At 52.7% G+C, this 56,636-nt stretch carries 57 protein-coding genes and 1 tRNA gene (1 of these 58 running past the window's edge); 28 read left to right on the forward strand and 30 right to left on the reverse strand.

What is annotated here, in order from left to right; all coding sequences use genetic code 11:
• The 3 genes from DF283_RS11335 to DF283_RS11345 form a co-directional block, all read left to right on the forward strand.
• Window positions 1–199 (forward strand): hypothetical protein (locus tag DF283_RS11335; RefSeq protein ID WP_303674987.1); only part of this gene is annotated, 199 nt, incomplete at its 5' end.
• Window positions 196–948 carry a DUF1828 domain-containing protein gene (locus DF283_RS11340; protein ID WP_303674988.1) on the forward strand — a complete coding sequence of 251 codons (753 nt, stop codon included), beginning with the start codon at window positions 196–198 and terminating at the stop codon, window positions 946–948. The genes DF283_RS11335 and DF283_RS11340, both read left to right, overlap by 4 nt.
• A gap of 8 nt (window positions 949–956) precedes the next feature.
• On the forward strand, window positions 957–4,133 hold the full coding sequence (locus DF283_RS11345) for a type I restriction endonuclease subunit R (protein WP_303674989.1): 3,177 nt from the start codon (window positions 957–959) through the stop codon (window positions 4,131–4,133).
• 328 nt (window positions 4,134–4,461) lie between these two features.
• On the opposite strand, the gene DF283_RS11350 is transcribed toward DF283_RS11345, so the two are convergent.
• The 3 genes from DF283_RS11350 to DF283_RS12815 form a co-directional block, all read right to left on the reverse strand.
• Window positions 4,462–4,959, reverse strand: a complete 498-nt coding sequence (locus tag DF283_RS11350; protein WP_303674990.1) for an RDD family protein — start codon at window positions 4,957–4,959, stop codon at window positions 4,462–4,464.
• Window positions 4,960–5,016: 57 nt separating this feature from the next.
• Window positions 5,017–5,802 (reverse strand): RDD family protein, encoded by a 786-nt coding sequence (locus DF283_RS11355; protein WP_303675105.1) that lies wholly within the window; start codon window positions 5,800–5,802, stop codon window positions 5,017–5,019.
• 278 nt (window positions 5,803–6,080) lie between these two features.
• Window positions 6,081–6,698, reverse strand: coding sequence for a thermonuclease family protein (locus DF283_RS12815; protein WP_443083018.1), 618 nt, complete (start codon window positions 6,696–6,698; stop codon window positions 6,081–6,083).
• A 62-nt stretch (window positions 6,699–6,760) separates the two neighbouring features.
• On the opposite strand from DF283_RS12815, the gene DF283_RS11360 reads away from it, so the two are divergent.
• Together DF283_RS11360 and DF283_RS12820 are read left to right on the forward strand one after the other, a co-directional pair.
• A complete protein-coding gene (locus DF283_RS11360; RefSeq protein WP_303674991.1) occupies window positions 6,761–7,132 on the forward strand; it encodes a helix-turn-helix domain-containing protein in 372 nt (123 codons plus the stop codon).
• Window positions 7,133–7,293: 161 nt separating this feature from the next.
• Window positions 7,294–7,686: an IS1/IS1595 family N-terminal zinc-binding domain-containing protein gene (locus tag DF283_RS12820; RefSeq protein ID WP_443083019.1), complete on the forward strand. Its 393-nt coding sequence runs from the start codon at window positions 7,294–7,296 to the stop codon at window positions 7,684–7,686.
• Here the strand turns inward: DF283_RS12820 and DF283_RS11365 are convergent.
• Window positions 7,662–8,507, reverse strand: coding sequence for a hypothetical protein (locus DF283_RS11365; RefSeq protein WP_303674992.1), 846 nt, complete (start codon window positions 8,505–8,507; stop codon window positions 7,662–7,664). The genes DF283_RS12820 and DF283_RS11365 overlap by 25 nt on opposite strands.
• Window positions 8,508–8,611: 104 nt before the next feature.
• Between DF283_RS11365 and DF283_RS11370 the strand changes: the two genes are divergently transcribed.
• The 4 genes from DF283_RS11370 (at window position 8,612) to DF283_RS11385 (ending at window position 11,154) form a co-directional block, all read left to right on the forward strand.
• Window positions 8,612–8,788, forward strand: coding sequence for a helix-turn-helix domain-containing protein (locus tag DF283_RS11370; RefSeq protein ID WP_303674993.1), 177 nt, complete (start codon window positions 8,612–8,614; stop codon window positions 8,786–8,788).
• Between the two features lie 74 nt (window positions 8,789–8,862).
• A complete protein-coding gene (locus DF283_RS11375; protein ID WP_303674994.1) occupies window positions 8,863–9,984 on the forward strand; it encodes an AAA family ATPase in 1,122 nt (373 codons plus the stop codon).
• Window positions 9,985–10,039: 55 nt separating this feature from the next.
• Window positions 10,040–10,897: a tyrosine-type recombinase/integrase gene (locus DF283_RS11380; protein ID WP_303674995.1), complete on the forward strand. Its 858-nt coding sequence runs from the start codon at window positions 10,040–10,042 to the stop codon at window positions 10,895–10,897.
• Between the two features lie 38 nt (window positions 10,898–10,935).
• On the forward strand, window positions 10,936–11,154 hold the full coding sequence (locus tag DF283_RS11385) for a hypothetical protein (protein ID WP_303674996.1): 219 nt from the start codon (window positions 10,936–10,938) through the stop codon (window positions 11,152–11,154).
• Window positions 11,155–11,247: 93 nt separating this feature from the next.
• Here DF283_RS11385 and DF283_RS11390 read toward each other — a convergent pair whose 3' ends face one another.
• Together DF283_RS11390 and DF283_RS11395 are read right to left on the reverse strand one after the other, a co-directional pair.
• On the reverse strand, window positions 11,248–12,516 hold the full coding sequence (locus DF283_RS11390) for a tyrosine-type recombinase/integrase (RefSeq protein WP_303675106.1): 1,269 nt from the start codon (window positions 12,514–12,516) through the stop codon (window positions 11,248–11,250).
• Window positions 12,477–12,553: transfer RNA gene (locus DF283_RS11395), tRNA-Pro, on the reverse strand. Before DF283_RS11395 ends, DF283_RS11390 begins: the two co-directional genes overlap by 40 nt.
• 197 nt (window positions 12,554–12,750) lie before the next feature.
• Between DF283_RS11395 and DF283_RS11400 the strand changes: the two genes are divergently transcribed.
• Both DF283_RS11400 and DF283_RS11405 read left to right on the forward strand, forming a co-directional pair.
• Window positions 12,751–13,494 (forward strand): M48 family metalloprotease, encoded by a 744-nt coding sequence (locus DF283_RS11400; protein ID WP_303674997.1) that lies wholly within the window; start codon window positions 12,751–12,753, stop codon window positions 13,492–13,494.
• A gap of 381 nt (window positions 13,495–13,875) precedes the next feature.
• Complete coding sequence (locus DF283_RS11405; protein WP_303674998.1) at window positions 13,876–14,208, forward strand: CxxC-x17-CxxC domain-containing protein; 333 nt, start codon at window positions 13,876–13,878, stop codon at window positions 14,206–14,208.
• A gap of 127 nt (window positions 14,209–14,335) precedes the next feature.
• Here the strand turns inward: DF283_RS11405 and DF283_RS11410 are convergent, their stop codons facing one another.
• The 3 genes from DF283_RS11410 to DF283_RS11420 are packed head-to-tail and all read right to left on the reverse strand — an operon-like array spanning window position 14,336 to window position 15,852.
• On the reverse strand, window positions 14,336–15,241 hold the full coding sequence (locus tag DF283_RS11410; RefSeq protein WP_303674999.1) for an acyl-CoA desaturase: 906 nt from the start codon (window positions 15,239–15,241) through the stop codon (window positions 14,336–14,338).
• A 56-nt stretch (window positions 15,242–15,297) separates the two neighbouring features.
• Complete coding sequence (locus DF283_RS11415) at window positions 15,298–15,507, reverse strand: hypothetical protein (RefSeq protein WP_303675001.1); 210 nt, start codon at window positions 15,505–15,507, stop codon at window positions 15,298–15,300.
• A 24-nt stretch (window positions 15,508–15,531) separates the two neighbouring features.
• A complete protein-coding gene (locus tag DF283_RS11420) occupies window positions 15,532–15,852 on the reverse strand; it encodes a CxxC-x17-CxxC domain-containing protein (protein WP_303675002.1) in 321 nt (106 codons plus the stop codon).
• A 383-nt stretch (window positions 15,853–16,235) separates the two neighbouring features.
• On the opposite strand from DF283_RS11420, the gene DF283_RS11425 reads away from it, so the two are divergent.
• Window positions 16,236–16,529, forward strand: a complete 294-nt coding sequence (locus DF283_RS11425) for a DUF2188 domain-containing protein (protein ID WP_303675003.1) — start codon at window positions 16,236–16,238, stop codon at window positions 16,527–16,529.
• Between the two features lie 29 nt (window positions 16,530–16,558).
• On the opposite strand, the gene DF283_RS11430 is transcribed toward DF283_RS11425, so the two are convergent.
• From DF283_RS11430 to DF283_RS11440, 3 genes are all read right to left on the reverse strand, one after another.
• Window positions 16,559–17,284: a non-canonical purine NTP pyrophosphatase gene (locus tag DF283_RS11430; protein WP_303675004.1), complete on the reverse strand. Its 726-nt coding sequence runs from the start codon at window positions 17,282–17,284 to the stop codon at window positions 16,559–16,561.
• Window positions 17,281–18,147, reverse strand: a complete 867-nt coding sequence (locus DF283_RS11435; RefSeq protein WP_303675005.1) for a hypothetical protein — start codon at window positions 18,145–18,147, stop codon at window positions 17,281–17,283. Before DF283_RS11435 ends, DF283_RS11430 begins: the two co-directional genes overlap by 4 nt.
• Before the next feature lie 111 nt (window positions 18,148–18,258).
• A complete protein-coding gene (locus DF283_RS11440) occupies window positions 18,259–18,486 on the reverse strand; it encodes a hypothetical protein (protein WP_303675006.1) in 228 nt (75 codons plus the stop codon).
• Window positions 18,487–18,861: 375 nt separating this feature from the next.
• Between DF283_RS11440 and hemB the strand changes: the two genes are divergently transcribed.
• The gene (gene hemB / locus DF283_RS11445) at window positions 18,862–19,845 is read left to right on the forward strand and encodes a porphobilinogen synthase (RefSeq protein WP_303675007.1); all 984 of its coding nucleotides are present in this window, start codon (window positions 18,862–18,864) and stop codon (window positions 19,843–19,845) included.
• A gap of 22 nt (window positions 19,846–19,867) precedes the next feature.
• On the opposite strand, the gene DF283_RS11450 is transcribed toward hemB, so the two are convergent.
• The 5 genes from DF283_RS11450 to DF283_RS11470 form a co-directional block, all read right to left on the reverse strand.
• Window positions 19,868–20,542 carry a response regulator gene (locus DF283_RS11450; protein ID WP_303675008.1) on the reverse strand — a complete coding sequence of 225 codons (675 nt, stop codon included), beginning with the start codon at window positions 20,540–20,542 and terminating at the stop codon, window positions 19,868–19,870.
• 148 nt (window positions 20,543–20,690) lie between these two features.
• Complete coding sequence (locus DF283_RS11455; protein WP_303675009.1) at window positions 20,691–21,230, reverse strand: hypothetical protein; 540 nt, start codon at window positions 21,228–21,230, stop codon at window positions 20,691–20,693.
• Between the two features lie 123 nt (window positions 21,231–21,353).
• Window positions 21,354–21,821 carry a prepilin-type N-terminal cleavage/methylation domain-containing protein gene (locus DF283_RS11460; RefSeq protein ID WP_303675010.1) on the reverse strand — a complete coding sequence of 156 codons (468 nt, stop codon included), beginning with the start codon at window positions 21,819–21,821 and terminating at the stop codon, window positions 21,354–21,356.
• A gap of 279 nt (window positions 21,822–22,100) precedes the next feature.
• On the reverse strand, window positions 22,101–22,673 hold the full coding sequence (locus DF283_RS11465; protein ID WP_303675011.1) for a hypothetical protein: 573 nt from the start codon (window positions 22,671–22,673) through the stop codon (window positions 22,101–22,103).
• Between the two features lie 216 nt (window positions 22,674–22,889).
• Window positions 22,890–23,303: a hypothetical protein gene (locus tag DF283_RS11470; protein ID WP_303675012.1), complete on the reverse strand. Its 414-nt coding sequence runs from the start codon at window positions 23,301–23,303 to the stop codon at window positions 22,890–22,892.
• Window positions 23,304–23,567: 264 nt separating this feature from the next.
• On the opposite strand from DF283_RS11470, the gene DF283_RS11475 reads away from it, so the two are divergent.
• From DF283_RS11475 to DF283_RS11490, 4 genes are all read left to right on the forward strand, one after another.
• Window positions 23,568–25,160: an aldehyde dehydrogenase family protein gene (locus DF283_RS11475; RefSeq protein ID WP_303675013.1), complete on the forward strand. Its 1,593-nt coding sequence runs from the start codon at window positions 23,568–23,570 to the stop codon at window positions 25,158–25,160.
• An 878-nt stretch (window positions 25,161–26,038) separates the two neighbouring features.
• Entirely contained in the window at window positions 26,039–26,860 is an 822-nt protein-coding gene (locus tag DF283_RS11480; RefSeq protein ID WP_303675014.1) for a Dam family site-specific DNA-(adenine-N6)-methyltransferase, read from the forward strand.
• A 418-nt stretch (window positions 26,861–27,278) separates the two neighbouring features.
• Complete coding sequence (locus tag DF283_RS11485) at window positions 27,279–29,183, forward strand: hypothetical protein (protein WP_303675015.1); 1,905 nt, start codon at window positions 27,279–27,281, stop codon at window positions 29,181–29,183.
• A gap of 138 nt (window positions 29,184–29,321) precedes the next feature.
• Complete coding sequence (locus tag DF283_RS11490; protein WP_303675016.1) at window positions 29,322–29,876, forward strand: hypothetical protein; 555 nt, start codon at window positions 29,322–29,324, stop codon at window positions 29,874–29,876.
• A gap of 4 nt (window positions 29,877–29,880) precedes the next feature.
• Here DF283_RS11490 and DF283_RS11495 read toward each other — a convergent pair whose 3' ends face one another.
• Window positions 29,881–30,555: a MarC family NAAT transporter gene (locus DF283_RS11495; RefSeq protein WP_303675017.1), complete on the reverse strand. Its 675-nt coding sequence runs from the start codon at window positions 30,553–30,555 to the stop codon at window positions 29,881–29,883.
• Window positions 30,556–30,849: 294 nt separating this feature from the next.
• Here DF283_RS11495 and DF283_RS11500 point away from each other — a divergent pair, with 294 nt between their 5' ends.
• The 5 genes from DF283_RS11500 (at window position 30,850) to DF283_RS11520 (ending at window position 34,761) form a co-directional block, all read left to right on the forward strand.
• Window positions 30,850–31,719 (forward strand): SRPBCC family protein, encoded by an 870-nt coding sequence (locus tag DF283_RS11500; RefSeq protein ID WP_303675018.1) that lies wholly within the window; start codon window positions 30,850–30,852, stop codon window positions 31,717–31,719.
• A 71-nt stretch (window positions 31,720–31,790) separates the two neighbouring features.
• Entirely contained in the window at window positions 31,791–32,207 is a 417-nt protein-coding gene (locus tag DF283_RS11505) for a CBS domain-containing protein (protein ID WP_303675019.1), read from the forward strand.
• 236 nt (window positions 32,208–32,443) lie between these two features.
• Entirely contained in the window at window positions 32,444–33,061 is a 618-nt protein-coding gene (locus DF283_RS11510; RefSeq protein WP_443083020.1) for a LemA family protein, read from the forward strand.
• A 23-nt stretch (window positions 33,062–33,084) separates the two neighbouring features.
• Complete coding sequence (locus DF283_RS11515; protein ID WP_303675021.1) at window positions 33,085–33,948, forward strand: TPM domain-containing protein; 864 nt, start codon at window positions 33,085–33,087, stop codon at window positions 33,946–33,948.
• 105 nt (window positions 33,949–34,053) lie between these two features.
• The gene (locus DF283_RS11520; RefSeq protein ID WP_303675022.1) at window positions 34,054–34,761 is read left to right on the forward strand and encodes a hypothetical protein; all 708 of its coding nucleotides are present in this window, start codon (window positions 34,054–34,056) and stop codon (window positions 34,759–34,761) included.
• A 72-nt stretch (window positions 34,762–34,833) separates the two neighbouring features.
• Here the strand turns inward: DF283_RS11520 and DF283_RS11525 are convergent, their stop codons facing one another.
• The 4 genes from DF283_RS11525 to DF283_RS11540 all read right to left on the reverse strand — a co-directional run bounded on the left by DF283_RS11525 (window position 34,834) and on the right by DF283_RS11540 (window position 39,773).
• Window positions 34,834–36,567: an electron-transfer flavoprotein:ubiquinone oxidoreductase gene (locus tag DF283_RS11525; protein ID WP_303675023.1), complete on the reverse strand. Its 1,734-nt coding sequence runs from the start codon at window positions 36,565–36,567 to the stop codon at window positions 34,834–34,836.
• A gap of 92 nt (window positions 36,568–36,659) precedes the next feature.
• Entirely contained in the window at window positions 36,660–37,847 is a 1,188-nt protein-coding gene (locus DF283_RS11530; RefSeq protein WP_303675024.1) for an electron transfer flavoprotein subunit alpha/FixB family protein, read from the reverse strand.
• Entirely contained in the window at window positions 37,844–38,683 is an 840-nt protein-coding gene (locus tag DF283_RS11535) for an electron transfer flavoprotein subunit beta/FixA family protein (RefSeq protein ID WP_303675025.1), read from the reverse strand. Before DF283_RS11535 ends, DF283_RS11530 begins: the two co-directional genes overlap by 4 nt.
• Before the next feature lie 208 nt (window positions 38,684–38,891).
• Entirely contained in the window at window positions 38,892–39,773 is an 882-nt protein-coding gene (locus DF283_RS11540; RefSeq protein WP_303675026.1) for a glycosyltransferase family A protein, read from the reverse strand.
• A gap of 164 nt (window positions 39,774–39,937) precedes the next feature.
• Here DF283_RS11540 and DF283_RS11545 point away from each other — a divergent pair, with 164 nt between their 5' ends.
• Window positions 39,938–40,726: a hypothetical protein gene (locus tag DF283_RS11545; RefSeq protein WP_303675027.1), complete on the forward strand. Its 789-nt coding sequence runs from the start codon at window positions 39,938–39,940 to the stop codon at window positions 40,724–40,726.
• A gap of 19 nt (window positions 40,727–40,745) precedes the next feature.
• Here DF283_RS11545 and carB read toward each other — a convergent pair whose 3' ends face one another.
• Window positions 40,746–44,009, reverse strand: a complete 3,264-nt coding sequence (carB, locus tag DF283_RS11550) for a carbamoyl-phosphate synthase large subunit (RefSeq protein ID WP_303675028.1) — start codon at window positions 44,007–44,009, stop codon at window positions 40,746–40,748.
• Between the two features lie 21 nt (window positions 44,010–44,030).
• On the opposite strand from carB, the gene DF283_RS11555 reads away from it, so the two are divergent.
• Window positions 44,031–44,393 (forward strand): hypothetical protein, encoded by a 363-nt coding sequence (locus tag DF283_RS11555; protein ID WP_303675029.1) that lies wholly within the window; start codon window positions 44,031–44,033, stop codon window positions 44,391–44,393.
• Window positions 44,378–45,508: a glutamine-hydrolyzing carbamoyl-phosphate synthase small subunit gene (carA, locus tag DF283_RS11560; RefSeq protein ID WP_303675030.1), complete on the forward strand. Its 1,131-nt coding sequence runs from the start codon at window positions 44,378–44,380 to the stop codon at window positions 45,506–45,508. The genes DF283_RS11555 and carA overlap by 16 nt, the downstream gene beginning before the upstream one ends.
• 3 nt (window positions 45,509–45,511) lie before the next feature.
• On the opposite strand, the gene DF283_RS11565 is transcribed toward carA, so the two are convergent.
• From DF283_RS11565 to DF283_RS11580, 4 genes are all read right to left on the reverse strand, one after another.
• Window positions 45,512–46,879 (reverse strand): phenylacetate--CoA ligase family protein, encoded by a 1,368-nt coding sequence (locus DF283_RS11565; protein WP_303675031.1) that lies wholly within the window; start codon window positions 46,877–46,879, stop codon window positions 45,512–45,514.
• 275 nt (window positions 46,880–47,154) lie between these two features.
• Entirely contained in the window at window positions 47,155–47,715 is a 561-nt protein-coding gene (gene rsmD, locus DF283_RS11570; protein WP_303675032.1) for a 16S rRNA (guanine(966)-N(2))-methyltransferase RsmD, read from the reverse strand.
• Between the two features lie 81 nt (window positions 47,716–47,796).
• Window positions 47,797–48,513, reverse strand: a complete 717-nt coding sequence (locus tag DF283_RS11575; protein ID WP_303675033.1) for a cytochrome c biogenesis CcdA family protein — start codon at window positions 48,511–48,513, stop codon at window positions 47,797–47,799.
• 78 nt (window positions 48,514–48,591) lie between these two features.
• Window positions 48,592–49,134: a TlpA family protein disulfide reductase gene (locus tag DF283_RS11580; protein WP_303675034.1), complete on the reverse strand. Its 543-nt coding sequence runs from the start codon at window positions 49,132–49,134 to the stop codon at window positions 48,592–48,594.
• A 695-nt stretch (window positions 49,135–49,829) separates the two neighbouring features.
• On the opposite strand from DF283_RS11580, the gene DF283_RS11585 reads away from it, so the two are divergent.
• The 3 genes from DF283_RS11585 (at window position 49,830) to DF283_RS11595 (ending at window position 53,068) form a co-directional block, all read left to right on the forward strand.
• Window positions 49,830–50,687 carry a HEAT repeat domain-containing protein gene (locus DF283_RS11585; RefSeq protein ID WP_303675035.1) on the forward strand — a complete coding sequence of 286 codons (858 nt, stop codon included), beginning with the start codon at window positions 49,830–49,832 and terminating at the stop codon, window positions 50,685–50,687.
• 153 nt (window positions 50,688–50,840) lie between these two features.
• A complete protein-coding gene (locus tag DF283_RS11590; protein WP_303675036.1) occupies window positions 50,841–51,644 on the forward strand; it encodes a glycosyltransferase family 2 protein in 804 nt (267 codons plus the stop codon).
• On the forward strand, window positions 51,641–53,068 hold the full coding sequence (locus DF283_RS11595; RefSeq protein WP_303675037.1) for a glycosyltransferase family 39 protein: 1,428 nt from the start codon (window positions 51,641–51,643) through the stop codon (window positions 53,066–53,068). Before DF283_RS11590 ends, DF283_RS11595 begins: the two co-directional genes overlap by 4 nt.
• A 47-nt stretch (window positions 53,069–53,115) precedes the next feature.
• Here the strand turns inward: DF283_RS11595 and DF283_RS11600 are convergent, their stop codons facing one another.
• The 3 genes from DF283_RS11600 to DF283_RS11610 form a co-directional block, all read right to left on the reverse strand.
• A complete protein-coding gene (locus DF283_RS11600) occupies window positions 53,116–54,540 on the reverse strand; it encodes a hypothetical protein (RefSeq protein ID WP_303675038.1) in 1,425 nt (474 codons plus the stop codon).
• Between the two features lie 480 nt (window positions 54,541–55,020).
• On the reverse strand, window positions 55,021–55,785 hold the full coding sequence (locus DF283_RS11605; RefSeq protein WP_303675039.1) for an SIMPL domain-containing protein: 765 nt from the start codon (window positions 55,783–55,785) through the stop codon (window positions 55,021–55,023).
• A 212-nt stretch (window positions 55,786–55,997) separates the two neighbouring features.
• Window positions 55,998–56,636, reverse strand: the 3' end of a protein-coding gene (locus tag DF283_RS11610) for a hypothetical protein (RefSeq protein WP_303675040.1). The gene runs 1,830 nt beyond the window's last position; only the last 639 of its 2,469 coding nucleotides appear in the window; its start codon lies beyond the right edge, outside the window — the gene reads right to left on this strand; its stop codon occupies window positions 55,998–56,000.

The raw sequence follows: 56,636 nt of genomic DNA on the forward strand, positions 1-56,636 counted from the left end.
TGAAGAAGCCTTGAGTCAAGGGTTTAAAGCCGAAAACTTTGCCTCCCGGACGGAAGAATACCGTACCTTTGAAGAGGCCATTGTCGCCTTTTGGCAATATGTTGGCATTCAAGATGACTATGTTGACCATTTCCCATTTCTTAACAACCTGTCACAATTAAAGTTGCAGTTCCCGCAATCGCCGGAGCAAAAGGTATGACGACACTGGATCTTCTAAAATCAGCCTTTACAGGCACCTTTCAGCTGAAAGAAAAGCGCCCCAACATTTTTCAGATCGTGGCACCCTTTTTCCATGAGGATGGGGACATGATGGAGATTTTTGTAGAGCCTACCAGCAAAGACCGTTATCGAATTTGCGATTATGGTCTAACGCTGATGCACCTCTCCTACAATGTCAATATAACGGAGAGCAAAGAGTCCCTTTATAGCCGCATCATCAAAGAGAATGGCCTCGATGAACAGGACGGAAATATATTTATTGAAAGCGATTTCGGTAATCTGCTTCCTAATTTCTTTCATTTTGCCCAAGCGCTGGCCAAGGTCTCCAGTTTGCAGTACCTAAAAAAGAAAGCGGTCCAGAATTTATTTTATGATCTGCTTATTGAGCATATCCAGCAGGAATACGCCGATATCCCGTATAAGCTCAAAGCGACACCGATTCCCTCCAATAAAGAGTCTATTGTGGATGTGATATTTGAGTTCCCTCGGCATCCTTTATTCCTATTCGGCGTTAAAGAAAACGACAACCAAAAGGCGCTGGAAATCGCCGCCAATTGTTTTGAATTTAAAACCGAAAATATTAATTTCCAGAGCGTGGTAGTCTACGAAAATTACGATACGCTTACTAATAAAAACCAAAAGCGTCTATTAAGGGCTACCGACAAGCAGTTTCTGGATTTCGAGCAATTCAAGCATGAAGGTCGCCGATTTGCTGATAACGTGGCTTAAACCGAACAATGAGCAACTGCAAGAACGTGAATGAGTACACCGAAGACTTTCTGATCGAGCAACCCGCCATTGAGCTTTTTCAATCCCTGGGCTGGTCTCACTTTAACGGCCATGGCGAGGGGGATGGGCCACGCCCTGACCTATCAGGTCGGGAAACCCTGACTGAAGCCATTCTGCGCCCTCGCCTCCTGAAAGCCCTGCAAGCTCTCAATCCCACACTACCAGACGAGGCCATTGTTGAAGCCGCTAGCATCCTCTCCCAAGACCTGAGTATCTTGATTCTGGTGCAGGCCAACCGGGAAGCCTATCAGCTACTCAAAGAGGGGGTGAAGGTTAAATTCAGAAACGAAGAGGGCATTGAAGAACAAGACACGGTTCGGGTGATTGACTGGGAAACCCCGGAGAATAACGATTTCTGTCTGGCCTCCCAACTGTGGCTTACTGGGGAAATGTACAAACGGCGCACCGACCTGGTGGGCTTTGTGAATGGCCTGCCCCTCTTGTTTGTGGAACTCAAAGCCTCCCACAAGCGACTGAAAAACGCCTTTGATGAAAATTTCCGAAGTTATCTCAGCGATATTCCCCAACTGTTTTGGCATAACGCCCTTGTCATCCTGTCCAATGGCAGCGAAAGCAAAGTGGGGAGCCTTACCTCTGGCTGGGAGCACTTTGCCGACTGGAAGCGCATTAGCGATGAAGAGGAAAAAGGCATCATCTCGCTGGAAACCATGATTCGGGGCACCTGCGAAAAGCGCCGTTTTCTGGATATTGTGGAAAACTTTATTCTTTTCCAGGAAGGCAAAGGGGGCCTGATTAAGCTGGTGGGTAAAAATCACCAAGTGTTGGGCGTTAATAACGCCGTGAAGGGGCTGGATGGCATTAAAGAGAATCAGGGTAAGCTGGGGGTGTTCTGGCACACGCAGGGTAGCGGCAAAAGTTACTCCATGGTCTTCTTCGCCCTCAAGATTTTACGCAAAGTGCCGGGCAACTGGTCCTTTGTCATCGTCACAGACCGTCAGGACCTGGATACTCAGATCTATAAAAACTTCGCCGCCGTGGGTGCTGTTACTGAAAAAGACGTCCAGGCCGGTAGTGGGGAGGATCTGAAAAAACTGCTGCGGGAAGATCATCGCTTTGTGTTCACCCTGATTCAGAAATTCCGCACTGAACAAGGAGAAGCCTACCCGGTGCTGTCTGAGCGGAGTGACATCATCGTCATTACGGATGAAGCCCACCGTAGCCAATATGACACCTTTGCCGCCAACCTACGGAAAGCACTTCCCAATGCGGCCTTTATTGGCTTTACGGGTACGCCATTGATCGCTGGTGGGGAATTGACCAAAGAAGTCTATGGGGATTACGTCAGTATCTACAACTTTCAACAGTCGGTCGATGACAACGCTACAGTGCCCCTGTTCTATGAAAACCGGAAGCCGGAACTCCAACTTAAAAATGAAGACCTTAACGAGGACATGGAGCGCCTGCTGGATGATGCACTGCTGGATGAAGAGCAAGAGGAAAAACTGGAAAAGCAGTTTGGTCGAGAATATCACCTCATCACCCGAGAGGAACGCCTGGAAGAAGTGGCCAAAGATCTTGTCACTCACTTTCTCAACCGGGGCTTTCTGGGTAAGGCCATGGCGATTTCCATCGATAAAACCACCACTGTCCGCATGTATGACAAAGTTCAGAAATATTGGCATTTAGAGCTGGAGGCCCTTAAACGCCGGTTGGCCATGGCGTCGCCCTCTGAAAAAGCCCTGCTAGAAGCCAAAATCACCTACATGGAAGAAACCGACATGGCGGTGGTGGTATCCTCTGAGCAGAATGAAATTGAAAAGTTTCAGGCCAAGGGGCTGGACATCAAGCTTCACCGGGAGCGGATGGTCAAAGAGGATTTAGAAGAATATTTCAAATCCACAGAGAAAAATGAAAAGACTGGCAAATACCTCCGTCTGGTCTTTGTTTGCTCCATGTGGCTGACGGGCTTTGACTCGCCCAGCATTTCCACCCTCTATCTGGATAAACCCATGAAAAACCATACCCTGATGCAAACCATTGCCAGGGCTAACCGGGTCTTTGCAGATAAGAACAACGGCCTGATTGTGGACTATGTGGGGGTATTCCGAAATCTACAAAAAGCCCTCGCCATATACGGCACCCCTCAAGGTGGCTCCAGCGATATGCCGGTCAAAGAGAAAAAAGAGCTTCTCATTTACCTTGAGCAGGCGATTGAAACCATGACGAGCTTCCTGACGGGCCTTCAGGTTCACCCGAAAACAATCATGGACGCCACTGGCTTTGAGCGGGTCAAGCTCCTGGATGACGCTGTAGACGCCATCCTGCAAAACGAAGAAACCAAAAAGAAGTTTCTGGGCCTGCAAGGTCAAATTCAAAAGCTCTACAAAGCGATTCTCCCGGATGCCATGGCGGAGCACTTCAATCCCATTCGCTTCTTGTTTAAGGCCATGGCTGATAAAATCCGCTCTCTGTCTCCAGAGGTAGACATTTCTCAAGTGATGAGTGAAGTGGAAAGGCTACTGGATGACTCCATCGCCCCTGAGGGCTTTGTCATTGAAGCGAGTAGCGAACAACCCTTGATTGACTTAAGCCAAGTGGACTTTGCCGCCCTCCAAGCCCACTTCAAGCAGGGACGCAAGCACACTGAATTTGAACGGCTCAAAAATGCGGTGGCCAATAAACTGACCGACATGGTGGAAGCCAACCGAACCCGCATGGACTACCTGGAAAAATTCCAAGCCCTCATTGATGAGTACAATGCGGAAACCCCCAACATTGAGTTGCTCTTTGACAAGCTGGTGGCCTTCACCCAGGAGCTGAACGAAGAGGAAAAGCGGGGCGTCGCTGAGCAACTGAGCGAAGAGGAGTTAGTGCTCTTTGACATACTCACCAAGCCGGACATGGCCTTAACCCCCAAGGAAATCAACGAAGTTAAGAAAACCGCACGGAGCCTGCTGGCTAGTCTTAAAAAAGAAAAACTGGTACTGGATTGGCGCAAGCGGCAACAAAGCCGAGCTGAAGTCCGTCTGACAGTCGAAAAAATTCTGGATACCGAATTGCCTCGCTCCTATACCCCTGAGGTGTTCAACAAAAAGTGCGATACCGTCTATCAGCACATCTACGAATCCTACTTCGGAGACGGCAGAAGCAAGTACGCCTCCTAAGCCTGTTGACTGGGGCCTTCAGCTCTACTGACTCGTTGAGCTAGCCAGGGTGGTGGGTTGGGTGGGGAGCCTATCGGCCATGGCGCTATATCTAGCTTAAGGTTATATCCTAAAGGGGGGTGGGGTTATGGATAATGGGTTCAGGACGAAAAAATATGAGCCATTTTGGGCTACGTGCGCCTTAAGCAAAATTTGTGCTTGCCAGATGTGCCTCCCGCTAAGTCCTCATCCGTCCTTTCGGCTACTCAGGACTCCTTCGGAGAAGACCGGCGGCTCACGCCGCTTCTTCTGTTTAGGGAACTAGGGGTGTTCAGCCGAATGTGTCTATCTACTTAATTTTAAAGACTACGACTGCACCGGGTAGCAAGTCGTGCATCCCCTGCTTTTTGTCGTTCAATGTCATGAACAGAATTTGAGCGCCAACAATCAGCAGCAATCCTCCAACAAAAGGGTAAGGGTTACTGCCTGAGTCAGCCATAAGCGAGGCAAATATACCTATCAGGAAAACAAGCCCCAGATTCACCACCAGATTGCACAAAAAGCGCAGTTGAACCCACTCAATGGGAAGGTATTGTCCTTGGCTTCCACAAACCCGAAGCCCTAAAATACGCTTCCCAAATGTTCCCTGCCAAGGGCCAGCCTCTAAATCAGACGTATAAAACCACTCAATGCCAACGTGAATCAAGACTGTCCACAGGCCAATCCACTGCCAAAATAAAGCATAAGCCCCGAAGACAAAGGGCAGCAAAATTAACTTATCAAGCAAAAAGGCTATCAGACGCCGTTGCGTTCCTGCGTACTCTAAATTATTGATAGTTGAGTTCATTCTTGTTCACCCTGATTTCCTTATTGAAGTCCAGGCCAGAAAACATAGACCGTGGATCTAACCGATATCGTCATTAATGACTAATGTCCCAGCCATCAGGTCGTGCAGACCTTGCTTACGAGGGGTAAAGCCAATCAGCACAAAGCCAATGCCCAGGGTCAGCAATGAAAGGCCCTTGCTCAGGTCACGCCAAAAGGCATGCCAATAAGTCAGGCGTTTCCCTGTCCGGCTAATAATCTTGATGCCCATGACTCGTTTACCCAAAGTGGCTTGTGCAGGGGAGCTTTCGCAACTCACAAAATAAATTGTACTGAGGAGGGGAGGCACAAAGCCATTAAATACCATTGCGCTAATGAAAATAACAACCAATAGAAGTAGCGCATCAATTCCAAAAGCCAACGCTCGCTTTGTAAAACCAGTGTAAGAGTATGTTCTGGCCAGGAATGGGATGTTAGGAGGTTCTCTTAAAGCATCCTCTGGTAAGTCACTCACTGCCGTCCAGTCTTTCTCCCCGTCTGCCTGAACCAAATCCGTCGGTAATAAATCCCGCCGAAGAATCATCTCCTTTAACTTCGCTCCCTCAATCGGCCCGTACTTTTTACCGCTGATGGAGTAGTGCCATTGAGAGCCAGAATAGGCCCCCAGGCTGGCCGTGGTCGGAAATATAGAGTCCAGACTCTGAATCGTCGTCCAGTCGCCCATCCCCTCTTTCCAAACCCAATCAGTGGGTTTGAGCTGATTTGTTTTCACTCGCCCTTGAAGAGCGGCTAAAGTAATGGGACCAGTGGGTCTTCCCGATTCCAGGTAATGCCACTCAGGCTTTTCCAATAAGGCGGACTCCATCACCTATCCCCCACACACCCGGCAAGGAATGCCGCCTTGGCGAATTGCCTGGGATTTTGGCATTGACACACAATTGCGGGTACACCGTTGAGCCCATTCGCAATTGGGCTTATGGTACTTAAACGAGTGCGTGTTGAAAAATACTCTTTCCTCCGCCTGATTGGCTTTCCCAGCGCTTGTCGGGACTTTCTCGTGGTTGTGGGCCATGGCGGGTGGGATAGATAGCAAACCCAAGGCTACTGTTATAGCCGTAAACCCTGCCATTACTTTTCTCAAAGTCATTGATTGGCTCCTTGGTCATTCCTATATACTGGGTGCTTCCGCTGTTGATGCCGGTAGTCCCACGGGCGAACGCCACCATCGGGAAGTGCCCAGACACCCACTTGATTCTGTTTAGCGGCTTGTTCGGCCTGCTGGTACTTACCACCAGAATATTGGGTATAGTCGTATGCGAGTCCTTGTTCTACCAGTTGCCGTTGAACGTCCTGACCATTCACGAAAACAGAGCAAACCCGCCGGTTGTAACTCCACCCCTCACAGACCAGGGTTGACTCCTGATCTACGACAAGCTGGATCATGGCATCCCTTGCGGATTCCGAAAAGGGCTGGCCTATCTCTGGGGTGTCGATGCCCGAAAAGCGTACCCGTAAACCGTCTTCTAACCTACAAGTATCCCCATCATGGCAACTTACAAACCGTTCGGCCATGGCAGGCAGTGATAAGACAAGGCTTAGACTGATTACTGGAAGCGCTTTGAGGACACGCAAAGACTTTGACCTACCAGAGATAGCGGCAGACCCATACTTGAATATTTTGGACAGCACAACGACAACCCCTTTTGGGCGTGATATTCTAAGCGGTTGCTCCGCCTGTAATTTCAGACGTGGAAAGCTCATTAAAAGCGTAACAACCACTTGTTACGCAATCAAAAGTTATCATCCATAAAATAGGCTGTCAAGTGACATACCTCGGAAATAAGCTGAAAGAGTTGCGTGGCTCCCTCTCTCTTTATGAAGTGGGAGGAGACACTGGTATACCTCGCATCGAAATCAGTCGGTATGAACGAGGCCAGCACCTCCCAACCCCAAAAAATCTTCAAAAATTGGCGGATTATTACGAAGTACCTTATGAGGATCTTCGGGTACTATACTTTTCAGATTATTTCTCAGAGGAAAATGTTGATCGGCCCGTTGTTTTGAAATGGGCACTGACCCAAGTCCTGAATTCAATGGAAATGAATATTATTAGTGCTTTCAGAGGGATTCCTGTTACCAAACAGGGAGAAGTTCAAGAGCGCCTCCTGGCAATGCTCAATGAAGAAGCCACTTAGTCTATTGGCCATGGCGACAATTCAGGCGCCTGGACTTGTTTTTGGTAGGATTTCAGGCCTGCCTCCCTGCCAAAAAAACTTATAATTTGTTTTTTCCAGCAATAATGGAAATAGTGCCCCAACCGCTTTTCTTCCAGGGCATCTCGCCCTAGAATAAAGGCATGAGACCTCATTGCCCCCGCTGTAAAAAGCACTCTCCCTATAAGTATGGCCACACCCTGGGCCGCCAGCGCTGGAAGTGCCGAGCCTGCGCTTATGCGTTTACTGTTCCGCATCTTCGGTATAAGCCCGCTGAGTGCCTCTACAAGGCCGCTGATTTATACGAGCAGGGGCTGAGTTCTAATCGAATTGCCAAACGCCTTAATCTGTCGCCGACTACTGTTCTAAAGTGGGTTCGCTTGCTGTCCCCCTCGTCAGCCAGGATTCACCAGAAGCGCCCTCGGGCCGTTTACCCTCCTGAAGTTACGGCAGCTTTGCGAGAGTGCCGGAGACACCCCAGTGTGTATAAAACCGCAAGCTCCAAAGCCACTTACTCTGGATTACCCAAAGAATGAGCGTTCACATACTCCATATATTCAGAGTGGTCAAATACATCCAGCCCATATTTGGACATCGTCACAAACCGCTCTTCCAGGAAATCCGTAAAGAGCTTGATAATTTTAGTTCTCTTCACTGTCTCATCAAAGACTCTGCTCCTTTCAATCTCTTCTAAGGCCACTCTGAAGCGGTGTTTCACGATTCCTGCCTTTCCGTAGCAGCAATTTTTGTGCTGATAAGGGCTGTACAATTTCTTTTTTTGGGCCTTGCAGTTATTGACATGACAGTATTTAAAGCGCTTGTCAGGATTTTTTATCCTCAACCCATTCACAAAACCAGGTAGCTTCTCAGTATTGCAAAAAGGCAAGCTACACCATAAACATTGGCCATATGGGGGCTTATATAATTCCCGTAATTTTTTTGTGACCGGCGTTTCAATCTCATAAAGCCTGTCTGAGGATGGGGCTGGTAAGTGAAACTCAAAATCATCAATTCCTAGGTTGGAAGCTTGGATCAACACCCAACGAATACCCCTTATCACGTTCCCCTGAGCGTCAAGAATAAAGATTAATGGAATATTTTCTTCTGGATTTTCCTGAAATAGAAGAGCTGTGTACTGGGTCTGAAAATCTAACAAGCACCTGATGTTTGCGGTTCCCATCCACTCTAAGGGTTCAATGGCGTTTTTCCATAAGCCTTCTGGATCTTGCAAATTAAAAGCATCCCAAAACCTTCTCTGAAGCTCGGCTCTCTCTAGGCAAGTTTCAGAAAAGATGATGGATTGCTTAGCCTTAACAAAATCCAGTAATTCTCTGTTTAAAAAATCATAAGTTTTCATTACGGTAGTAATACTTATCAGTTACTCAAATTAGAATACCCTTAAAACACTTCATTTATAACTGTTTATGTGCAATTCATTACTGTTCAAAAAAGGCAAATGAAATGAATACCCCCAACTTATTAAGCATCAAGCAGTTAGCAAGCGAATTGACCGTCTCAGAACAAACCATTCGGCAATGGATCAAACTGGGTTTGGTCCAAGCTATCAAACTCAGAAAAAAGTGGGTCGTCCCTCTTTCTCAACTGGAAAGCATCAAGAAAAACGGAATCCCTCACTAATCCGAACCCCAAAATTATTTCAGAAAACATCCCCTTAGGGATTTATTTAACCTGCTCAGAAAGGAGCAAATTTTATGTCGACCGAAAACCCCACAATACAAGAATCCTTCACCCTGGAACAATTGCTAGCCAAAGAATTTCCAGAGCCCCGTTGGGTTGTTGATACCCTCTTAACGGAAGGGCTCACCATCCTTTCGGGTGGTCCCAAGATGGGAAAGTCCTGGATGGCCTTGACTATTGGAATTGCAATCGCATTAGACACAAAGGTGTTTGATAAATTGAGCACCCAAACCGGCTCGGTCCTGTATTTGGCGCTTGAGGATAACTTCCGAAGGCTGCAAGTGCGATGTAAGAAATTACTCAGCCAGGAGCAAATACCCAACGACAAACTTATTTTCCGTGATACGTTCAAAAAAATGGATGCACAGGGTATTCAGGACTTGCAAGAACTGCTGGAAAAAAATCCAAGCATTCACCTCGTTATCATTGACACTTGGGGTAGAGCCAAGCCCTCAACCAATGGTAAAGCAGCAAACTACGAAACAGAAACGCTATATCTAGGAGCTCTTCAACGTCTTGCCGTCGATAAAGGCATTAGCATTTTAGTCTTTCACCATACCCGAAAAGGCACCGGGAACTCTGAAGACGCTTTTGATGATGTTCTCGGTAGCACGGCTATTACCGGTGTCGCTGATACAAACCTCATCCTGATCAAAGACCGTATGACAGGAACGGCCACTTTGAGAATGACAGGCAGGGACATTCAAGACAATGAGCTCTACCTCCAATTTGATGCTGAAACCGTAAGGTGGAAGATAGTTGAGAAACCGCAGGTTCAGCCCGGTGAGACAGAATCTAAAATTTTAGCCGCTTTTGAAGAGGAGGAAATCTTTGGTCCTAAAGAGGCGGCTGAAAAAACAGAGATGTCTGAAGACAGAGTTAAGAAAGCCCTAGGCAGAATGGTAGAAAAGGGATTTCTGCTAAAAGAAAATCGGGGCAAATATCAAAAACCATTCACCGTGTCACTTCCAACCCAAAAAGCTCATCCAGAAACGACTTCCACGGAGACAGAAGGGTTGTCACCAAATGTCACTTCAGAAGAAGACAATATCAATCCTCCTTCCGGAAGTGACAACGGTGACAGTGTAGGCCAAGTAGTTGTCACCAGCCAAAGCAACGCCATCCCTGTCTCTTAGCAAGATAGGGACAAAGTGAAACGAATTTTTATTCAATAAAAGGAGACCCTAATTAATGACTTCTCAAACTTTAACCCATTTTGAAGCTGCTCACGCTTGGGCAGAAGGCATGGAAAACGGAACTTTAACAGGTAGAGTTTTCAGCAGCAGCACGAGCCAAATCTACTGCTATTATGCCGTTGATTTTTTTACTACCTACGATGTTTTGTCAGAATCCACCCTGAAAAGCGCTCTAGCTTCCATCCCTGCAGAAAATTTTGCCAAACGAGAAAAATATCATCGTACTTTGATTTCGCTTGCAAAATATTTGGTTGCCGAAGGGATTCTAGCTGAGCCTCAGCTAGTCAAAATGCAGAAACTCAGACCCAAACGCCACCTGCCACCCAAGAAGACTGTTGTAGATGCTGAGAACCTAGCCATACTCCTGGAAGCCTGTGTATCCAAATTAGATCAGTTGATTGTAACCCTGCTTTCCTCTACAGGCATCAGAGCAACAGAAGCCTGCAATATTAAAATTAACGACATCAATTTTGCTAAACAAAGTTTAACAATCCGAGTTGGCAAATGGGGTAAGAGCCGCCGTGTTGGTCTCTCCCTCAACGCAGTTCAAGCCATCCAACTATATTTAGAAGGCAGAGCCTACCAAAGTAACGAATACCTTTTTCTAAACAGAAAGAACCAGAAAATGGATCGCCATGGGCTAAATCAAAGGCTTCAGCGTATTGGCAAACTAGCTGGTATTCCTGTTTCTCCTCATGCCTTGCGACGTGCTTTTGTGACGATTAACGCTAACAACGGGAAGCCTCTGCATATGCTTCAGATGGCTTGCGGCCATAGTGATATTGAAACAACCCGCAGTTACTGTATGACCACAGAAGAGGAGGTGATCAATGCAATGAAGACCTGGGGTTAAGCCCCGATAGTAAATTACAATAATTAAGGACTTTAAAAATGTTGAAAAAAACAAAAAAGATCCAAGTCTCTTCTGAAAGAGAGCGTGAAGGTTACTCTGGAAGGTTTGCAGAACTCTTCAGTGAAGAAGAATATCTGGAAATTATAAACGGCAGTAAGCCCACTTTCCCTAATCAGTGTGATGAAGGTGAAATAGCAGACATCCTTTCTCCTTTTTTCGCCCCGTTTCCTATGTGGCAACAGGACACGTCTGATTGAGATTAAGGAGCAGCTTAAAACAGAAAAATAAGAGTCAAGCCCCCATTGAAATACTCTCTGGGGGCTTGCAGCCTGTTTCAACCCTAATACTTTTTATTTTTCATCCCAAGTTCTCATTGCCTCAACAACTTCCTGCTCAGTAGTCATGCAGTAACTACGAGTCGTAGCAATATCTGAATGCCCACAAGCAATCTGGAGCATGACTAGAGATCTACCCTTATTTGCATTTAGCGTTACAAACGCTCTTCGCAGGGCATGTGGATAAGCTGTTACCCCAGCATCTCGGGCAATACGCTGGATGCGTTGGTGAATACCGTGGCGGTCCATTGGCTTTCCAACACGATTCAGAAATAGATACGCACTTGGTCCACAATCAATGCGAGTCTCTCGATAGGACTGAATCGCTTCAATCACGCCCACAGGAAGCCCAACCTTTCGAGTTTTCCCTCCTTTGCCACGTTGAACCGTTAAGATGGCCTTTTTCAGGTCTATATCAGAAAATCGAAGCTGGCAGGCCTCTGAGGCTCGTAAACCAGTATGCGCCAACAGAGTAACAAGCAAGGTGTCTAATGGACTTTCGCATGCCTTTAAGAGGCTTGTAAGGCTATCGGTATCCACTGTCGCCTTTTTAGGTGGAAGGTGCCGCCTAGGGGTTAATGGTTTTACTTCCTCTAGAAAAGATTCTGACAAAGCTTTTTCCTGAATCAGGTATTTACCAAGGCAAACCAATGCCTTGAATATCTTTTCCCGCTTGGCAAAATGCTCAGCAGGGATAGAGGCCAGCTTTTCCTTTAGACTGTCTGCCGATAAGGCTGAATAACTCTCAAAAAACTTCTCCACATAAAGCTGATAGATTTCCACAGTCCGAGAACTAAACACCTTTCCATTGAAAACCCCTGTCTGCATCGCTTTAATCCAGACAGGAACAAACTCGGGGTGACTTTTTAAGACTTGGGGTTTCCTATTTGTCTTTGAGGCGCTTTTGAAACTTGTCAGTTGGTCTTGCTGGGCAAGCAATAACTCGACCGCAAGGGGGCTGATTTGATAAGTGATTGAGCCGCCATAGGGCTTTGGAATGGCTGATAACTTGCCCGTTTCACACCAAGTCTTTACAGTCTGCCGAGATACACCAAGGATTTTAGCCACATCACCAACACTCAAAAAGTGGCCGGAAGAACTTGTCAGTTGTTTGTCAGTTTGCCCCTTTTTGGGTCGTTTTTGACCCGATTTCGGTTGAGAATTCTCAGAAACTAAAACAGTCCCCGGATTCGCTGAAAAAGCTGGAATCGCTGGAGACTGTTGGGGTTTAGATGGTTTATAAATGGTCGGACCGACAGGATTTGAACCTGCGACCCCTTCCACCCCAAGGAAGTGCGCTACCAAGCTGCGCTACGGCCCGATTTGATTTACAAGGGGATAGTGGTAAGTATATGTAAAGAGCATTCCCTTAACAAGACCCCATTCGCAAATGTGTAAAAAATCAACACAAAACAAAAACACCCTTAGCCTGGAACCCAAACACCCTTTGAGCGCCATTGATTAACGCCCTCTTTTTCAGGATATTGATGTACATTGAGCCATCAGGAGCCCCTCGGCATGAAACGTCCTTTCTTCTTTTTAGTCGCGCTTTGCCAGCTTATGCTTCTCTTCAACCCGGTGTGGGCCCTTAACGACAGTGCGTCTCCACGGCCCGTTCTTGCCCCGCAGCGAACACTACAGAATCAACAACACCTCCCCGATAGACAAATCGCCCAACTGCAGGGACAAATAAAAATCGCGCCCGCGGTCAACACGCCTGAAACCATTCTCAAACGCCTGCAATCGGCCAATCAGATTCCCCCGGAAGTCTGGCCCACGCTCCAGATAGAGCGCTCTGATACGCTCAACGCCTCTACCGACGGCAAGAACCTGATGATCACCGACACCCTGTTGGCCAAACTGCGCAACGATGACGAGCGCGCCTTTGTCCTCTCCCACGAGCTGGCCCATATTCTGCTGTCTCATATCAGTAAAACCCAGCTACGACGCACTGGACTGTCCTTGCTGGACTATTTCCTGGAGCGCAAGGCCGGACCAAACAGCTTGCTGGCCACAGCCAGCCGTCTCGGCATCAATCTGGTTGATCTCAAATCCTCTCGCGGATATGAGTATCAGGCGGACGACCTTGGGGTCCAGCTCATGAGCAAAGCAGGCTATAACCCACAAGCAGCCATTCAGGTCTTTGATATTCTGGAAGCCAATAACCCGACTGGTGGCACGCCGGGCTTCCTGCTCTCTCACCCCATTAGCCGAAGCCGCATTGAAGCGCTGGTCAAAAAATACAAGCTCTCGCTTCAATAAGAGCGATTCGCAACAACAATCGTTGGTCTGACCCCCCTTATCACTTAGACTAGACGAGCCAAAAAATGACTCCTGCAATCCGATTTGTCAAATCCCGTTTCTGCAGTCCTATCCACTTGGGCTATAGTCAACCAGCGGTCTTTAGTCATCAAAGTAGACAATAGACCTATTGTTTGCCGGGCAGTACTCATGCTAACTGTCTGCAGGCAATCATTTTACCCTTGTTGACCATAAAAAACAGGACTTGAAACTTACTCCAAATGATTCCATAATACATCTGAGAGTTTCTGCGGATAGGTTGTTCAGTCTCACGTAAGACAAGGCCTCGTTCAAGAAAACTCCCGGTACACTAAACTCATAAATCGAATGAGGCCATGTTAAATGGAAGACAAACAGATCGTCTGTACGACTTGCGGTACTGACTTTACCTTCACGGGGGAAGAGCAAGAATTTTACTTTACCAAAGGCTTCCAGGAGCCCAAGAAGTGCAAGCCCTGCCGGGATGCGGCCAAGCAAGCCCGTGGCGGCGGCGGTGGCGCTCGTGGCGGATTTGGTGGCGGTGGAAACCGTGGCGGTGGGTATGGTGCCCCTCGTGAAATGTTTGACGCGGTGTGTGCCGGTTGCGGCGTGCAAACCCAGGTGCCCTTCCAGCCCAAAGGCAGCAAGCCCGTTTATTGCCGGGACTGCTTCCAGGCCAGTCGGTCTTACTACTAAATTTTCAGTAGATTTGACAAAAGAGGCAAGTTTAACACTTGCCTCTTTTAATCTTTTTGGGTTTTAAGCTCAGTGGTAAGAACCATTGGTAAAAAGGTGGTTGGAAAATGGTAAGAACGGGTTGAGCCTATCGCTCTACCACTTGGGCCTGCAGACCCGGTAACGGCTTCACCACCGCGGGGCTTTGCCCGGAAACCACCGGATGGATTTTCCAGGCCAGACCGGTTACTTGCATCAGTTTGATGATGCCGTAGGTCAGGTCGAACTCCCACCAGCGGTGTCCGCTTTTGGCCGCACTGGGATTGGCGTGGTGATTGTTGTGCCAGCCTTCTCCGAAAGAAAGCAGGGCCACCCACCAGATGTTTCGGCTGTCATCCCGTGTTTCATAATTCCGGTACCCCATCACATGGGTCACCGAATTAACAAACCAGGTGATGTGCCAGACCCAGGCAATCCGGAAAAAACCGCCCCAGATGATCATTGAAGTGGCCATCTTGAAGCCGCCCATCCAGAAACCCACCCCGTACAAAAGGGCCAGGAATCCCAGGTTGATAGGCAGGAAGAACCGGGCCAGGAATTGAGCCCAGGGATCATTGACGAGATCCGGGATAAACCGGGCCTGAACGGCAGGATCCTGAGAGCGCTCATCGTCGTAAAGCAGCCAAAGCACATGGGCCCAGGCAAAACTGACGCGCGGGCTGTGCGGGTCCATCTCCTGATCCGATTCCATGTGGTGCAAGCGGTGTGTGGCCACCCACCAGGAGGGATCACCCTCCAGAGAGAGCGTTCCACAGAGCATTAAAAAATACTTCACCAGCTTGTGGGTCTTAAAACTGCGGTGACTCAGCAAGCGATGGTAGCACAGGGTAATCCCCAGGCAGCCCGTCGCGAACATCATCACCACAAAAACGCCAAAGCCTTGCCAGGTAAACGTAAAAGGAGCAGCCAAAGCCAATGTGTGAACCAAAACCAGCGCAATCAGCATGGGCATGCGAATCGGCTGATTTTCAACACGCTTGGGTAACAAGGTCATTCAAAAAAATCCTTAAGCTTGTTGTTATGCAATTTGTTTGAACTTGTCCCGACGAATTAAGCTTCAGGAGCAGCAGGTCTGGCAATGGCTTGCGGCTGGGAAGCGGGCTGCGCAAAAGACTGCGGCGCCACACCTGCGGCAGCAGCGGGAGCGGCAGGACGAGGGCCAGCGAAGCGACGGCGCTTGTCAGTGCTTTTTTTGCGGTATTTACGCGCATTTTCCAGATTGCGAAGCGCTTTTTCTTTTTTCTGATTATTTTTTGCCATTAGCGGATTACCTTATGGTTTGCATTAGTAAGCGTAGTTGTTGGTGCGGCTGGCCTGGAAGCAGTCCCGGCAATAAACGGGCTTGCTGCCATTGGGCTGGAAAGGCACCTGGGTTTGCACGCCGCAACCGGCGCACACTGCGTCAAACATTTCACGAGGGGCGCCGTATCCGCCGCCGCCGTAACCACCACGGCTACCACCACCGCCACGGGCCTGCTTGGCTGCGTCCCGGCAGGGTTTGCACTTGCCAGGCTCGGAAAAGCCCTTGGACTGGTAAAATTCTTGCTCTTCCTGAGTAAATACAAAGGAAGTGCCACAAGCTTTACAAGAAATATCTTTATCCATACGAAAATGCCTCTTCAAGGTTAGGGAAATAACAAAATGCGAGCTGACAATTCGAATTATCCGGGTTCTGAAAAAACCTTGGCGGACCTCGGATAAAGGCGAATACAGACAGCCTAAATCGTTATTTCGAACCTGAGCTCATTTTTATTATGCTCCCTACCCTTGGAATGTTCAACCCTTTTCGGATTTTAGCAAGTGCTGCCAGCGGAGTTTTCGCAGCGAATCGAGACTCCGGCGAGGAGGCTCAAGCGCTTGCCCTGAGGGCGGCTGCACCTCTGATTAGCGTCAACAACAGACCAAAATATAGCAATGTGACCAATTTTAAACGCCCTGCGCACTGGCTATCCTGTGAGCAGGCCTTCAGTAACCACAGGAGTTGAGCCGTGCGTGTAAAAGGCAAAAACCTGCATATTTTTCCCAACGACACCGGATGGTGCGTGGTCAGTGAGGCCAATCGCAACATCACCCAGCATTTTAAAACCGAGGAAGAAGCGCTGGCCTATGGGCGTCAGTGTGCCATCCGGGACGAAAGTGAAGTCCTGCGCCATACCGCCCACTGCGGCGAGCTTGATACGCTTTCCAGCGTGTGTCTGCCCCAGCGGGAATATTTTCCCGGGCAGGGTTGGAGCAACCGGGACGTCGAGCCGGAGCGGCCTAATCAGGCGACAAAGACTTGAAGCATCCTGAAAATAAGACGAAACTGCCTTCAGGGTAACCCGATACCCGTCTCACGGGCCAAGGCGGATAAAATAGCCTGAAATGCCTTTCCCCGGTGGCTGATTTGGTTCTTTTCATCGGAAGAAAGCTCGGCCACTGTGTTGGCGCTGAGTTCACCCGCTTCGTTGCGCAACAGCATAACAGGATCGTAGCCAAACCCATTAATCCCGCGCGGTTCCCCATCGATTACGCCCAGCTCAATACTTTCCAGGGCCTCTATAGTCAACTGTCTGGCGGGATTCCATAAAACCATTCCGCAGCAATACCGGGCAGAACGATTGGGATTCTGTCCCAGAAGCGCCAGAATCCCGTAGCACAGGTCGGTGTTGGAGACCCCGCTGTCCGTCATCCGATCCAGCGGCATCCTGTTGGGGTAAGCCTGCGCCAGCAAGGTGTCTCGGAGTGCAGGGGTCAGCCAGCGATTGGATTTCAAACCCGGGAACGGGCTCAGGCCATACAGCCCGTCCAGGGCATCCACCACCAGACCCGAGTCCTCGGCCAAAACCCAACCACCGGGCACTACCGGCGGGGTGGCCTGCGCTTTAATCAGGGCATTTTCCAAGAATGTGCCGCCCGTTTCCTCAATGTCCCCCACGGATTCGTTTAATACCAGTTGAATGGGGCTTTGCCGCTGCTGAAGCCAGCGCTCCAGCTCCAGACGCTTGCCCTCGTTTCGGGTGGCCAGGGTAATAATCAGGTCGTTAGCCTCTCTCATTGCTCTGGACCCTCCGCCTTTTGGCACAGCCAACCATACCGGGGGTAACGATACGCCATAAAAGAGGCAGGCAAAACACCTAGCGGGACAACGGTGATGGGCCACTCCCCACGCACTTGCTGCCACAGTCGCTCCTGAGCCTCCGCCTCCCACGTCCCCTGATTGACCACCAACAGCAGGCCGCCGGGCTGCAGGAGCCCCAGTAAGTGATTCAACAGTTCCAAGGGTTGAAAGTACTCCAGAGGCAAGCCCCAGGCCAAATGGGGATCCGGGGAAACAAAGGGCATAAACTGACTGATGATATGGGCCTTTCGACGCCAGTCCATGGCGTTTACCTCATGATACTGGGCATTGGCCAGCCCCCGGGTATAGTTTTCCGCCGCCTGCGCTCGTGTGGTCAGGTTGGCGTAACGACGGTGCGGGTCCAGCTCCAGACCGTCCAGACGGTAGGCCGTGTCGAAATGCGTTCGAATAAAAGCATCCAGGGCATCCACGTAAGCCCAGTTTTTGGCGCCCACATCCAGCCAGTTCAGGCAGGAAAAGGCACTCAGCTGCTCAAAAGCCTGTGGACGACTTTGCAGAAAGGCATCCAGCCACTCTAGATAAGTCAGATTTTCCAGTTGCCGGGATTCACTGCTTTTGGCTGGCAGGCGGGTTAAATCGTAGTGCTGGAGCAACTGATGGGCCTTCAGGGCCACAGCAGGGTCGCTTTGCAGAATCTGCGGTTGTTCGGCGATAAGGGCCTCCTGAAACACGGGGGGCTGCCAGCGCCAGAAATTTCGCAAGGCGAAGGCCAGGCCATTTAGCTTTGAGCGCAGGGCTCGCCGGTAGCCGCTACTATCCTGATTGTCTTGAATGCTCATGGAGACTCTATCGCAACGCACACAGGCGCCATCCTAACATCCCCATTATAGCGCGACACGCCACTGCTCGCCCATGTAAGGCACTGATTGGGCGAAAATGAGCCGGAGTCCCTAGTTGGGCGCCACGGTCGTTCTGAAGGCCATCAGCTCCTGATGGGCCTTCTGCCTGGCGACATCCAGCGCCTGCTGCCCCTGTAGCTCCACCCCGACGTTGCTTTCCACAATAGTGACCAGACACATGAGCATAAAAGCAACCAGAATGGCCGCTTCCATAAACGGAATTCGAAGCCCTAGTAATTCAGCCAAATAATTCGTTCCGTGGGCTCTCAAAGACTTCATGTGATGTGCCAAGCCTTTCTTTTTGTCTGGAGTTTAGTGCTTGCGGGAGACATAACCTGTGCGGAAAATCGCAGTTTGAGCAACGAATAGTACACCTTTAGAAAATCAGAAAGAATTCAGATATTTTTAGAAACCTTGATTAGAAGCAATGATGATAAAAAATGATTAAACACTCACGAGATGCCCAAAAGGGCAACTAAAATTTGGAATGGAACTTGAAAATCGGATCAGTTTGTGAAGTCTTCCATTTTCATTATAGAGCGTGTTTGAACAGAGTGATAGTGGCATTGGAAAAATCTTCTGTTAAGATTTTGGAGTCAATGCTTTACTTTTCAATTTAGTCCTTCCCGTTTAACTATGGAACCCCCCACCCGAATGAATTTTCCGATAACCCGAAAGAGAAGGCTGCGCAAAACTGAGCGTTTGCGGGAAGCCATGGCCGAAACCCACTTGCGGCCCGCGGATTTGATTTACCCACTGTTTATTAATGATGAGCAGCACAGTCGTGTTGCGGTGCTTTCCATGCCGGGCATTTACCAGAATTCTGTGAACAACGCGGTCATCGAAGCGGGAAAAGCGCTGGAAGCGGGCATTCGCGCTGTTCTGGTATTCGGAATCCCTTCTGAAAAAGATCAGGAGGGCTCCAGTGCCTGGTTTGAGCAAGGCGTGGTTCAGCGGGCTATCCGGGAGCTGAAACGCCAATTCGGCAAAGACCTGATGGTCATTGCGGACACCTGCCTGTGCGAATACACCAGCCACGGCCACTGCGGCGTGTTGCTGGAAGGCCGGGTTTTAAACGATCCCAGCCTGGAGCTGCTGGCCCGCACCGCCGTTTCTCAGGCGGAAGCCGGGGCGGACATGATTGCCCCCTCCGATATGATGGATGGCCGGGTGGCTTACATCCGGGACGCTCTGGATGATGCAGGCTACGATGATACGCCCATTATGGCCTATTCCGCCAAGTACGCCAGCGCCCTGTACGGCCCGTTCCGGGACGCCGCGGAATCCACACCCGCCTCGGGCGACCGTAAAGGCTATCAAATGGACCCCCGGAACGCCCGGGAGGCGCTGGAAGAGGTTTCTCTGGACATTCAGGAAGGCGCCGACATTGTTATGGTCAAGCCCGCCTTGCCCTATCTGGATATCATTAGCCAGGTGCGCAAAATGACCAATCTGCCGGTGGCCGCTTACAACGTCTCCGGGGAGTACAGCATGGTGAAGGCGGCTGCCGCCAATGGCTGGCTGGATGAAAAAGCCACCGTACTGGAGCTGTTAACGGGCATCAAGCGAGCCGGAGCCGATTTGATCATTTCTTATCACGCCCTGGATGCGGCAGCTTGGCTAAAGTCCGCCCCATAAGCAGATACCTGCTTGGCAGGAGCTAGACGTAGCCCTGACGCATGGCCAGAACTGCGGCCTGGGTGCGATCATCCACACATAGTTTTTGCAGAATACTGTGGACATGGGCCTTGGCTGTGGCCTTGGTGATGGTCAGCCTTTCCGCGATTTCCGGGTTCGACAGGCCGTCCACAATCAGCCGAAGCACTTCCATCTCCCGAGCGGTCAACGGGCAATCCTGCAAGGCCAGATCATCGGGTGCCTTCCCACTGGGCAAAGCCTCCTGAAGCGGTGTGGCCCCCTGAAATCGACCCAATACCATGCGGGCCACCGCCGGATCCAGCCAGGCGGTTCCTTCCTTGACGGCTTCAATGGCCGAGGTCAGGGCCTCAACAGAAATTCCCTTCATGCAATAGGCATCCGCTCCCGCGGAGAGGGCGGCGAAAACGTCCCGCTCGTTGTCCTTGGAGGTCAGCATAATGATGCGCACACCGGGATGAGCCGCCTTGATTTTCTGAGTGGCTTCCACGCCATCCATTTCCGGAAGGCCGATGTCCATCAGAATCACTTCCGGCTGGGTCTGCTCGGCCTGATGAACGGCTTCCAGTCCATTGGACGCTTCGCCCACCACCGTGATTCCCTCGTTTTTGGTCAATAGCATTTTAAGCCCCACCAGCGTCATGGGGTGATCTTCCACGATTAAAACCCGTGTTTTCATCAACACCTGTCTCTTCTATCTCTACCGATTGCTCAATTGGATGCCGTCATTCTATTCTATACCATATTTCGAGCAACCAGCGCCGCGACACGAATCTATCCAACGGTTCGGACGTTGCCCTTTGAGACCGCAGGCCGCCTTTTCAGGTTTATTGAAAGGTTCGATTGATGGAAACGTCAAACGTCAGGTCCCGAACCGTATAGTTGGGCGCTCCAAACTGTTGATCAAACACCGTGTTTCCAAACCCGGTATGTTCTATCCGCAGGCCGGACACTCCCAACATGGTCCGTCCTGCATTGACCCAGCGAAAGCAGTTGACCGAGACGTTACTCGCGTTCACACAATTGACCCTCAGGGAACGATCGGCGGCGATGTCGTTATAGATTTTGACAGTTCCGCCCACTTCGCGACTGAAACGGCCATTGGCCCACTGGTAAGTGACATTGTCTGGTAAAGCAGGATTGGTGGGGCGTGGAACTTCAAGATCCAAAGTGCTACCGTTTGTTAACGTTACTTTCTTGGCCGTTTGCAAGTCCCGGCGCAAGTCGTCCACAATGGACATGGAGATGATCTGCATTTTCTGATTCACCCGCTCAGCCAGCTGGGCCTCAATGCCCACGCGCATCAAGCTGGCCACCCCCACGGATAGAACGGCGATGATCATCATGGACATGGCCAGTTCAACCATAGTAACCCCGTATGTAACCCCATGCGTAACGCCATGGAGGCCACCGGGGGGGGGGCCATGGAACGCCGCTTGTCGAAACCTTCGGGTTACCTCAATCATACAGATTCCGCCTCGGTTACAAGGTCACTTTTTAACCAGGGATTTGGATTGGGAGTCTTTTTGATAACTGGTAAAGTTGTTGGCCGTCTCCAGTTCCACCACGCCATTGTTATTGACCGTAAACACAGCCCCTCGTCGGGAGGAGGGTATGGTCAGGCTGAAACTTCGTCCGCTGCCGGACAACCGGACCGCAGACCCGTTCGTCCCGGTTCCTATATTCCCCAGGGCGTGCTGAGTCGCTATCAGCACAGCCCTGTAATCCTGATCATTAAAATCGCTGGGCCGAATATCCATGCGGGTAGCCCCCTGGGTCACAATGGACTGCAGGGTGGCCTGAACACTCATGACCATTTCAGCATCCCGGTGTTCATCCATCCCCTGAAAAGCCGTCATGCCCATGGCGGCTAAAATGGCAATCAGGGCAATCACAACGGCCACTTCAATCAGGCTAAAGCCAGCATTTTTTTGATACCGGAACAGTCGGGCCTTCATATCAATCGGTTTGATCCTCATTCACTCAACACGTGAAAACTTGAACTGGTGGTGCATGAAACTTGTCGGCCCAAAAGCGTGGATCTTTAGGGCAGGTCGGCAATTCTGTAACAAACTGTAAAACCATTATACCGGAGATTCCGGTATAAACAGCCGACCTGTCCCTGCCGACACGGTTTTTGGACACTGTGGACAAGGCCCAGCACAAGGAGCGGAAGGAGCGGAAAAAGGAATGTCTGGGTTCCACGCCTGCCCAGGGGCGACAGGACCCCTCCTCTGCTAGGGGTTTTCTATCTCGATTTTGGCCATATTGGGCTTGAGGGCGTTCTGATAGTCCAGGGTCAGGCGATTCACCATGCGGCGGGCAAATTTTTTGCCGTCTGGCTGAAAGGTAAAGCGCATCAGGGGGCAGCGCCGATACACCTCGGAATGCTCCCACAGCACAGGGCCGTCGGTACCCTGGGAGACCTGTGCCCGAACCCGGTAACAGCCCGAATCGGCACATTCAAATTTCAAAATGGCATCGGCAGGGGACTGGTATGGGAGATTGGATTGCTCTTGTAAAGCCGCTCTGGCGTACTCCGCAATTTCGGGTGGGACGCTTTCCCGGCGGGCGGAGAAGCCCGCAGTCTCCCAGCCCAGCACATCCAGAGACTGCACCCCTCCCAGTTGCGGCCAGAAGGTTTGGGGCCTTTGCGGATTGCTCAGTTGTGTCCTGGGTTGTGTCTCAGGTTGCGGGGAGGCCTGTGGCTTGGCCCAGCCGGACAGGGGCGAGGTTACCGATAACAGCATGGCCCCCAGCACAATCAGCCCTTTGGAAGCACCAATGACGCCCAATGCGTTTGTTTTCACAGCAATCGTCCTCACAGATTTTGTACAGTTTTAATGACGTGAACGGGGAGTTGAAACGAAAAGCCTTGTCCTTTTAAGGTGGGGGGACTTCAGCCCCCCCCTGAACCGATCGGTCTGGGGATTTATACCCCGCTGCCATGGCTGGCTAAACACCGCAATGGAGGACAGTCAGTTTTTTGCATGAGCCGTTTGCAAGAGCCGGATACTACAGCCCGGCTAGCCCAAAATACCGCCCACCGAGGAGACCGTATCCGAAATGCCACTGTCGGCACCTGAGCCGGTGCTTTTGCTATTTTTCTGAATGGAGGCCATGGTTTGCTGCATGGCCTGCATCTGATTCAACAGCATCATCATCAGCCGCTGGTTATAAGCCTGAAAACTGTTGTTGTACTTCAGCAAATCCGCCTGATATTTGGTCTGGGCCGCAGTATCCGTCATATCCGTCGGGGGGGTGGGCAGCACGGGCAGGTTGAGTCCGCCCAGCACGTTGCCAAAACTACCCGTGGCGTTCCTGGCTTGCAAGTCCGCCACCGGGTCCGACTTCAACCCCAGCTGCTGAGGCGTGACCGCCATGCCGGACTGCTTGAGCAACTGCAATTGAAAAACCTTGAAAGCCGTACCAAAATTCATCGGGAACCCTCCAGTGTCATAAAGCGACCCATGGCCTCACTAACAGGCTATTCGACCCAAAGAGCAAAAACTTCAATCCAGTTTTGTTATCTGCTTTTACTGTCTCTTTTACTTTTCATTTTCACGCGCCACTTTCACGAGCTACCTGTTTTTGAGTAGTGTAAGCCATTTTTCCCCGGATTCAACCTGCGGCGGGGTCGCTTCGTTCATCCCCTCTCAAACTGGCTATAATGGAGGGGTTTGCTTCAGCATGAGAAATCGCCCATGACCGTCGATGCTCCGCACCCGTTTGTCAAACTGAACCCCGCCACGGGGGAACCGCTTCAGACGTATACTTGCCCCTCCGAGGCGGTCATTGCCCGCACCGTCCTTCAGGCCAGAGAATCGCAAGCGGGCTGGGGAGAGACGTCCCTGAAGCAACGGGCCGCGGTGCTGAAAGCCATTCGGGGAATAATTTATCAGCAGGCCCGGCATCTGGCCCAAACCATCAGCCAGGAAACCGGTAAACCCATAGCGGACGCCCTGGAGGCGGATATCGCCACCGCCTTAAACGTGCTGAGCTACTATGCCGAAATCGGCCCGCATGGGCTGAAGCAACGGCTCATCCAGCCCGATTGGATGTCTCTGGTGACCGGACGGTTGCACCGGGAAACCTGGTCCCCGCGCGGGGTCATCGCCATTATTTCGCCCTGGAATTTTCCGGTGGCCATTGCCTGTAGCGGCATGGCGGCAGCCCTTATGGCCGGTAACAGTGTTGTTTTAAAACCCAGTGAACTGACCCCCGCCTGTGGGCAGCACCTCATCGAGTTAGTGCAGGCGGGCCTGACCGCAGCCGGAGCCTCCCCCCAGACTGTCCAGGTGCTGGTGGGGGACGGGGCCACCGGAGCCTCTCTGCTGGCGCAGCCCATTGACGGGGTCATCTTCACCGGCAGTGATCGCACCGGTCAACGTATCGCGGAAACCGCCGCCCGACAGCGCTTATGGCTTAGTCTGGAACTGGGCGGCAGCGACCCCATGATTGTTCTGGACGGCTGCGACCTGGAGCAGGTGGCCAGCTACGCCCTTTGGGGCCGATTTATCAACGCCGGGCAAACCTGCGCCGCCGTCAAACGACTCTTCGTTCCAGCTCAACAAGAGGCCGCCTTGCTGGACTTGCTCAAAGCAAAAATCCGGCAACTGAAAATAGGCTCCCCGGAAGAAAAAGACTGCCATCTGGGGCCCTTGATCAGCGACGCCCAACGGCGACTGATTGCCGAGCAGGTGCAAGACGCCCTGCAACAGGGAGCGGAATTGATCATCGGTGGGCAGGCTGTGGACAGGCCGGGTTTTTTCTATGAGCCGACCTTGCTCAGCAAAGTTCCGCCGCAGGCCCGTGTGTTAACCGAGGAAACCTTTGGGCCGGTCTTGCCCGTTATCCCCTATGAAACCATTGAGCAGGCTATTGCCTTGGCCAATGACACCCCCTTTGGACTGACGGCCAGCGTGTTTGGCCCTACCCCTGAAGCGCACGAGGTTGCCCGACGCTTACACTGCGGCACCGTGGTGATTAACGAGGTGGGCCCCACCAATTTTGCCCTGGCCTGCGCCCCCTGGGGCGGATGGAAACGCAGTGGCTCCGGCTTTAGTCACGGGGCGGCCAGTTTAACGGATCTCAGTCAGCGAAAAATTATCAGCGAGAACTGGCTTTTCAAGTTTCCCTTTACCCGAAAACCCCTGTGGCACTTCAACCAGCCAGATCAGCCTTCGGGGCAACGGTCGCAAACCGTATTGGCGTTGGCCGCCCGGCACCCCGACTTGTGGTGGAACCCTCAGCGCTGGTGGCCCTTTTGGCAAAACCGGCCCAGCCAAAAACTGTAGCCCACCCTGCCGGAGCCGTTCGGCCTTACTGGCCCTATCCGCCGCAAAGCAAAATTAAAGACCGCTTTGATTAGAGAGCGCTTGGCTTTGATTAGCGGCCGCTGGGCGAAGTCAGCGCCTAAAAAGGTTACCCAACGACTTAAAAAAAAGGTTTCCTTTCGGAGCTAAAGGCTTAAAAAAAAGGTTTCCTTGCGGAAACCTATGTTCATCACCTTTTTTGTAGTTTGTTGATTGGAAATTTAAAAATGGATGCCCGAAATAGCAGGCATTAAATGCGAACTGCCTGAATCTTGTAAACGTATACCCCTTCAAGGCCACTTGTTGATATGTTGCCAACAAGCACCGAATTATCAATCAATAAACGGACTGCAAACCTGCCAGCAATCTGACTGGTTTGAATCTAACCACTTACTTCTAATAAACCCGACTTGTTGATACTTGAAAGTATAAATATTTTCCTCGCTAAGAGCGGAATGTAAAGCCCTTTTGTAAAAAAAACTGTTCCGCTTGTGGAAGGGCATCCAATCGCTGGCCGGATGCAGGGTGACGGCGGGCACTGCCCAGCGGTTCCCGCCCCTTCCCAATTTAGCATCCCCAGGCAGGAGCCACCTTTCCGATTAAATACCGCGCACCAGACCTTACCTGCCCAAGAGTGAGGAACCCCACCCCCGCATCCCCGTTTGAGCAAGAAACTCGATCTCAAGCAGGTACCTGCAAGCGTTTTCAGGGATTGCGGATCCAGAAGTCGATTAGAGTCCAGCCTTTCAGCACAGGCACCTTCAGGTAGTGGATCTTGAAAAAACTTTGTCCAAGGGGCTTCCCGAAATTGTAAAAGAATATTATGATGAGTAAAGAAACGTAAAGTCCTTGGAGAAATTATGAAGCCGTTTTTGAAGTGGGCAGGCAACAAGTATGCCATCATCGACCGTATTAAGGCTGTGCTGCCCAGTGGCAACCGGTTGATCGAGCCTTTTGCCGGTTCCGCCGCCGTTTTCCTGAACACCGACTTTGAAAACACCATCCTGAACGACATTAACGCGGACTTGATGACCTTATACCGCTACCTGCAACAAGATGGTCAACGCTTTATTGGCTATTGCCAGACTTTTTTTGTGAAAGAAATGAATGACGCGGACACTTACTATCAGTTTCGTAAAATTTTCAACCAGACCGGGGATGAGCGCCTGCGAGCCGCTCTGTTTTTGTATTTAAACCGCCACGGCTACAATGGGCTGTGCCGCTACAATAACAAGGGCGAATTCAACGTCCCCTTTGGCCGCTACAGCAAGCCTTATTTCCCCGCCGTGGAAATGACCCAGTTCCACCAGAAAATTCAGAACGCCACCCTGACCAACCGAAATTTTGTGGAGATCATGGAAATGGCCCGCCCCGGCGACGTGATTTACTGCGATCCGCCCTATGTACCCCTGACGGAAACGGCCAATTTTACCGGATACAGCAGCGGTGGTTTTGGCCTGAAAGAACAGGAAACCCTGGCCGAAGTGGCCAAGAACCTCTCCAAAAAAGGGGTTCACGTGGTTATTTCCAATCACGACACCACCTTTACCCAAACCGCTTACGAGTCGGCCAAGATCATTTCCTTTCAGGTGCGGCGCTTTATCAGCTGCAAAGGAGACGCTCGGGGACAGGCCAACGAAATGCTGGCCCTGTTCGGGGACGAAGAGTTCCTGGTCGGTTAAGGGTTTTATAAAGTCACTCCTTAGAAAAAAGCGCCTGTTTTCCACAAAAAAACGGGCGCTTGCCTCTTATTTAAGCAACGCCCGTTTCAAATATGTCAGAAATCCACACGAATTGACCAGTTTATGTTCTTGAACCACCCGCAAGTTACGAGTATGGGTTTGATTTTACGCAGGTTCAGGACTTTCGCATACATTCAAATGCCGTAAATTTGGGGCCCCTGCTCCCCTGAATAGTGGATCGGTCACTTTTCATCAACCGGGTTGCCTGCTTGATCTATACTTCTTTAGACCTGTCCATATTGAGACATTTTACCTACGCGAAGACTGGCATCAAAAAAACCTGGCCTGTTTTCATGCCAATAACGCACGGGTTGACTCCTTGTTTTGGGCACAGGCGACACATAAGGGATCATCAGTCATGGGCCAACCGTTTCCCCAGCTTCCAAACGGACAATTTTTGCAGGGCCTCCCTCAGGCAAACCACCTGAATCCAGCACAGGCCGCGGCCATGGCTCAGGCCATGCAGGGTATCGATCCGCGCATGCTGGCCATGGCTCAACAGCAAATGGCCGACCCCAACGGAGGAGACATTTTAGGGAGTATCCTGCCCGGTCCCAAGGAAGCAGCCCTGGGCGCCGCTGCGGGCGTGGCCACGGCATTGGGCTTGTCGGCCCTCATCGGGGAGAAGCTGAATGGCCCCCTTCCAGAGGCCGCCAAGTGGATTGATGAATTGGCTGGCGTTCGACAGGTCAGCCAATGGCTGGAGCGTCATCAGAACAGCCTGACCCAACGATTTCCCTTTTTAAGCGAAGGCTTTTTAAGCAATACCTTGTGTCTGGATGAACAGGGTAAACCCGTGCATGACTATGCGCATGCGGTTGCCCGAATGGAAGAAAAGCACATTGGCAAGGTGCTGGAGAAGTTTCCCAACCGTTTGAGCGAACCACAACAAAAAGCCTACGAAGCCTTATTGAGCAAACACCAGACTGCCATCGGGGCCAAGTACGCCACCCTCACCGAAGAATACTTTAAAGAGCAACTGCAAAAACTGGAATCGGAGTTCAGCGGAGACGCACTCAAAACCTACAAAGCCAAGCTCAACACGGAACGGGTGGCCGCCTTGAAGTGGGCGGATAAAACCCCCGCTTTTACCAGCAAGCAAGCGGACTGGTTGGCCGCCCATACGCAACAGGGGCGCTTTCAGAACGTCATGAACGCCACCCAGGCCAAGCTGGAGGTCTTGGAAGAACTGGGCGGCAAGGCCACCAAAGAACAAAAACAGCTTTTCCAGAGTTTACGGGGCCTGAAAGAACGTATCAGCGGACTCAATAACCTCTACAAGCCTTCTTACGAGGCGCAGGCCAAGCTGGCCGCCAATTTGGCCCGGGACGGCGTCGGGCCCATCGGTCGCACCATTGCCCTGGGGGGGCAGTATTTACAACGGATTTTCAACGGGGAAACCCTGAGCATGGGTGCCAAGAAGGGCTTCATGAACTGGAGCTTGCTCGGTCCGGTGGCCGCCGGGGCCATGATCTTCGGGATGGCTTTCAAAAAAGCCAACCACGCCAAAGAGGGCGAAAAAACCAAAACCTTTTTCCATGACTTTTTTGGTTCCGGCGTGGCCAACTTTATTGGCTGGGAACTGGGTAAAAAATGGCTGAACAGTACCGGTCTGTTCCACAAGGTACTGGGACGCTTTGCCACCAAACGCCCCTTTGACGCCACGAGCATGGGACGTTGGATACCCTTCTTCGGGGAAAACTGTGGCAAGTGGGTACAAAAAGCATGCGGCGGTCAAACTATGGCGGCCCAAGGTCTGGGCACTGTATTTGGCAAAGGACTGGGCGGATTTTTCTCTCGCCTGACCCTGGGCGGACTGGCCACGGAACTGACGGCCATGTTTGTTTTTGGTTCCGGCATGCAATGGGTGGGAGAAAAAGTGGCCCATGTCATTTTTGGTAAACCCAGCAAGGAAAGCATTGAGGGGCCTTCCGCCAGAAACACCATGCCGCAGGGACCGCAAGCCCTGATGGCCGCTAATTTAATGTCCGGCGCCATGCCTGGCACGCCAATGGCTCCCGGTAGGCCCCTGCTTGCGGGGAATCCGGCGGCGGGGGGCGCTATGCCCGGCTTGGCTCAGCCTTCGACACAACAAGCCCAACAGCGGACCTTGCCAAAATTCTCCATCAGCCCGGAGCAAATCAGCCAGAACGGGCAGGCACAGGAAGCTCAGGGTCTGCAAAGCCAGATTTTAAAATCGAGCCAGTTGCAACAAAGCAAAAATCACGGTCGGCCCAACTATTTTGATCCCAACAGTTTTTAGCCCCGGTTAACAGATTTTGAACGCGCGTCGTCTCGCACCATCAGGCCTAATTTGGATCACCTCGCCAGGCACTGTCGAAATTGAGAGCGATGGGTTAAAATAAGACCGAGTTTGTTGGATTGAGAGTATTAGACGGGCATGCTGGAACCGCTGCATCAGGCTGGTCAGTGGGCTTGGCAACAAGCGGCCTCTAGAGTCAACACAGTCGGCAGTATTCCCGGACTGGGGCAGGCTGCTGTTCCACTGAATTGGCCGCAGGAGCTTTGGCCTGAATTCCCCGGTGAGCAAACCCACAGTAAGGGCTTGAAACCCACGTCCCCACAAATGGCGTTTGGGCAACGCGTCTGGAACCGGGGCCGACAAAAACTTCAGCAGCTAGCGGAACAGGTCGCCCAAAAGATTAGAGGCCACCAGCCGCCTGTAAAACTCCACCCGTCACCTGTAAAACCCCACCCGTCACCTGTAAAATCCCACCCGCCGTCCCGGACAGCCGCCAGCGGCTTTCGACCCCGCCAGCAAATTCTGAGAGATTTTCCCTACAACGAAGTGGGCAAACTGCCTCGCTTTACCCTCACCCCCGATGATATCAGGGTGAATCCCGCCGCGGAAAGACTCCACCAACTGGAAGCCACACAGGTTTTGAACGCGCCTTGGGACAGTGAGCATTTGTTCAACCCGTTTCTGGAACATTAATCGCTTAATGGCCGTGCAGGGCCTTGGCCAGCAAGGGAGCAATCCCGTTTACCATAAACTGCACCCCCACGCACAGCAGAATAAAGCCCATAATGCGGGTAAATGCTTTCACAATGGTGGGGCCCATGCGGTTCATGATGGTCTGAGAAACCCGCATGGTCAGGTAACTGCTGAAGCAGACGGCCATAATGGCCAGCAAAATAACCAGATACTTGGCCACTGACCCCCCGGTGTTGGTGGTCATCCCGATGATGACGGCAATGGCCCCCGGCCCACTGAGAATGGGCATGGCCAAGGGGGAAAAGGCGATGTCATCGTGGGCTACCGCTTTCTTGTGGGCCTCTTGTTCGTCGATAACATCCAGGCTGTCTTTTTTGTTCAGCATCCCGTAGGCGGACGACAGAATCATCAGGCCTCCGGCGATGCGCAAGGCGTCAATGGAGATCTGGAAAAAATTGAGTATGAGACTGCCGGTGATAAAGAAAATACCCAGAATGACGAAGGAAAAAATAGAGGCCCGACGGGCCACCTGATTGCGCTGGGCGGCAGTCTGTCCATCGGTCAGGGTCACAAACAAGGGGGCCGCCATCAGGGGGTCCACAATGGAAAACAGGGAGACAAACGTCCCGATAAAAAACATCAGCAGTTCTTGCAAATGTAAGGATGACAGTATCGACATTCTCTCACGCTATAACAAACCCAAGGCAACAACAAGGCCAACGGCGTAGCCCGGCTGACTGTGGACAGGTGGGGAATTGTTCATCATTCGGCAGGCTGATAGGCTTACCAGAGAGGGATTATAAAGTTTCGCTTTAACAGTATGTTCAAACACCCCGGATGCGTTCATCCGGTAATCCGCTCATCCGGAGTCGCCCCGCTTTTTTCGCCGTGATATGCAAGATTCACTGTTACCCCCAATGCTCGCCTTTTAAAAACCCTTACCCCTTGCCAGACAATAAGGGAGAGCCGCACCATGGAACGCCTGCACGAATCGTTGACCATCAACGCACCGGCCAGCCTGTGCTACCAAAAATGGATTCACTTTGAGGAATTTCCCCATTTTATGACCCATGTGGACGCCGTATGGCCCATGGCCCCGCAGCAATGGCACTGGGTTTTTAAGGGGACACTGGGCATTGAAGTGGGCGGGGATATGGAAGTGACCCTGAACGAAGGCCGCCGATCCCTCTCATGGCGCAGTCTGCCCGGCGGAAAAACCAGGGCGGAGGGGACGGTTCGCTTTACCGAGGCAGGGCCGCAGGAAACCCAAATGGAGTGCGACTTCCACTACGAATTGCCCACAGGCCCGCTGGGCGAAGCCCTTGCCCATTTTCTACTCAATCCGCAGAAAGTCCTGCAAGAGGAACTCCAAAATTTCAGGCATTTGGTGGAAGGAACCAACGTACCCACCGCCAAGGCGCAGGTGGGCAAAACGCTTCAGCCAGATTCGTTTGTGGTGCCTGAAGCCACCAGCGCCGCAGCTGGATTTTCAGAAAGTTTCAGGGAAGAAGGGGAAGCGCCTGGCTACGCGGGCCCTTATGGGCTGGATAGTGACAGTGATGATGCCCTTTTAGTCGAGAACCGTGAGGAATACCCGGAAGTGGTGCTTGATCTTCAGAATATCCAGAACGAGGAAAATCCCTACCTGGCCGATGAAGGGGCCTTGCACAGCGAAGATCTGAGAGACACACAGGCCTTTGTGGCTGGTGAGGAGGACGTGGATGTCTTCACGGAAAGCTACGATGCCTCCTCTGAGGATCTGGAAAATTACACCGAAGATCTGGATGAAGAACTGGACCCCACCCCCAACGCCCTGCCGGACAGCCTGAGAGAAAGCCCATAGTTTTTACCATCCCTGTTTCCAATCACAACTTCACCTGTGACTGACGATTCCAGAGTAAGGAGGAACAACGCATGTGCCTGGCCAAAGACGTGATGACCGCCAACCCTTCCACCTGCCGAGCAGAACACACCATTTACGACGCCGTGAGGATCATGAACCGGGAGGACTGCGGGGTGGTGCCCATTGTGGATGAACTGGATCACTGTATCGGGATCATTACCGACCGGGATATCTGCCTGAGAACGGTGCTGGAACATCTGGACCCGGAAGATACACCCGTCAGCGAGTTGATGAGTACCGATGTGATGACCTGCATGGAAACCGACGACATTGAAACCGTGCTGGACATTATGGAACGCGAACAGATTCGTCGCATTCCCGTTCTGAACGATGAGAACGCCCTGATCGGCATCATCAGTGAGGGGGATTTGGCCAAAAGTGAAGTGAAAGCCAAGGTCAGTGAACTGGTAGAGGCCGTTGTCACCTAAGCGAGTCCCGAAATCTGTAAACCGTCTGACTGTCGGTGGAATAAGCCTCTCCAACGGGAGGAGGGGGCATTTTCCACTGGCAGTTAGCCGCTGTCCGCCTGTATCCATTCCGGGCCGAGAGCGGTACAATAGACCCTGTAAACCCTGTGAAAAGTACCTGCGTTCCGTCAGGTTTTCTATGCTTTTCCGGGCAGTTTGATTGAAAGAGGTCCCCGCCAATGATGTCTCACAAGCTGATGTCTCGTAAACAAGGCTCCCCTAAACAGGCGCTTCCTGGCGTCGGCTCCGGCACAGCCATTTTATTGGGCCTGTTGGGCGTGATCGTGGTGATCGGGCTGTGGTTTATGGGGACTTACAACGGACTGATTAACAAAGACGCCGAAGTGGAACGTCAGGCCTCCAATGTGGAATCGCAGTTAAAGCGCCGGGCGGACTTGATCCCCAATCTGGTGGCCACCGTCAAAGGCTACGCCAAACACGAAAAAGGCGTCTACGAGAACATTGCCGCAGCGCGCAGCCGCCTGTTGGCCGCGGATGTGAACAGCAACCCCAGAGAGGCCGCCGCTGCCAATAGCGCATTCAACTCGTCTTTGGGGCGCTTGCTGGCCATTGCCGAGAATTATCCGCAACTGAAAGCCGATCAAAACTTCATTCGGCTGCAAGATGAGTTAACCGGCACCGAGAACCGTATTAACGTTGCTCGCCTGTCCTTTAACGACGCGGTGAAAGACTACAACATCGCCGTGCGGGCCTTCCCCGGCAATGTGGTGGCTGGTATTTCCGGCTTTTCCAGAAAGGACTCCTTTGAAGCCACCGAGGCTGAGAAAGCCCTGCCCAAGGTTGATTTTGAGTAAAGCGGCCACAGGAAACAAAGACCTTGAAACATCGCCTGCCGCACCTATCCCGGAAACACGCGTCCCGTGCCCTGCGCTTGCTGATGCTGCTGGCCCTCGTCGGTTGTCTTCTACTCAAGGGGTTGCCGAGCGACGCACGCGCCCAGGTGCAGAATTCGCCGCAGCAGGCGCAGCCTGAGGATCAACGCCCCACTCCCATCAATCAGGTGCCGCCCAAGCCCACCGGGCTGAATATCTACATCAACGATTACGCCCATTTGCTCAAGCCCGCCGATCGCAGTACCTTGCAAGAGCAGCTGCAAACCCTGGATGAAGCCGGAATCGCCCAGATCTCGGTGGTCATTCTGCCGGATACGGATTTGGAGCTTTCCGAATTGGCCCCGCGCATTCTGAATCAATGGGATATCCAGCACTACAAGAAAAAAGACGGTCTGTTGGTGCTGGTGAATGCCTATCGGGTCACTCAAAGTTTATCAGGGAACCGGATTTTTATTGCCACCGGCTATAATCTGGAAGAGAAGCTACCGGATGCGGTCATTGGCCGCATTCTGGATGAAGTGGCCTTGCCAGCCTTCAATGAAGGCAACTTTTCCGGCGGTATCACTCAGGCCACCCTGGCCGTGGCCAAAATCCTGGCCGGAGATCAAAAACTGACTGAGCATTACAGCCAACCCGCCCCCGATGAAGACGGCTTATGGTTCGTGATCATTCTTGTCATCTTCATTTTGCTGATGTTTTTCAACCGAAAAAACAGAGGTGGCGGCGGATTTTATGGTGGTGGGTATGGGGGCGGCTTTGGCGGTGGCTGGGGAGATGGCGGCGGTGGTTTTGGGGGCGGTTTCGGCGGGGGCGGAGACGCTGGCGGCGGCGGCGGCGCTGGCCGCTAACCCGTTATTTCAAGTCAGCATTCGTGGGGGCTTTGTAAAGCAATAAAGCTCAAATATTTGTTTTTATTTTCTTAATGCCCCCTTGAGCTTTGGATGTTGCCATTTATGTCCCAACCGACGCCGCGCAAAAAGAACTTTCTGGTGCCCCGGATTGCCTCCCAAATTCTGAGTACCCTGTATGGGTCCTCCACCTACCACCGCGAAAGAGAAACAACCGCGTTCAGCCTGAGCCTGCAGCCGGACGTTGCCCTACGTGGCATTTACAGTCACGATAGCCTGAACAGCCCATTAAACCCGTCTCAGGCATCCACCGCCGGGGTGTCCGCCGGGTGTGGCTGGTTTGCGCCCACGCACACATTGGGCGCCTTCATGGACCAGATCCAGCAGGGCATTATCCCGGATTTGATTGAACTGGTGTGCAGTTTCCCGGTGGATGTGGACCCTGTGGACGCTCAGCAGCAGTTACGACAATACTGCTACGTCCTCAGTCAGGCTGGCCCGCTGGGTCGGTTGAGAGGTCAGGAGCTTCGGCTGGCTCTGGGGTTCCGCAGCCGAAAAGCCCAATACAAGTACCTTCAGGTTGTGGAGCAAACCGCGCACCCCACGCAGCAGCAGCATATCCAGTACCAGAAAAACGCGCTGCTCATCCTGATGGATGAACTGGAAAATGCCCTGATTGACCAACTCAGCGAAGACCCCTGTCTGGGCAAGGAGATATTCCTGAACAAAGAGCAGAAAGCCTACCCCTGCTGGATACAAAAGCTTCTAAGGGGATTCAGGGGCGTCCTGAAGAGGATGGTCGGGCCCACTTGAAAACATTTCAAAAAAGCCAGACCGTTTCCCGTCTGGCTTTTTGAGCTTTTTGAAATGGAGAGAAAAACAGCGCTACAGCCCCATAAAGTCCGGGCCGGAGCCTTCTTCCGTGGGGCGCACCTTCAGGTTCACCTCCGGGCAAACAATCTCACAGGTGCGGCACTGCACGCAATTCTCCAGCGACATGCCGTGGTGCCTCAGGCCACCCCGGTCATCGATCCGATGCACTTCCGCCGTACAATCGGACACGCAGGGCGTTTCCTTACCCAAAGTATCGTAGGTGGAAATACACTTCACGCACACATCGGCGTTGAACTCGTCGATGTGCCGATTCTCTTCGTGGTACTTGGTTCCGGCGTAAAAAACGGCATCCGCCCGAGAGTAGACGGTGTCCTTATCAAAACCGTTGACCTCAATTGCACGGCTGGTCTTGAAGTTGGGCACAATGTGCTTGTAATCTTCAATATAACGCACCGGCCCGATATCGGCCTTGCCGTCCATCAGCTTTTTCAGGCGCAAAGCGTCACTCACCGCAGTGACCGGGTTGTGGGTCAACCCGACCGAAATCAGCCCCCAGTGAGCGCTCCCCGCATCCACCCCTTCCATGACCTTGGGCAGATAGTTATTGAGCAAGCGGGGGTTTTCCTGCCAGGCCTGCCGGAAGTAACGACCCTCATACAGGTTTTGACCCACAAAGGAGTTCATAACCCGCTCTTTGTAGCTGGATAGTTTCTGCTCGCTGAAGTCGCTCTTCTGGATGGCCTCATGCAAGACTTCCGCGGCTTGCCAACCACATTCCATGGCCTTGTCCACCCCGGAAAGCTGGCTGATATCCAGCACGCCCAGTGCGTCGCCCAGCAGCAAGGCCCCATCCACGGAGAATTTTTTGGGGAGGCTGTAATAGCCCCCTTCCGGCAACAGGGCAGCGCCGTACTTCAGCATTTTACCGCCCTGAATCAGGGATTGCACCCAAGGGTGCTTTTTCAAATCCTGAAGGCGCTGCTGCGGGTTGATGTTGGGGTTAGGAGAATCCAGCGAAATGACCATCCCAATGGTCAACTTGCGGTCCTTCATACCGTAAATAAAGCCGCCCCCAAAGCTGCCATCTACCAGAGGGAAGCCCATGGTGTGCCAGACCTTGCCCGTATAGTCAGAGCCTTCCGGCAGTTCCCACACTTCCTTCACGCCCACGGACCAAATCTGGGGATTGTCCCGCAGTTTGAAGCGTTCAATCAGGTTGCGGGAAACAAAGCCCTTGTCGCCAAAGCAGGTGACCTTCCCGTAAATATTGTCTTCCTCGGCATTGCCGGTGGCCTTTTCCACCACCTGCACGCCCACCACTGTATCCCCGTCATACACCACCTCGTGGGCGGAAAAGCCGGGGAAAAAGTCCACCGTCACACTGGGAGCCTCGGCCAGTTTCTCTTTCAGCTTGTTGGCCATCCAGTACACCACGTGGCTGAGGGTTAAAACCAGATAGCCCTCTTTCTTCAAGCCCGCAGGCAACAGGGCCGCCGGGACATCCCACTTGCTCTTGTTGGCCAGCACCGAAAAATAACTCTGGTTGCAAACGGCCTCGTAGGGGAAACCGTTGTCCTTGTAATCGGGAAATAGCTTTTCAATCACGTGCGGCTTGGATACTGCCCCACTGAGGATGTGGGCGCCAAACTCCTTGCCCTTTTCCAGAATGGCCATGGAAAAAGACACGCCGCTTTGCTTGGCCAGATCCACCAGATGATGGGCCAAAGCCAGGTTGGAAGGACTCCCCCCAATCAGTAAAATATCGTACTCGATTCGTTCAGCCACAGAGGCCTTGCCTCCCATTACTCATTAAAACAAGTCCATTGATTCAGTTGATTCAGTTGATTCAGTGCAGCTCTGCTTCCAGGCAGCTTCAGCTACACCAGCGATTTCTCGGAACTGCTGGCGCCTGCCACGGGTTGGGCCGCTTTCAACTGCCGAATCAGCTCAGGCACCACCTGAAACACATCGCCCACAATGCCATGATGGGCCACCTGGAAAATAGGGGCATCCGGGTCCTTGTTGATGGCGATGATCAGGCCGGATTTGTTCATACCCACCCGGTGTTGAATGGCCCCGGAAATGCCGCAGGCGATGTAGATTTTCGGGCGCACGGTCTTGCCGGTTTGCCCCACCTGATTGGAGTAGGGAATCCAGCCAGCGTCCACCACCTTGCGGGAAGCGCCCACCGCCGAGTTTTCAAAACAGCTCGCCAGCTCCCGCAACACATTGAAGCCTTCAGCCCCACCCAGACCATAGCCGCCGGCAACAACCACATCGGCATCGGCAATGCTCACGCCGGACTGCACTTCTCGCACAATCTCCAGCACTTCCAGCCGGTAATCTTCCGGCAGCAGATTGACGGGAGTGTGCCGAATTTCGCCCTGACGATTGGGATCGGGCTTCAAGGGAAGCATCACCCCCGGCCGGGTAGTGGCCATTTGCGGGTTGTTCCACGGGCCCAGAATCCGGGCCTTCAGGCTCTCCCCGAAGCTGGGACGGATGGCGTACAGACAACCGGGGTACAGCCCCAGCTTGTCTGGATCGGCCTTGTTGGTATGCTCGTAAGGCCCAATATCCAGCTCGGTGCAATCGGCGGTCAAACCGGTCTTGAAGAAGGCCGCAATCCGGGGGGCCAAATCCCGACCGGTGGTGGTGGAACCCAGCAGCAAAATATGCGGCGGGGGATCAAAGGTTTTCAACAAGTCGGTAATCACCCGCTTGTACGGCAGGGTGCGATAGGCTTTCAATTCGGGGCTATCGGCCAGATACACAATCTCAGCACCGTATTGAATGAGCGTTTGCGCGGCCTGCTCCAGTTGGTGTCCCAACAAAACACAAGAGAGCTGCCCGCCCAGCTTATCGGCCAAGTCCCGGCCCGCCCCCAAGAGTTCCAGGGTGACCGGCTGAATCTGTCCCTCGACTTGCTCGGCAATCACAATCACTTCTTTGTTAGAGGGGGTGATAATCTCCCGCAAGGGCTCCGCATCGGGCTTTGGCGCAGCCTCGCCGCCTCCCCAGGCCCCGGATTCCTGTGCTTCCTGTTTCGGTTCTTCTGCACTCATAGCTTGGCAAATTCCTTGAGATTGGTAGTCTGCAACACATCACGCACCATCTGCTCAATGGGCTCTCCCTGGCGAACCTTGCAACTGCCCCCGATTTCGGCCACCTTGTCGGTTTTGGCCACAATGGTGGGCGACCCCTTCAGGCCGCACAGCACCGGATCAGCGCCTACATCATCCAGAGTGACCGTCTTGATCACTTCGTTTTTAGCCGCTTCATCCCGCAGCAATTGCTGCACCCGGCGAGCCCCACGAATGGTTTTGTACTCCAGCGGGTGGGAAGAGTTGGCGACGGTAATGAGGGCGGGCATGGCCATTTTGACCCACTGATAGCCCCCTTCAATGACCCGGCGAGCCACCACCTTGTCGTCCTCAATCCTGAAGTCCTCGCAATAGCTGACCTGCGGTAAATCCAGACGCTCAGCGATTTGTGGACCTACCTGGGCAGTATCACCATCGGTGGTTTGCAGGCCGCAAAACATCAAATCCGGCACCCCCAAATGCTGAATCACCTTGTGCAAGGCGTAGGCGGTAGCCAGCGTATCGGAAGCGGCCAATCGACGGTCGGACAATAAATAGCCCTGATCCGCCCCGTGTTCAATGGCCTCAAGCAAAATTTCAGCGGCCAGCGGCGGCCCCATGGAAATGGCCGTCACCCGGCCCCCATACAAGGCCTTGGTATGCAAGGCGGCTTGCAGGGCGTAACGATCAAACGGATTCAACATCCGCTTGGCCTTGGCCCGATCGATGGTGCCATCCGGGTTGATACCAGCCTTGGCCGACTGATCCGGGACCTGCTTAATCAGCACGTAAATATTGTTCATAGTGGATGCTTTCACCCAAACTGCGCTCTACTCGTGTTATTGACCGTCAACTTCCAGACCGGAAACTGTGGGCAGGACTTTTCCCTCTCGTAAACATAAAAACGACCAGCCTCACCAACCAGCTTCGTTTCTCTAGAAACCGAAGACCCTTATTAGCCTACCAATGAAAGGGGCGAGAGTCAATTTTATTCTTGCAACGGCCTAACACCACACTGGCAAGGGGTTATCGCAAGGCCAAAAAACGCAACCAGCGAAACAGCTTTTCAGGCATGCTGAGGGGAAGCCCCAGCTTTTGCTTCAACTGCAGTTGGGCCAATCGGGTCCGACGAATAAACGGGGTCGGGTAGTGCCGCTGCGCCAGAAAATTTTCCAGCGCCTGGTAGTGAAGCAACCGGGTTTCCCCATCAATGGCCCCGGCGGTGGGCACACCCACTTGCGACATGGGTAAGCGCTGGTACACCCTGGGGTTGGGGTCAAAATAGAGAATCCAGTCCAGGGAAACCAGTGTCCAGATGTGCCAGCAGGCCGCCCGATGCAAAGCCGGATTCAGCAAGCCGGTACGCTCCAGGCATTGCTTTCTCAGCAAGACGCCCGACTCGGGCATCAGGTTTTCTCGCAGCAGGGGGGTGAACAGACTGCCCGATGGGTACAGGGTGGGCCGATAGGGCAGCATGCTGTTTTTCTTGTGCGGTACGTATTTTTCATAAGGCACGCCATTGGCATCCACGCACTGGGCCCGGCAAAACACCAGCCCCAAACGCGGGGTCAGCAAAAATTCGGTCACATAATCCTGCAACGCCTGCGGGGAGGCCAGCGCGTCCGAGGCAGAAAAGAACCACAGCAAATCCCCCTGGGCCTGCTCAATCCCCTGATTCAGGGCCTCCCAGCGGCTCCGTGCGCTCTCCACCGGGATATGCCGCACCCGACCATCCAGCAGGGCCAAGGCCGCCGCCTCAGCGCTCAACGCCGCCGAGGTGCCATCATCCAGCAACAGAATTTCATGATCGATGAACTGCTGCTGGAGTATGGAGGTCACCGCCTGTTGCAGGTATCGCCCCTCGCCAGCGCAGTAAACCAGAAACGAGACCACCGGATGAATCACCATGGCCAATGGGTTATCCTGTCCACAAAGATGCTTGCACACACCAGTATAGAGTGAATCGGGGCGTTTTCCAATGGGCCGGGGGCAATTGATTCCCTTCACCGGCATTGTATGGGTTAACCGACTGATGACGTCTCGGCCCATTTCAAACCGTAGAGATTGCCTGAATGCTCCACCCGTTGCCGCCTGCTTTTCCATCCACACCGATGCCCCAGACCACGGTTCAACAGCGTGCGCTGCGGCCACCCCGGACCACGCCCTCCCCGTCGCTTCGATTTGGGGAGGCCAAAGCCCCCATCAGCGCCAATCCCTTCGTGTGGGTACTCAACGGCATTAAAAGCCTGTACGAACGTTTCTCCCGAACCAAAGTGGGTCAGTGGTTTAACCGAATGCTGGGCAAAATCAATCAATTTCTGAAGGCCAAGCCCAAAGCAAGCCCCAAGCCAGCCGCACCGGCCCCGTCTCCGGCGCCAGTATCAACCCCAGCCCAAACCCAAACACAAACACAGACAGATCCCGCACCAGCTTCAGAACCACAGGCAGAACCACCGACAGAACCGGTTGCAGAAACGCCCCCAGAGGCCAAAGCCAAAGCCGCCTTTGTTCCCTACAGCGAGCGGCCCCTGGAAGCCTTGCAGGAAAAGCTGACCAAACTCCAGAGATTGTGCAACCAATTCCCCCAGGAACCCGGGAAGCTGGAGAAGACGCTTGAGAAGATTCTAAAGCAAGTCGAGGCCAATTTGGCCGAGTTGCGCACACAGCTTGAAAATGACTTGCGTCAGGATGCAAGCGCATCGGAAGCCTCCAGCGACAAGTTACGCCAGCAACTCCGCATCGTGGAGGCGGAAATCAAGGTGCGGAAACAAAACCGTCAGGACCTGCCCATCCTGAGGGATATTCTTCAGCGACAAATGCTTGCTCTACAAGAATTTATTCAATTGCGGCAGGAGCCGTAGGCCTTGGAATAGCGGGCGTTTACAAAATCGCCGGGTCCGGCTGGCGCAAGTAATCCTGTAAGCTGCGCACGGAAAAAGGCCCTTTCTGCCGAGACTCAATGCCTTCCGCCAGCGCTTTGGCCCCGCCAATGGTGGTCACCAGAGGCACCTGAAATTCCAGGGCGGCCTTGCGGATGTAAGAGTCATCCAGACGGGCCTCTTCGCCTACCGGGGTGTTGATAATCAGGCTGATGGCCCCTTGCTTGATCAGCTCTTCCACGTTGGGGGAGCCCTCGTGCTTTTTGCGCAGCGTCTGTACCGGCAAACCGACCTGCTGGAAAAAGCTGGCCGTGCCTGCGGTGGCGGTCAGGGTAAAGCCCAGACGGTGCAAATGTTCCGCCACGGGCAAGGTTTTGGCTTTATCCGAATCATTCACGCTGATAAACACGCTGCCACTGAGCGGTAACTTGTTATTGGCCGCCAAATGGGCCTTGGCAAAGGCCAACGCAAAGCTGCTATCGATGCCCATGACCTCGCCGGTGCTTTTCATTTCTGGTCCCAGCTTGGGATCGCTGCCTTTGAACTTGTTGAAGGGGAACACCGGCACTTTTACCGCCACATGCTGGGGCTGACTGACTGGCATCAGTTGCTTGACTGAGGTCAAGGATTCTCCCAGCATCAGTCGGGTGGCCATTTGTACCAGCGGAATGCCGGTGGCCTTGCACACAAAGGGCACCGTCCGGCTGGCCCGGGGATTGACCTCCAGCACGTAGAGTTTGCCGTCTTTCAGGGCGAATTGAATGTTCAGTAACCCCCGAATGTTTAAAGCCACCGCCAGCCGATGGGTGGTTTGCTCAATTTCTTCCAGCATCTCGGCGGAAATGGTTTGGGCGGGCCACACGCAAGCGCTGTCGCCGCTGTGAACGCCCGCTTGCTCGATGTGCTGCAAAATGGCGGCCACCAAAGTATCCTGTCCATCGGACACGGCATCCACATCCACTTCCATGGCGTCTTCCAGAAAGCGCTCCACTAGTACCGGGTAATCCGGCTCCACGTGAACCACTTCGTTCAGGTACTGAATCAAGCGGGCTTCGCTGTAGAAAATTTGCATGGCCCGCCCGCCCAAAATGTAGCTGGGGCGAGCAATCAGCGGATACCCAATGCGTCGGCTGATGGCCAGCGCCTCATCTACTGAGCGAGCCGTCCCCGATTCCGGCGAGCGCAAGTTCAACCGGGCCAGCAAGTCCCCAAAGCGCTGGCGATCTTCGGCCAAATCGATGCTGTCCACGCTGGTGCCCAGCAGGCTGTAACCGGCGTCCTCCAGCGGTTTAGCCAGTTTGAGCGGGGTTTGTCCGCCCAATTGGGCAATAATGCCCAGGGGTTTTTCCTGATTGAGAATGTTCAGCACCGTATCGGCGGTCAAGGGTTCAAAATACAGGCGATCGCTGATGTCATAATCGGTGGAAACCGTCTCCGGGTTGGAGTTGACCATAATGGCCTCGTAGCCCAAGCCCTGCAACGCCATGGCCGAATGCACACAGCAGTAATCAAACTCAATGCCCTGCCCGATACGGTTGGGACCGCCCCCAATGATGACCACCCGCTGCTTTTGGGAATCTCCTGACTGGGCTTCGTTTTCGGCACTATGGGTAGTGGAATAGTAATACGGGGTAAAGGCTTCAAACTCTCCGGCGCAGGTATCCACGGCGTTAAACACCGCCTGGGTGCGCAAGCGGTCTAACTGCTGGGCCACGGCTTGGGAGACGGTGGGGAGTAAGCGCTCAATCTGGCTGGCGGAAAAGCCCTGGCGGGCCGCCTGCTCCAGCAACGCATCCGGCAGCGCCCCTTGGGGATTGTCCTGATGGTAAGCCAGAATAGCCCGCTCGGTATTCACAATTTCTCGCAGGTTTTCCAGAAACCAGGGATCCCAGCCCGTAATACTGGCAAGCTCGGTTACTGGCATTTGCTGATGCAAGGCGTGATAAATCCAGCGGATACGCCGTTCTTCAGGCCGCTTCAACAAGGTTTTCAGGGCCTCGGTATCGCCGACCTCAGGGTCATCCGCCTGCGGCTTGAAGGTAAACCCGTCCAGACCAATTTCCAGACTGCGCAGCGCTTTTTGCACGGACTCCTGAAAGGTGCGCCCGATGGCCATCACTTCTCCCACCGACTTCATTTGCGGGGAAAGATCCGTTAGCGAGCCGGGGAATTTCTCAAAGGAGAAGCGGGGAATTTTGGTGACCACGTAATCCAGGGCCGGTTCAAAACTGGCCGGGGTGGTCTGGGTAATATCGTTGGTGATTTCATCCAGGGTCAGGCCCACCGCCAACTTGGCCGAAATTTTGGCAATGGGAATGCCGGTTGCTTTACTGACCAAGGCGGAACTGCGGGAAACCCGGGGGTTCATTTCAATGACCACCACCCGGCCGGTTTGGGGATGCACGGCAAACTGGATGTTGCAGCCTCCGGCATCGACTCCCACCGCCCGAATAATATCAATGGAAGCATTACGCAGGGTGTGGTATTCCTTGTCAGACAGGGTTTGGGCCGGGGCCACGGTGATGCTGTCCCCGGTATGCACCCCCATGGGATCCACGTTTTCCACGCTGCACACAATGACCACGTTGTCCCGGCTGTCCCGCATCAGTTCAAATTCGTACTCTTTCCAGCCCAAAGCGCTTTCTTCCAGCAGCAATTGCTGGACGGGCGATTCCTGAATGCCCTTTTCCGCCGCCCTGCGCAAACCGGATTCATCGTAAACCACCGCCCCACCGGAACCGCCCAGGGTAAAGCCGGTGCGAATGATCAGCGGAAAGCCCAATTCCTGCCCCTTGGTCATGGCCTCTTCCACCGAATGAACGGTGTGCGAGGTCAGCACTTCCAGCCCAATGCCTTCTACCAGTTGTTTGAAGGCCTCTCGATCTTCAGCAGTGTGAATGGCCTTGAAATTGGCCCCAATCAGCGCCACGCCGTATTGTTCCAATGTGCCGTTATTGTAAAGGGCGTAGGCCGTGTTCAAAGCCGTTTGTCCGCCCATGGTGGGCAGCAGGGCGCAGGGGCGTTCTGTTTCAATAATGGCCGCTACCATCTCCGGGGTAATGGGCTCCACATAGGTCTGATCGGCCATCTCTGGATCGGTCATGATGGTGGCCGGGTTGGAGTTGACCAGCACCACTTCATAGCCTGCCTGCTTGAGGGCTCGACAGGCCTGAGAGCCGGAGTAATCAAACTCGCAGGCTTGCCCGATAATAATGGGGCCGGCCCCGATGATCAGGATTTTCTTGAGATCGGTTCTTTGAGGCATGGGGGAAGGCTCTCCACAAAAATGACAGTAAAGGAGTCTCAACCGTTTCATTCAGCTTGCAGTGCAGCCACTCCCAAGCGCTTTACCGTCATTCCCGCGCAGGTGGGAATCCAGGGCAATACTGTTGAAGGGCAACCTGTTAATGACCCTTTTTGCTCCAAAACAGGCTATTTCTGGATTCCCGCCTGCGCGGGAATGACAATGCCCTGGGAAGAATATGCAGGAACAACTGATACACCAACTGTCGGGAATAACAAAGGAGTGGTGGCTAACAGAAGCTTGTTCATGATTGTATCTTCCTGCCATAATGCCACACAAGCCAATGTAAAGATTCAATCGCCCCAAAGAACCGATGGAGATTGCCGCCCATGCCCACTGACTTGAAGATTTCCGCCCGCCTCGTTCTTGAGGACGGCAGCGTTTATCACGGGCAATCCATCGGGGTCACTGGAACGACCTTGGGCGAGCTGGTCTTCAACACCTCTTCCACTGGCTATCAGGAAATTTTGACCGATCCCAGCTACCGGGGCCAAATGGTACTGATGACCTACCCGGAAATCGGCAATTACGGCATCAGTTCCCATGATTTTGAATCCGCCCACATCAACGCGGTGGGCTTGGTTGTCAGCCGCCTCAGCCCCTTTACCAGTTCCTGGCGTTCGGAATTTTCCCTGCAAGAGTTTTTGGTCAAAAACAAGGTGGTGGGCATTGAAGGCGTAGACACCCGTGCTATCACCCGCAAAATTCGGGAGAAAGGCACCCTGAAAGCAGGCATTACTACTGAAGCCATTTCCGATGCCGAGTTTATCCAACGGGTGCAAGCCCAACCCGGTTTTGAAGAACTGGATATGATCAGCCAGGTGACCACCCTTGAGCCCTACACTATCCGCACGGAAAACCCGGTTTCCAGCATCCGGGTGCAAAAACTGGTGGTGGTGGATTACGGCATTAAGGCCAGCATTTTGCATTATTTACAGCAATACGTGGAAGAAATTGTGGTGCTGCCCGCCCACTGTGACTTTGAGCAGATCCGGGCGCTGCAACCTCAAGGGGTGCTGCTTTCCAACGGGCCGGGCGATCCGGCGGTGCTGTACGAGGCGGTGGCCATGGCCCGCCAACTGGTGGACGCCGGGATTCCCACCTTCGGGATTTGTTTGGGGCATCAGATTTTAGGGCTGGCCTGCGGGGCCAAGGTTTCCAAAATGCGTTTTGGGCATCACGGGGGCAATCACCCGGTCAAGGACATGCTGTTGGACAAAGTCTTTATCACCAGCCAGAACCACGGCTACTGCGTGGAGTTTGACGAGTTCCCCGAGGACAGGCTGATGGTCACGCATATCAACCTGAACGATCAGACTATTGAGGGCTTTCAGCATCGAAACGCCCCGGTCATGAGCGTGCAGTTTCACCCGGAAGCCAGCCCGGGCCCGCATGACGCCAACTACATTTTTGAGCGCTTTATGCGTACAGCCGTTGAAAGCGGCGTTGTCTGCGCATAACGCTCAGCCCAAGGCCAGGGCTATGCTTTCCGTGCCCACTTCGTCAGCGTTCAGGTCGGATAAGCGATTAACAATGCTTTGGAATTTTCCATTCGAGGATCGTGGAATGTGATCCACCTCCTCTACCAGGATGCGCATTTTCTCCGAGGTATTTTCCCGGGCGTTTCTGATCAGCCTGTTACGGTCTTCTTCCGTAAAACCGGAACCCGCCACAACTTTAATAATCAAGCAGGTCATATCCTCTTGATAAAGCTGGCCTTCCAAGACATGGGCCACACCGTGGAAAATATGGTTGGCCGCTGAAATGTGGTAGCCCTCCGGTGTCACGATAAAGTCACAGTCCCGTCCGTCAATGGATTCCACCGTGCGGAAATGACTCCCACAATCACAAGTTTGCTCAGGATTGACCTTGGCCACATCACCGGTTCTGTAACGAATTAACGGCATGACCGCATTAAAGAGATGGGTACCGGCAATTTCAAAGTTTGGTCCCTTGGGCATTAACTCTACCAAGGAATAATCTTCCTGAATGTGATAGGTGCCTTTTGCGCAATGGGCAATGGCTGCCACACGCTCTGCTTGCCCATACCAATCATAAACGCGTGTTTGAAAGGTTTCCTCGATAAACTGCCTGACCTGGGGAGACAAGACTTCTGATGAAGTGAATACCGCCTTAAGCTGATAGCTGATCTTGTGACGTTGAAAGTATCGGGCCAGGGCGTAGGCATTTGAGGGATAGGCCGACAGAATTTGAGGCTGAAAATCCAGTATTTGCCGCAGATAGGCTTCCGCTGTTTGATCGTTCAAGTGAAAGCCACACATCAGCAACTCTTGGTTGGTCGGGTTGAATCGCCAAAAGGGAGGCTCTGACTGGCGCATGGGTACTACCACCTCACCCCGAAGCGTAATCCGACGGGTGCCGGGCTTGTCTTTCAATCGCCACTGCCGCCAAGCAGCGGCGTTTTCAAAGTTAATGGCCTCGAAGCTGCGAACAAACTGTGCGGGACTGCCGGTAGTTCCGCTGGTCTTGGCTACTTTACACAAAAAATTCCGTCGCTTCCGGGAAACCAGCTTATCAAAATTAGCCACCACCAGGGCTTTGGTCAGGTAAGGCAACTTTTTCAAATCGGCGGCGGACTGAATGGCCTCAGGCTTTAGTTTCAAGTTCGAAAATAAATCCCGATAGTAGGGAATATCCCGATACGCTTCTCGCACCAACTGTTGCAGGCGCTGGTTCTGAAAAACCTGAAGACCTTGGGGTGACAGTGCCGCAGTTTTTTGCAAAAGCTGGGAATAATGGTCAAACCACAAACCATGACGATACCAGTGCTTCACCCAGTATTCCAGCCCAAGCAGCTTCTTTGGTTTCATATTCAGCGGTATCCCCCCATTCTCCCTGATTGCGTTGAGGCCTTTCAATAGCCAAGGCAAGATGTCCACTCCCCCCAATTGTGAGCGGTGATTTACAAGGCCACTATCTGGAATAAAGCGGCTACAAACAGTGAGAGAAAAGCCCGAATCGCAGGGCTTTATTATTTGTTCATTAAACTGAAGAGGTCAATGTTTGGCAATTATACTGTTAGAAAAAGGGTTGTATACCGTCAGGCTATTGACAGAAGAGGCTTAAAAAGAAATAGCACCTTGACTTATCTTTCGCCGGAAGGATCTTCTTCAAACTTACGAATGGAAATGGCCGTATCGCCGTAAACCTTGCGGATAAAGCCTTCTAGCTCAGCATCCCGACTGCCATGCTCCACAATCATCACCCCCCCGGGCTTGAGCCAACCGTTTCTCTGGCAGTGTTCCACCAGTTCTGGCAGCGCTTTGAAACCATAAGGCGGATCGGCAAACACAAAGTCAAAGGGTGCTTCCCGGCAGGGCTTTTTCATCAAGCCCAAAGCGTCACAGGGAACGACTTTCACCTCTTTTTCGCTCAGGCCAATGTGCGCATAATTCTTGCGAATCACTCGGCATTGTTCCGAATCCTGCTCAATGGCCAGCACAAAGTCCGCCCCACGGCTCAGCGCTTCCAGCCCCATGATGCCGGAACCGGCGAACAAATCCAGAAAGCGGCACCCTGGCAGTTGCATTTGAAGCTTGTTAAAAATACTTTCCCGCATCAGGGAAGTGGTGGGACGAATTTCCTTGTTCCTGGGCGGAGAGTCAACGCTGCGTCCCCGGTACTTGCCACTGGTAACACGAATCATAGGGTGAGTGAGCCAATCTTTTGTAGTGCTAATTCTATAGAGTCCTACGACCATACGACAAAAACGAACGAGAATTTTGAGCTAGAAAAAGGCAAAGACATCCAGCCAGCCTGCCGCCTGAGCAATCAGCAACGCCCCCCCCAGCATAAACACCAGGGCACTCAGCCGGGTGATGACCGAGCCCACCTGACGAAAGCGAGCCATCTGCTTGATGAGGCCCGTACACAATCCTACGGCCAGCAACAGCATGGACTGGCCCAAGGCGTAGCTGAACAGGCTGGCCCCACCCAGCACCCAGTTACTCTCTCGGCTAATAAAGCCCAGAATGGCAGTCAGAAAGGGCGTTCCGCAGGGAGAGGACGCCGCCCCAAAGGCCGCCCCTAAAACAATGGGCGCAATCCATGAGCCCGCCTTGCTTTCCGGCAAGCGGGTCACAAACTGGGGCAGCGGGATTTGAATGACCTCCAGTAGTTGCAGCCCCATTAAAATGGCCACAAAGCCCAGAAAATAATACCAGCCCACCCCCACCAGGGCGGCCATGGCCGTTCCCAACACACTGGCCAGAACGCCCAGGGCGGTTAAAACCAGGGCAAAGCCCACCATAAACAACAAAATTTGCCGCAAAATGGCCAGCTTGCTGGTGGCCGTATAGCCGCCCACATACCCCACCAGTACCGGCAACATGCCCACCGTGCAGGGCAGCAGAGAACTCATAACCCCGCCCAGAAAGGCCAATAGCAACACGGTCAGGGAATGCTGGCTCAGGGCGGTCAGAAACAGGGTTTGTAATTCAGGCATGCGAAGATTCTCAAAGCGCTCTCGGTTTAGAGAGCGTGTAGTAACCGATGGTAACTTGCCAATTGGGCGATGGGGGGCTTAGCGAGACACTTTTTTGGCCGGAGCGGAGGGCAACGGACCGGAGGCTTCCAGCGTTTTGAGGGCCTCGGCCAACACTTCCGGGGTTTGGTAATTGTACAGGGCGTTCTGAATTTCTCCACCCGGCGCGATGAATATCATGAGCGGGACAGAGACCGGCTTAAACGCGCGAAATATTGCCGGCGCCTTTTGTTGATCGTCGTTGACATCCAGCTTCCGGTAAACCACCTTGGGGTGCTGAGCGGTTAACTTGTTTATGACGGGCGCCAGGCGCTGGCAATCGTGGCAAAACCGGGAACTGAAGACCAATAGGGTCGGTTTGGTCGCTGTTTCCGGAAGCACTTGCCTGACTTCAGCCGGTTTGGCCGGGCGCATTCCTACAAACAGGGCATCGCTGACCGTGGCTTTCCCTTTGGCTTCCGCGGTGGCGGATTGATCAAAGCGGCCCCGGTACCACTGAAAGCAAACCGCGATTAAAAGCGTAAACCCAAAGACTAATAGCAGGCGGGTTTTCTGGTGGTTGGCTTTAAAGTGAGGGGTCATCGAAAATACTCTCCTGGTTAGTCAGAGCTGCTATCCTCAGAGCTTTCATCCATGGTAATGCAATGGCGCGTTCTTCTCAAGCTGGCATGGGGGTCGTTCAAGCTGGCGGATTTATGATCGTTTTTATATGTTTAAATCAATAAAATTAAATGTTTTTAAAATAAAATAACTCATAATTGCGAGAGAGGCGTTTTCAGAATTAAATCAAGTCGCCATCAAACTATTTTATTTTTTTATATTTACACAAATGGCTATCACCCGTTAGAATAGATTTATATTCATTAAGAACAATAATCCATTTAAAAAAATCCATTTTTATAATAAACAAGTTAAGATATATTAATAAGTTTTCGTAAGTTATGGTTAGCTAAAAAAGGGGTTCACTTACAGTCGTTTGGGAATGTCAAGAGAGGTGTGGAATTAGTAACAATGTCTAATAACAATCATTCGCGTGTCCAAGCAAAACAAAAAGTGTTAAAATACTGAATCTACGGAAGCAATAGAACGATTATCCAACATTTACATCACGTTACATTACAAGCACCACTAACACAAAAATTGATTGGATCTCTTTTAAGCAACTGAAGGGTCAATCAGGGCCCGGCAGATTGTTAGATTCAGGAATTGCCCCACCGGCAACTCTTGGGAGGAGGTTGTTATGTAACGGTTACATTTTCGGGAGGGAATTGTTTCAAATGGCAACTACTACCGGCACCAAAAAAGAAAAAGCAGTAAAATCTTTCGACGAACTTCTGGAAGAGCTTCAGAATAGCCCTTCCGAGAAAACCCGTTACAACGCCGCCCGCATGTTGGGTGAGATGGGTGATATGGCCGCTGTAGAACCGTTGATTGATGTGTTGAAAAACGACAAGAACGGTTCGGTTCGTCTCTACGCAGCCCGCGCTTTGGGTGAACTGGGTGACCCCTCCGCTACGATTCCGTTGATCGAGTCGCTTCGCGAAGATCGCAACGTGGATGTACGCGTTCGTGCCGCTCGTGCCCTCGGTCGTCTGGGTGGTGTGGAAGTGGTTCTTCCTCTGGTGGAAGCCCTCAGTGACAGCAACAGCCAGGTTTGTATGACCGCTGCCGACGCTTTGATTGAAATTGGCGACATCGCGGTCACTCCGTTGATTGAAAGCCTCTCTCACGAAAAAGTGAACGTGCGTTGTGATGCCACCCGCGCCTTGGGCGAACTGGGTGATGCCTCCGCTGTCGACGCGCTGATCAGTGTGCTGACCGATGAATGGGTGAATGTTCGTATCTATGCAGTCCAATCTCTGGGTAAACTGGGTGACAAGCGTGCGGTTCCTCACTTGATCGAGGTTCTGGAAAACGAATCCGAGAACGATCTGGTGCGTGCTGGCGCTGGCGCCGCCTTGGGTATGTTGAAAGACCCCAAAGCGTTGCTCCCCCTGCGGAACCTGATCATGAAAGCCGAAGAACTCGGCGAGATTGAAGATACCGCACTGAAAGCCTACAAAATGATTATGGCCGCCAACTGGAAAACCGTACCCGGCGCGAACTACAAAAAAGCCCCGGTCGGTCAAAAGTAGCCCCATTTCATTCAAGGCTCTCCCGTTTATTGTGACCGTAGAGCGTTCTAATCTTAAAAAACCTCCGCTTTTATCCGGCGGAGGTTTTTTTGTGTTTCCGAAAATAAAGAATGACTTGCGAAAAACAACTGTTTAATTTGAAATAGTAGTTCAATGACCACCACATCGACCCACCCCCACGCCGCAGTTACCCCCACAGCAGAGGTTCAAAGTCCTCGACTGTTCATTGTGCTGCCCGCTTTCAACGAGGGAGCGGCCCTGAGCCAACTGACCGCTTCGTTTGGTCCGGCCTTGCCCCATTGCTCCTTCCAGATTCTGGTGGTGGATGACGGTAGCACCGATGACTCCATGTCCATACTGGAAGCGGCCCGCGTTCCACGTGTCGATATCATTCGGCATCCTCAAAACAGGGGGCTGGGGGAAGCGGTGAAAACCGGGTTTCTGGTGGCTTTGGAACGCGCCAATCCCAACGACATTATTGCGGTTATGGACTCCGACGGAACGCATAGCCCCTACCTGATTGACCGCATGATTCAACTGATAAAGGAAGGCAACGACGTGGTGGTGGCCTCCCGATATCGCTACGGTTCCCAGGTGGTGGGCCTGGACTGGTTCCGCACTCTGCTCAGCCATGGCTCCAGTTGGGTGTTTCGCATTACCAACCCTATTTTCAATATTAAAGATTACACCTGCGGGTTTCGTTTGTACCGGGCCAGTATTCTGCAAAAAGCATTCCAGACTTACGGCGATCGCTTTATCACGGAAGCGGGCTTTGCCTGTATGGCTGAAATTATTATGAAACTGAACCGCGTGGGCGCTTTGTTCTGCGAAGTACCCATGATCCTGCGCTACGATCAAAAAGTGAGTACCTCTAAAATTAAAATTGCCCGCACCATTCTGCGTTCCCTGAATCTGGTTCGCCGGGGCACTACCGGGGCTTACCGGCAACAGTCATGATGGATGCGTTTGAAGGCCTGTGGGGCACGGCCATTTTATACGGCTTGGGGTGGATGGTGGCCTTGTGGTTTGGCTGGAAAGTGGCCTGCGCTTTTGGGGCTGAAAAACCAAGCTGGTGGGCCTGGTTCATACTGGGTCTGGGGCTGATGCTCCGGCTGGGCTGGATCGCCTGGACGCAACCTGACCCGATCAGCGATTATGAAGGGTACTGGACAAATGCCGCCCAACTGGCCAGTGGCGACTGGACGTTTGATAACATCGACAAGCATCCCGGTATTATTTTGCTGCTGACCTACAGCCGCATGCTCTGGGGTAACAGCTACTGGCCCGCCTGGATTTTCAATCTGGCCCTGAGTGGATGGGTCATGATGCTTATCTACCTATTGGCCAAACGCCTCAGCGGCAATCGGGCAGTTGCCCTGTCGGCTCTGGCCTTGGCCGCTGTGCAGTCTCAATTAATTGCCTATTCCGCCCTGTTGGCCTCGGAATTGCCCACCCTATACTTTTACCTCTTGCTCACCTGGCTTATTTTGGAGGCGCCACGCCACTCAAGGGTCCATTGGGCCTACTGGGCTGGCACCGGGGTTTTATTGTACTGCGCGGTTTTAACCCGTTCCACGGCACTGGTATTTTTACCCCTCACGGCACTGGTTATGCTGTTGTGTCGCCGTTCCCAATGGAAACAAAGCCTGAAAGGCTTGCTCGTGCTGGGAGCTTCCGCCGGACTGATGTTATCCACCTGGTTGTACCATCAGTATTTATTAACAGGTCGGGTTCAACTGTTCTGGGGTGGAGAAATCTGGTTGGTGTCCACTACCCATTATGAAACGGAAAGTCGCCTGGTTTCCCCGCCCCGGTTACCGGTGCTAAAAGAACGTATTGCGCAAGCCAGATTCGGGAAAAGTGGCCCCACGGCTCGATTGGCCGAGCTGGCCGAGGACAAGGCCTGGGCTATGCACATTATCAAGCAAGATCCCCTGCGTTATCTGGCAAGCGGAAACACCCGGCTTCGGCATATTTTATGGACCACCTCGGAAACGGGCATTCGTGACACCCAATGGGGTTCGGCCCGCCTGATGCGCTATCCGGATAAGGCCATAACCCGTACGGCGGAAGTGTCCAAACAAGTGTGGCGCATTATCCTCATTTTGGGGCTTCTGGGCCTCATTGCCACCGTGATCCGGTGGCCTCAGTTATCGCCCACCGCTCGGGAGTACCTGATTCTAATCACCGGCTTCATCAGCATTTGGCTGGGCTTTCACTTTTTGATGGCCGTGGCCAGCGATCGCTGGGCTGTGCAAATTATTCCGTTTACCCTGATTTTTGCCGCCATCGGGCTGACCACCCTCACCCAGACCCTGTCTGGCCTTGTGGTTAATCGCTCTCGACTGGCTTGCTCCCGCAGTGGGCAGCAGCAGCAGTAAGTTTGCCCCTAAAGCATTGAACCCCTGATATTAGTGGGGACTAACGCCTAAAAGACGTTTGGTTGTTGCGATGTCACCAACGGCGAACCCTGACCCCACACACCGGCAGCCTGAAACGGCGAAAAACTGGAAGAGACGGCCCCAAACGGGGGCACCGGGGCGTGAAACGGGTTCAGCCCATTCGCAGGGTGAGCCTGAAACGGGGGCTGAATGGGCTGAGCCGCCTTGATTTTTCGCTCGGTCAGGTTGAAGTTAAGCAACTGTACTGCGGTCAATGTGGAGATAGGCACCCCCAAATCGTTCAGGGCGAATTTGGCGTTCTTCAGCTTAAGCAATTGATTTCGCAGGGATGGCTCTGCTTCAAAATGCTTCAAAATATCCTGATAGCTCAGGTTCAGCAAACGATCCTCAATTTTGGCTGTCGCCGCGCCTAAGCCTGCCTTGACGTCCCTGGCATCCAGAACCTGTTTGCACTTGGCCAGGGTTTCACCCTTCAGCACTTCTTTATAGCCTTTCCGCCACAGGGGGGTGGTTAGCTTGGAGGCGAAAAAGAACCAGAAAATGGCATTGGCCGATTGAATGACCCGCTCCCGCCGTTCATTTCCGCTGCGGGCCCCGTGAATCCAGCCCAAATACGCGGGCAGCCCCCAAAAGACCAGGGTGGCCGTCTGGCCGTTGACCTGATTGCCTTTTAGGTCAAACGTTCTGAAAAAGCGCTCAAACACTTTTCCGCCCTGGCCGCTGGATAGCTTTTGAACAAGGCTGTCTTGCAGATTTTGACGCAGACTTTTACCCAAACGTCGGGCCAGCAGTCCACCGGTCAGCAGGGAGCCTATGCCCAAGCCCAGCCCGGTGGCCACGGTTTTAAGGGCGGCGTTCCGCTGATAAGCCATCTCTTCTTGCAAGGTGCGCTTGGGTTGATGAGACCCGGCCTCATGAAAACCGATCATAGACTCAAAGTTGGCCGATTGGGTGCGTTTCATGGTCAGCCAGTTACGGGCGAAGGGGGCGGCCCAAAATGCGGCGGCAAACGGAAAAAAGAACCCGAACGAAGCGCCCATGCGGGCCATCTTGGCAGGCAGCAGATTTTTACCGGCCAGTCGCGGCGTGACTTTGGAGAACTCTTCTTTTAGCACGTCCGTGCCCGTGTAATGCTGGGAAAGCTGGGCCAGTTGATTCACCGGCCAGCGCACCAAATGGGGCAAAAACAACGAGGAGAGCAAGGTAATGCCCGAGTTGGACAGCTCCAGAGTGGCGGTATCCCAGCGTTCTTTCCAGGTTCGGGACAAGGCAATTTTGGGGATATTAAAGGCGGTGACGTCCTTGAACAACAATTCCGCCAGAGGGTGCTTCTCCAGAGACGCCAACCCCTTGGTCAATAGACCCAGCTCCGCTGCGGGGGAGCCAAATTTCAGCCGATTCGGCTGTCTGGCTGGGGCTATGGGTGGCATTTGCGTTGCAGAGCGAAGCATGAAGTCCTAATTCGTGCCTTCACAAGTCAATAACGAGTCCATTCGGAGTAAACCAAACGGGAGAACCCCCGTGTTCCTCGCTCACATAAAAGCCAATGAACGCAAAACACAGCGTGTTCTGTTAAAAAACCTCTCAACGAGGAAAACTGATCTCACCGGAGTTAGACAGTGCAGTATTTGAGTGGCACCTATTGCTGAACAAGCGAACAGTTCAGGGCAATTTGCAACCCAAGCCTGAATACTAGCGTAAAGAAACAGAACCGTCCATTAAATATTCAGGCTGGCCAGACTGGCGAGGCTACCCAGCGATGTGGTGTCGATTTTGCTTCTTTTGGAATACTTAAATTTTCTTAATTTCTACTTTAGGGGCTGTTATTTTACTGGAACTCTTCCATATTTTTTATGAGAATCCGCAAATAAAAACCACCCGCATTTCAGGCGGGTGGTTTTTAAAGCGCGCTGATAACAGCGGGTGAGCCACTAGAATTTAAAGCGAACGGTCACATCGCTGGTCACGGTGGTTTCACCCGTTTCAACCGGAGGGGCGCTGTCCGCTTCCGCGCCACCCATCCGGGATTTCATGGCGAACATGGGCACCGGCCGTGGAAAACTGCCAAACTGGGCGTTGCCTTCCATGGAGTAAACCCCGGCAATAGTAACGTCGGCGGCCTTGGCCATCACCTCGGCGTTACGGCGAGCGTCCTTCACCGCCAGCGAAAGGGCCTGATTCCGGGCCGGGGTGGGATCATTCAGAAAAAAGTTCAGGCCGTCCACATTGTTGGCACCACTGTTGAGGGCGGCATCCACAATGCGACTGCCATATTCACCCAAAGCCTCCGGGGCCGCTCCGGTCACCGTCACCACCAGTCCATTGCTGACCTGATAGCCAACTACCTTGGGCAATTTGTCCTTCTGATACTCCTGCACCGGATAGACATTCAGTCCCTGGGTTTCCAGCTTGAGGTTGGGAATATTCAGCGCTTTTAAAGCCGCTACAATCTCCTGGGCCTTCCGGTTATTTTCACTGCGGGCCATGGGCAGCTTTTCGTTCTTGGTTTCGACCCTGACATTTACGCTCAGGGAATCCGGGCGAACCTTGACCTCACCGTGTCCCTGGGTGCTGATTAACCTGGGCGGTTCATGGCCCTCATGGGCCTGGGCCGTCCCAATCACCGATAAAGCCAGGGCAACGCTCAGCGCCAAAGCGGATACCACCCGGGAAGGCTGATTCAAACCAGTTCTCATGTTTTTGTTTCTCCCAATCAAAATAAAACGCATCTTATTTATCTTACAAAGTTTGAGAGGGCAAAGCCTCTCTTTTTCTTTTCAGAGGGCATGGTTTTCCGAAAAAGTAGGGTCAACCTATCGCTGGAATGCCATGAAAGCAAAGAACAGGAACTCGGTAAAAAGTTCCTGTTCGGTTTGCGTAAGGGTGATAACCAAGACTCAGGCTTTACTTATTTTCCGCCCCCAAATAGCTGGGCGAATAGCGCCAGCAACTGGTTCATCATTTTCTGCAACTGTGAAAACTGATCTCCCGGCGCGGGTGCGGGTGAAGGCGCAGGGGTCGGCGTTGGGGTTGGCTTTGGCGCAGGAGACGGAGCTGGCGTAGGGGCTGGGGTGGGCGTGGCTTTTTTCCAGCCTGCCACAGTTGCCAACTGATTTTTGATTTCATTAGCAGTCAGGAAATTATCGTTCCCCACCTGCTTGGCGACTTTTTGGAGGATTGCCGACGTGACTGACTTGTTGTTGGCTTTGGCCACATCCGCCAGGGCTTTCAAGACCGGCTCGTACACCGAGCCTTTCACTCGGGCGCTGGCAGCCACCTTCGCTAATTCAGCAGCGCTGTAATTTCCATCCGCGCTGACCTCTTTCAACAACTGGTCAATCACTTTATAGTCGGCGTTGCCAGTGGTGGGGAGTTTGGTTGGTAGCGGATTAGCGGGTTTGGTGGATTTGGCCCATCCAGCCAGGGCAGGAAGATTCTGTTTGATTTCATTAGCAGTCAGGAAATTATCGTTCCCCACCTGCTTGGCGACTTTTTGGAGGATTGCCGAAGTGACTGACTTGTTGTTGGCTTTGGCCACATCCGCCAG

The organism is Vampirovibrio chlorellavorus (assembly GCF_003149375.1).
Classification (GTDB): Bacteria; Cyanobacteriota; Vampirovibrionia; order Vampirovibrionales; family Vampirovibrionaceae; genus Vampirovibrio; species Vampirovibrio chlorellavorus_B.

Bases quoted from the DNA above. Each gene is read 5' to 3' on its own strand.
- DF283_RS11340 (WP_303674988.1), top strand. From the start codon at position 196: ATGACGACACTGGATCTTCTAAAATCAGCCTTTACAGGCACCTTTCAG.
- DF283_RS11345 (WP_303674989.1), top strand. From the start codon at position 957: ATGAGCAACTGCAAGAACGTGAATGAGTACACCGAAGACTTTCTGATC.
- DF283_RS11350 (WP_303674990.1), bottom strand. From the start codon at position 4,959: ATGAACTCAACTATCAATAATTTAGAGTACGCAGGAACGCAACGGCGT.
- DF283_RS11355 (WP_303675105.1), bottom strand. From the start codon at position 5,802: ATGGAGTCCGCCTTATTGGAAAAGCCTGAGTGGCATTACCTGGAATCG.
- DF283_RS12815 (WP_443083018.1), bottom strand. From the start codon at position 6,698: ATGAGCTTTCCACGTCTGAAATTACAGGCGGAGCAACCGCTTAGAATA.
- DF283_RS12820 (WP_443083019.1), top strand. From the start codon at position 7,294: ATGAGACCTCATTGCCCCCGCTGTAAAAAGCACTCTCCCTATAAGTAT.
- DF283_RS11365 (WP_303674992.1), bottom strand. From the start codon at position 8,507: ATGAAAACTTATGATTTTTTAAACAGAGAATTACTGGATTTTGTTAAG.
- DF283_RS11370 (WP_303674993.1), top strand. From the start codon at position 8,612: ATGAATACCCCCAACTTATTAAGCATCAAGCAGTTAGCAAGCGAATTG.
- DF283_RS11375 (WP_303674994.1), top strand. From the start codon at position 8,863: ATGTCGACCGAAAACCCCACAATACAAGAATCCTTCACCCTGGAACAA.
- DF283_RS11380 (WP_303674995.1), top strand. From the start codon at position 10,040: ATGACTTCTCAAACTTTAACCCATTTTGAAGCTGCTCACGCTTGGGCA.
- DF283_RS11385 (WP_303674996.1), top strand. From the start codon at position 10,936: ATGTTGAAAAAAACAAAAAAGATCCAAGTCTCTTCTGAAAGAGAGCGT.
- DF283_RS11400 (WP_303674997.1), top strand. From the start codon at position 12,751: ATGAAACGTCCTTTCTTCTTTTTAGTCGCGCTTTGCCAGCTTATGCTT.
- DF283_RS11405 (WP_303674998.1), top strand. From the start codon at position 13,876: ATGGAAGACAAACAGATCGTCTGTACGACTTGCGGTACTGACTTTACC.
- DF283_RS11410 (WP_303674999.1), bottom strand. From the start codon at position 15,241: ATGACCTTGTTACCCAAGCGTGTTGAAAATCAGCCGATTCGCATGCCC.
- DF283_RS11415 (WP_303675001.1), bottom strand. From the start codon at position 15,507: ATGGCAAAAAATAATCAGAAAAAAGAAAAAGCGCTTCGCAATCTGGAA.
- DF283_RS11420 (WP_303675002.1), bottom strand. From the start codon at position 15,852: ATGGATAAAGATATTTCTTGTAAAGCTTGTGGCACTTCCTTTGTATTT.
- DF283_RS11430 (WP_303675004.1), bottom strand. From the start codon at position 17,284: ATGAGAGAGGCTAACGACCTGATTATTACCCTGGCCACCCGAAACGAG.
- DF283_RS11435 (WP_303675005.1), bottom strand. From the start codon at position 18,147: ATGAGCATTCAAGACAATCAGGATAGTAGCGGCTACCGGCGAGCCCTG.
- DF283_RS11440 (WP_303675006.1), bottom strand. From the start codon at position 18,486: ATGAAGTCTTTGAGAGCCCACGGAACGAATTATTTGGCTGAATTACTA.
- hemB (WP_303675007.1), top strand. From the start codon at position 18,862: ATGAATTTTCCGATAACCCGAAAGAGAAGGCTGCGCAAAACTGAGCGT.
- DF283_RS11450 (WP_303675008.1), bottom strand. From the start codon at position 20,542: ATGAAAACACGGGTTTTAATCGTGGAAGATCACCCCATGACGCTGGTG.
- DF283_RS11455 (WP_303675009.1), bottom strand. From the start codon at position 21,230: ATGGTTGAACTGGCCATGTCCATGATGATCATCGCCGTTCTATCCGTG.
- DF283_RS11460 (WP_303675010.1), bottom strand. From the start codon at position 21,821: ATGAAGGCCCGACTGTTCCGGTATCAAAAAAATGCTGGCTTTAGCCTG.
- DF283_RS11470 (WP_303675012.1), bottom strand. From the start codon at position 23,303: ATGAATTTTGGTACGGCTTTCAAGGTTTTTCAATTGCAGTTGCTCAAG.
- DF283_RS11475 (WP_303675013.1), top strand. From the start codon at position 23,568: ATGACCGTCGATGCTCCGCACCCGTTTGTCAAACTGAACCCCGCCACG.
- DF283_RS11480 (WP_303675014.1), top strand. From the start codon at position 26,039: ATGAAGCCGTTTTTGAAGTGGGCAGGCAACAAGTATGCCATCATCGAC.
- DF283_RS11485 (WP_303675015.1), top strand. From the start codon at position 27,279: ATGGGCCAACCGTTTCCCCAGCTTCCAAACGGACAATTTTTGCAGGGC.
- DF283_RS11490 (WP_303675016.1), top strand. From the start codon at position 29,322: ATGCTGGAACCGCTGCATCAGGCTGGTCAGTGGGCTTGGCAACAAGCG.
- DF283_RS11495 (WP_303675017.1), bottom strand. From the start codon at position 30,555: ATGTCGATACTGTCATCCTTACATTTGCAAGAACTGCTGATGTTTTTT.
- DF283_RS11500 (WP_303675018.1), top strand. From the start codon at position 30,850: ATGGAACGCCTGCACGAATCGTTGACCATCAACGCACCGGCCAGCCTG.
- DF283_RS11505 (WP_303675019.1), top strand. From the start codon at position 31,791: ATGTGCCTGGCCAAAGACGTGATGACCGCCAACCCTTCCACCTGCCGA.
- DF283_RS11510 (WP_443083020.1), top strand. From the start codon at position 32,444: ATGTCTCGTAAACAAGGCTCCCCTAAACAGGCGCTTCCTGGCGTCGGC.
- DF283_RS11520 (WP_303675022.1), top strand. From the start codon at position 34,054: ATGTCCCAACCGACGCCGCGCAAAAAGAACTTTCTGGTGCCCCGGATT.
- DF283_RS11530 (WP_303675024.1), bottom strand. From the start codon at position 37,847: ATGAGTGCAGAAGAACCGAAACAGGAAGCACAGGAATCCGGGGCCTGG.
- DF283_RS11540 (WP_303675026.1), bottom strand. From the start codon at position 39,773: ATGGTGATTCATCCGGTGGTCTCGTTTCTGGTTTACTGCGCTGGCGAG.
- DF283_RS11545 (WP_303675027.1), top strand. From the start codon at position 39,938: ATGCTCCACCCGTTGCCGCCTGCTTTTCCATCCACACCGATGCCCCAG.
- carB (WP_303675028.1), bottom strand. From the start codon at position 44,009: ATGCCTCAAAGAACCGATCTCAAGAAAATCCTGATCATCGGGGCCGGC.
- DF283_RS11555 (WP_303675029.1), top strand. From the start codon at position 44,031: ATGACAGTAAAGGAGTCTCAACCGTTTCATTCAGCTTGCAGTGCAGCC.
- carA (WP_303675030.1), top strand. From the start codon at position 44,378: ATGCCCACTGACTTGAAGATTTCCGCCCGCCTCGTTCTTGAGGACGGC.
- DF283_RS11565 (WP_303675031.1), bottom strand. From the start codon at position 46,879: ATGAAACCAAAGAAGCTGCTTGGGCTGGAATACTGGGTGAAGCACTGG.
- rsmD (WP_303675032.1), bottom strand. From the start codon at position 47,715: ATGATTCGTGTTACCAGTGGCAAGTACCGGGGACGCAGCGTTGACTCT.
- DF283_RS11575 (WP_303675033.1), bottom strand. From the start codon at position 48,513: ATGCCTGAATTACAAACCCTGTTTCTGACCGCCCTGAGCCAGCATTCC.
- DF283_RS11580 (WP_303675034.1), bottom strand. From the start codon at position 49,134: ATGACCCCTCACTTTAAAGCCAACCACCAGAAAACCCGCCTGCTATTA.
- DF283_RS11585 (WP_303675035.1), top strand. From the start codon at position 49,830: ATGGCAACTACTACCGGCACCAAAAAAGAAAAAGCAGTAAAATCTTTC.
- DF283_RS11590 (WP_303675036.1), top strand. From the start codon at position 50,841: ATGACCACCACATCGACCCACCCCCACGCCGCAGTTACCCCCACAGCA.
- DF283_RS11595 (WP_303675037.1), top strand. From the start codon at position 51,641: ATGATGGATGCGTTTGAAGGCCTGTGGGGCACGGCCATTTTATACGGC.
- DF283_RS11600 (WP_303675038.1), bottom strand. From the start codon at position 54,540: ATGCTTCGCTCTGCAACGCAAATGCCACCCATAGCCCCAGCCAGACAG.
- DF283_RS11605 (WP_303675039.1), bottom strand. From the start codon at position 55,785: ATGAGAACTGGTTTGAATCAGCCTTCCCGGGTGGTATCCGCTTTGGCG.